General features: G+C 69.4%; 44 protein-coding genes and 3 pseudogenes. 21 read left to right on the forward strand and 26 right to left on the reverse strand.

The annotated features are described in order from the left end of the window. Positions 1-293: 293 nt before the first annotated feature. Positions 294-749 carry an Lrp/AsnC family transcriptional regulator gene (locus ACFV0G_RS00005; protein WP_380538876.1) on the reverse strand — a complete coding sequence of 152 codons (456 nt, stop codon included), beginning with the start codon at positions 747-749 and terminating at the stop codon, positions 294-296. A gap of 144 nt (positions 750-893) precedes the next feature. Between ACFV0G_RS00005 and ACFV0G_RS00010 the strand changes: the two genes are divergently transcribed. Both ACFV0G_RS00010 and ACFV0G_RS00015 read left to right on the forward strand, forming a co-directional pair. Further along, positions 894-1,946 (forward strand): asparaginase, encoded by a 1,053-nt coding sequence (locus ACFV0G_RS00010; RefSeq protein WP_380538879.1) that lies wholly within the window; start codon positions 894-896, stop codon positions 1,944-1,946. Between the two features lie 14 nt (positions 1,947-1,960). After that, positions 1,961-3,439: an aspartate ammonia-lyase gene (locus ACFV0G_RS00015; RefSeq protein ID WP_380538882.1), complete on the forward strand. Its 1,479-nt coding sequence runs from the start codon at positions 1,961-1,963 to the stop codon at positions 3,437-3,439. Positions 3,440-3,864: 425 nt separating this feature from the next. Here the strand turns inward: ACFV0G_RS00015 and ACFV0G_RS00020 are convergent. Beyond that, positions 3,865-4,113: pseudogene (locus tag ACFV0G_RS00020) on the reverse strand (cytochrome P450); the annotation flags it as partial. A gap of 98 nt (positions 4,114-4,211) precedes the next feature. Then, the gene (locus ACFV0G_RS00025) at positions 4,212-4,706 is read right to left on the reverse strand and encodes an IS5 family transposase (protein WP_380538885.1); all 495 of its coding nucleotides are present in this window, start codon (positions 4,704-4,706) and stop codon (positions 4,212-4,214) included. Positions 4,707-4,916: 210 nt separating this feature from the next. Between ACFV0G_RS00025 and ACFV0G_RS00030 the strand changes: the two are divergent. Then, a pseudogene (locus ACFV0G_RS00030) lies at positions 4,917-6,119 on the forward strand (IS110 family transposase). 107 nt (positions 6,120-6,226) lie between these two features. Here ACFV0G_RS00030 and ACFV0G_RS00035 read toward each other — a convergent pair. After that, positions 6,227-7,038 (reverse strand): IS5 family transposase gene (locus tag ACFV0G_RS00035; protein ID WP_380539174.1). Its coding sequence is split into 2 segments (ribosomal slippage): positions 6,227-6,687 and positions 6,687-7,038, totalling 813 coding nucleotides; the frame shifts between segments, so codons are not numbered across the junction. 165 nt (positions 7,039-7,203) lie between these two features. On the opposite strand from ACFV0G_RS00035, the gene ACFV0G_RS00040 reads away from it, so the two are divergent. Then, entirely contained in the window at positions 7,204-8,757 is a 1,554-nt protein-coding gene (locus tag ACFV0G_RS00040; RefSeq protein ID WP_380538888.1) for an ISL3 family transposase, read from the forward strand. A gap of 12 nt (positions 8,758-8,769) precedes the next feature. On the opposite strand, the gene ACFV0G_RS00045 is transcribed toward ACFV0G_RS00040, so the two are convergent. The 6 genes from ACFV0G_RS00045 to ACFV0G_RS00070 all read right to left on the reverse strand — a co-directional run bounded on the left by ACFV0G_RS00045 (position 8,770) and on the right by ACFV0G_RS00070 (position 14,968). After that, positions 8,770-9,909, reverse strand: a complete 1,140-nt coding sequence (locus tag ACFV0G_RS00045) for a terpene synthase family protein (RefSeq protein WP_380538891.1) — start codon at positions 9,907-9,909, stop codon at positions 8,770-8,772. 257 nt (positions 9,910-10,166) lie between these two features. Then, positions 10,167-10,415, reverse strand: a complete 249-nt coding sequence (locus ACFV0G_RS00050; protein ID WP_380538894.1) for a polyprenyl synthetase family protein — start codon at positions 10,413-10,415, stop codon at positions 10,167-10,169. A gap of 50 nt (positions 10,416-10,465) precedes the next feature. Continuing rightward, positions 10,466-10,642, reverse strand: coding sequence for a polyprenyl synthetase family protein (locus ACFV0G_RS00055; RefSeq protein ID WP_380538897.1), 177 nt, complete (start codon positions 10,640-10,642; stop codon positions 10,466-10,468). A gap of 401 nt (positions 10,643-11,043) precedes the next feature. After that, positions 11,044-12,378, reverse strand: a complete 1,335-nt coding sequence (locus ACFV0G_RS00060; RefSeq protein WP_380538900.1) for a cytochrome P450 — start codon at positions 12,376-12,378, stop codon at positions 11,044-11,046. Positions 12,379-12,417: 39 nt separating this feature from the next. After that, the gene (locus ACFV0G_RS00065; RefSeq protein ID WP_380538903.1) at positions 12,418-13,407 is read right to left on the reverse strand and encodes a polyprenyl synthetase family protein; all 990 of its coding nucleotides are present in this window, start codon (positions 13,405-13,407) and stop codon (positions 12,418-12,420) included. Positions 13,408-14,200: 793 nt separating this feature from the next. Continuing rightward, complete coding sequence (locus ACFV0G_RS00070) at positions 14,201-14,968, reverse strand: transposase (protein WP_380538906.1); 768 nt, start codon at positions 14,966-14,968, stop codon at positions 14,201-14,203. A gap of 110 nt (positions 14,969-15,078) precedes the next feature. On the opposite strand from ACFV0G_RS00070, the gene ACFV0G_RS00075 reads away from it, so the two are divergent. Continuing rightward, positions 15,079-15,402, forward strand: coding sequence for a hypothetical protein (locus tag ACFV0G_RS00075; protein WP_380538909.1), 324 nt, complete (start codon positions 15,079-15,081; stop codon positions 15,400-15,402). On the opposite strand, the gene ACFV0G_RS00080 is transcribed toward ACFV0G_RS00075, so the two are convergent. The 4 genes from ACFV0G_RS00080 to ACFV0G_RS00095 all read right to left on the reverse strand — a co-directional run bounded on the left by ACFV0G_RS00080 (position 15,385) and on the right by ACFV0G_RS00095 (position 17,550). After that, on the reverse strand, positions 15,385-15,825 hold the full coding sequence (locus ACFV0G_RS00080) for an IS630 family transposase (protein ID WP_380538912.1): 441 nt from the start codon (positions 15,823-15,825) through the stop codon (positions 15,385-15,387). The genes ACFV0G_RS00075 and ACFV0G_RS00080 overlap by 18 nt on opposite strands. 9 nt (positions 15,826-15,834) lie before the next feature. Beyond that, positions 15,835-16,344 (reverse strand): winged helix-turn-helix domain-containing protein, encoded by a 510-nt coding sequence (locus tag ACFV0G_RS00085; protein ID WP_380538915.1) that lies wholly within the window; start codon positions 16,342-16,344, stop codon positions 15,835-15,837. Between the two features lie 350 nt (positions 16,345-16,694). Beyond that, positions 16,695-16,949 carry a hypothetical protein gene (locus ACFV0G_RS00090; RefSeq protein WP_380538917.1) on the reverse strand — a complete coding sequence of 85 codons (255 nt, stop codon included), beginning with the start codon at positions 16,947-16,949 and terminating at the stop codon, positions 16,695-16,697. Beyond that, positions 16,867-17,550 carry a polyprenyl synthetase family protein gene (locus ACFV0G_RS00095; RefSeq protein WP_380538920.1) on the reverse strand — a complete coding sequence of 228 codons (684 nt, stop codon included), beginning with the start codon at positions 17,548-17,550 and terminating at the stop codon, positions 16,867-16,869. Before ACFV0G_RS00095 ends, ACFV0G_RS00090 begins: the two co-directional genes overlap by 83 nt. 247 nt (positions 17,551-17,797) lie before the next feature. Here ACFV0G_RS00095 and ACFV0G_RS00100 point away from each other — a divergent pair, with 247 nt between their 5' ends. Beyond that, on the forward strand, positions 17,798-18,796 hold the full coding sequence (locus ACFV0G_RS00100; protein ID WP_380538923.1) for a terpene cyclase: 999 nt from the start codon (positions 17,798-17,800) through the stop codon (positions 18,794-18,796). A gap of 96 nt (positions 18,797-18,892) precedes the next feature. On the opposite strand, the gene ACFV0G_RS00105 is transcribed toward ACFV0G_RS00100, so the two are convergent. The 7 genes from ACFV0G_RS00105 to ACFV0G_RS00135 all read right to left on the reverse strand — a co-directional run bounded on the left by ACFV0G_RS00105 (position 18,893) and on the right by ACFV0G_RS00135 (position 24,870). Further along, on the reverse strand, positions 18,893-20,335 hold the full coding sequence (locus ACFV0G_RS00105) for a cytochrome P450 (RefSeq protein ID WP_380538926.1): 1,443 nt from the start codon (positions 20,333-20,335) through the stop codon (positions 18,893-18,895). Beyond that, entirely contained in the window at positions 20,332-20,952 is a 621-nt protein-coding gene (locus tag ACFV0G_RS00110; protein ID WP_380538929.1) for an ATP/GTP-binding protein, read from the reverse strand. The genes ACFV0G_RS00105 and ACFV0G_RS00110 overlap by 4 nt, the downstream gene beginning before the upstream one ends. Then, positions 20,933-21,265: a DUF742 domain-containing protein gene (locus ACFV0G_RS00115; protein ID WP_380539177.1), complete on the reverse strand. Its 333-nt coding sequence runs from the start codon at positions 21,263-21,265 to the stop codon at positions 20,933-20,935. The genes ACFV0G_RS00110 and ACFV0G_RS00115 overlap by 20 nt, the downstream gene beginning before the upstream one ends. A 17-nt stretch (positions 21,266-21,282) precedes the next feature. Beyond that, positions 21,283-21,672 carry a roadblock/LC7 domain-containing protein gene (locus tag ACFV0G_RS00120; RefSeq protein WP_380539180.1) on the reverse strand — a complete coding sequence of 130 codons (390 nt, stop codon included), beginning with the start codon at positions 21,670-21,672 and terminating at the stop codon, positions 21,283-21,285. A gap of 17 nt (positions 21,673-21,689) precedes the next feature. Further along, positions 21,690-23,084 carry a sensor histidine kinase gene (locus tag ACFV0G_RS00125; RefSeq protein WP_380538932.1) on the reverse strand — a complete coding sequence of 465 codons (1,395 nt, stop codon included), beginning with the start codon at positions 23,082-23,084 and terminating at the stop codon, positions 21,690-21,692. A 426-nt stretch (positions 23,085-23,510) separates the two neighbouring features. Further along, complete coding sequence (locus tag ACFV0G_RS00130; RefSeq protein ID WP_380538935.1) at positions 23,511-23,909, reverse strand: STAS domain-containing protein; 399 nt, start codon at positions 23,907-23,909, stop codon at positions 23,511-23,513. Positions 23,910-24,492: 583 nt separating this feature from the next. After that, positions 24,493-24,870 (reverse strand): ATP-binding protein, encoded by a 378-nt coding sequence (locus ACFV0G_RS00135; protein ID WP_380538938.1) that lies wholly within the window; start codon positions 24,868-24,870, stop codon positions 24,493-24,495. Positions 24,871-25,581: 711 nt separating this feature from the next. Here ACFV0G_RS00135 and ACFV0G_RS00140 point away from each other — a divergent pair. The 7 genes and pseudogenes from ACFV0G_RS00140 (at position 25,582) to ACFV0G_RS00170 (ending at position 33,225) form a co-directional block, all read left to right on the forward strand. Further along, positions 25,582-26,589, forward strand: a complete 1,008-nt coding sequence (locus ACFV0G_RS00140; RefSeq protein ID WP_380538941.1) for a sugar ABC transporter substrate-binding protein — start codon at positions 25,582-25,584, stop codon at positions 26,587-26,589. Then, positions 26,586-27,104, forward strand: a pseudogene (locus tag ACFV0G_RS00145) (ATP-binding cassette domain-containing protein); the annotation flags it as partial. The gene ACFV0G_RS00140 and the pseudogene ACFV0G_RS00145, both read left to right, overlap by 4 nt. A 42-nt stretch (positions 27,105-27,146) precedes the next feature. After that, positions 27,147-28,172 (forward strand): ATP-binding cassette domain-containing protein, encoded by a 1,026-nt coding sequence (locus ACFV0G_RS00150; RefSeq protein ID WP_380539183.1) that lies wholly within the window; start codon positions 27,147-27,149, stop codon positions 28,170-28,172. Then, a complete protein-coding gene (locus tag ACFV0G_RS00155) occupies positions 28,166-29,155 on the forward strand; it encodes an ABC transporter permease (protein ID WP_380538944.1) in 990 nt (329 codons plus the stop codon). The genes ACFV0G_RS00150 and ACFV0G_RS00155 overlap by 7 nt, the downstream gene beginning before the upstream one ends. A 58-nt stretch (positions 29,156-29,213) precedes the next feature. Further along, positions 29,214-30,575, forward strand: coding sequence for a hypothetical protein (locus ACFV0G_RS00160; RefSeq protein ID WP_380538947.1), 1,362 nt, complete (start codon positions 29,214-29,216; stop codon positions 30,573-30,575). Then, positions 30,572-31,696, forward strand: a complete 1,125-nt coding sequence (locus ACFV0G_RS00165; RefSeq protein WP_380538950.1) for a DUF917 domain-containing protein — start codon at positions 30,572-30,574, stop codon at positions 31,694-31,696. The genes ACFV0G_RS00160 and ACFV0G_RS00165 overlap by 4 nt, the downstream gene beginning before the upstream one ends. Continuing rightward, positions 31,693-33,225: a PucR family transcriptional regulator gene (locus ACFV0G_RS00170; protein ID WP_380538952.1), complete on the forward strand. Its 1,533-nt coding sequence runs from the start codon at positions 31,693-31,695 to the stop codon at positions 33,223-33,225. The genes ACFV0G_RS00165 and ACFV0G_RS00170 overlap by 4 nt, the downstream gene beginning before the upstream one ends. 18 nt (positions 33,226-33,243) lie before the next feature. Here ACFV0G_RS00170 and ACFV0G_RS00175 read toward each other — a convergent pair whose 3' ends face one another. Both ACFV0G_RS00175 and ACFV0G_RS00180 read right to left on the reverse strand, forming a co-directional pair. Continuing rightward, a complete protein-coding gene (locus ACFV0G_RS00175) occupies positions 33,244-34,914 on the reverse strand; it encodes a hydantoinase B/oxoprolinase family protein (RefSeq protein ID WP_380538955.1) in 1,671 nt (556 codons plus the stop codon). Then, positions 34,911-36,989: a hydantoinase/oxoprolinase family protein gene (locus ACFV0G_RS00180; protein ID WP_380538958.1), complete on the reverse strand. Its 2,079-nt coding sequence runs from the start codon at positions 36,987-36,989 to the stop codon at positions 34,911-34,913. Before ACFV0G_RS00180 ends, ACFV0G_RS00175 begins: the two co-directional genes overlap by 4 nt. A 451-nt stretch (positions 36,990-37,440) precedes the next feature. Between ACFV0G_RS00180 and ACFV0G_RS00185 the strand changes: the two genes are divergently transcribed. Both ACFV0G_RS00185 and ACFV0G_RS00190 read left to right on the forward strand, forming a co-directional pair. Continuing rightward, positions 37,441-40,305, forward strand: coding sequence for an AAA family ATPase (locus ACFV0G_RS00185; protein WP_380538961.1), 2,865 nt, complete (start codon positions 37,441-37,443; stop codon positions 40,303-40,305). A 312-nt stretch (positions 40,306-40,617) separates the two neighbouring features. After that, positions 40,618-41,148 (forward strand): ATP-binding protein, encoded by a 531-nt coding sequence (locus tag ACFV0G_RS00190; protein WP_380538964.1) that lies wholly within the window; start codon positions 40,618-40,620, stop codon positions 41,146-41,148. 356 nt (positions 41,149-41,504) lie between these two features. On the opposite strand, the gene ACFV0G_RS00195 is transcribed toward ACFV0G_RS00190, so the two are convergent. After that, the gene (locus tag ACFV0G_RS00195) at positions 41,505-44,483 is read right to left on the reverse strand and encodes an ATP-binding protein (RefSeq protein WP_380538967.1); all 2,979 of its coding nucleotides are present in this window, start codon (positions 44,481-44,483) and stop codon (positions 41,505-41,507) included. Positions 44,484-44,648: 165 nt separating this feature from the next. Here ACFV0G_RS00195 and ACFV0G_RS00200 point away from each other — a divergent pair, with 165 nt between their 5' ends. The 3 genes from ACFV0G_RS00200 (at position 44,649) to ACFV0G_RS00210 (ending at position 46,944) form a co-directional block, all read left to right on the forward strand. Beyond that, positions 44,649-45,074 carry a hypothetical protein gene (locus tag ACFV0G_RS00200; RefSeq protein ID WP_380538970.1) on the forward strand — a complete coding sequence of 142 codons (426 nt, stop codon included), beginning with the start codon at positions 44,649-44,651 and terminating at the stop codon, positions 45,072-45,074. A 155-nt stretch (positions 45,075-45,229) separates the two neighbouring features. Beyond that, entirely contained in the window at positions 45,230-46,156 is a 927-nt protein-coding gene (locus ACFV0G_RS00205; RefSeq protein ID WP_380538973.1) for a sensor histidine kinase, read from the forward strand. 62 nt (positions 46,157-46,218) lie between these two features. Beyond that, entirely contained in the window at positions 46,219-46,944 is a 726-nt protein-coding gene (locus tag ACFV0G_RS00210) for a response regulator (RefSeq protein WP_380538976.1), read from the forward strand. Here the strand turns inward: ACFV0G_RS00210 and ACFV0G_RS00215 are convergent. Together ACFV0G_RS00215 and eccCa are read right to left on the reverse strand one after the other, a co-directional pair. After that, a complete protein-coding gene (locus ACFV0G_RS00215) occupies positions 46,907-49,135 on the reverse strand; it encodes a WXG100 family type VII secretion target (RefSeq protein WP_380538979.1) in 2,229 nt (742 codons plus the stop codon). The two genes, ACFV0G_RS00210 and ACFV0G_RS00215, sit on opposite strands and share 38 nt — an antisense overlap. Positions 49,136-49,382: 247 nt before the next feature. Continuing rightward, the gene (eccCa, locus tag ACFV0G_RS00220; protein ID WP_380538982.1) at positions 49,383-53,351 is read right to left on the reverse strand and encodes a type VII secretion protein EccCa; all 3,969 of its coding nucleotides are present in this window, start codon (positions 53,349-53,351) and stop codon (positions 49,383-49,385) included. 144 nt (positions 53,352-53,495) lie between these two features. Between eccCa and eccD the strand changes: the two genes are divergently transcribed. The 3 genes from eccD to ACFV0G_RS00235 all read left to right on the forward strand — a co-directional run bounded on the left by eccD (position 53,496) and on the right by ACFV0G_RS00235 (position 57,655). Beyond that, entirely contained in the window at positions 53,496-54,887 is a 1,392-nt protein-coding gene (gene eccD / locus ACFV0G_RS00225; RefSeq protein WP_380538985.1) for a type VII secretion integral membrane protein EccD, read from the forward strand. Between the two features lie 51 nt (positions 54,888-54,938). Further along, complete coding sequence (gene eccB, locus ACFV0G_RS00230; protein WP_380538987.1) at positions 54,939-56,363, forward strand: type VII secretion protein EccB; 1,425 nt, start codon at positions 54,939-54,941, stop codon at positions 56,361-56,363. A 779-nt stretch (positions 56,364-57,142) separates the two neighbouring features. Further along, positions 57,143-57,655, forward strand: a complete 513-nt coding sequence (locus ACFV0G_RS00235) for an ATP-binding protein (protein WP_380538989.1) — start codon at positions 57,143-57,145, stop codon at positions 57,653-57,655. Positions 57,656-57,671: the final 16 nt, after the last annotated feature.

Here is a 57,671-nt window from a genome sequence, read left to right on the forward strand (position 1 = left end):
CTCCGGGGGAGGGATGGCGCACCGCCGACTCCAGCGCCCAGGGGAGGGCAACTGCGGCGTGGTGTCAGGTTCACGCCGGTGGCGTGAACCGACGGCTCTCCACCCCGGGTAGCGCATGCCCGGGCCGGAGGGGGTGAAGGGTCAGGGCCCTATCCGCCGCCTCGACGCCTGGGAAGATCACCATTTCTTCCCACGGCCGGAGGCTATCCGCACCCGGCCGCCGCCCGGGAGGCCCAACTTTGCCGGGCCCATAACGAATTGGGCCGGTGGGCCTGATGCCGTGACCTGCGGTGTCACCGGCCGACCGGCAGGCCGCGCGGCTCCTTGATCCGCTTCATGATGATCTGCGAGTTGACCTCGGAGACACCCGACAGCGAGGTGAGCCGCTCGATCCACAAGCGCTCGTAGGCCCGTAGATCGGCGACCGCGATCCGCAGCAGACACCCCGGACTCCCGAACAGCCGATACGCCTCCACCACGTCGGGGATGCCCTGGAGCGCGGCCTCGAAAGCCTCCACGGCCTCCCGATCCCGCTTGACCTCCACCGACACAAGGACCTCGAAGCTGCGCCCCACCGCCTCCGGATCCAGTACGGCCCGGTAGCCGCGGATCACCCCGTCCTGCTCCAGCTGCCGCACCCGCCGCATGCAGGGAGAGGCGGTCAGCCCCACCCGCTGGGCCAACTCCTGATTGGTCAGCCTCCCGTCCTCCTGAAGCTCGCGCAAAATCATCCGATCAATCTCATCCATGACGCAATTATCAACCCCATTCGCGGTCAAATGCGCATGAATTAGCAACCCGTTTGCGAGGGATTAGCCCTATTGTGCGGTCATGCGGAGAAACCGCCGCCCAACCGGCGACGGACCCGCCCGACCCCACGAAAGGGCCAGCCGATGGGACGCGTCGTCGTCATCAGCACCGGTGGAACGATCGCCAGCCGATCCGACGGCAACGGCTACACCGCCCAAGCCCGAGGTCGCGAGATCCTCGCCGCCCTCACCCGCCCAGGCGAGCCCCCCGTGCAGGTCGTCGACCTGTTCACGGTGAACAGCGCCAACCTGACCACCGCGCACCAGCTCACCCTGCTGCGCACCGTGCACGACGTGCTGGCCGACGAGACGGTGGGCGGGGTCGTGGTCACACACGGCACCGACACCATGGAGGAATCGGCCTTCCTCCTCGACCTCCACCACCACGACCGACGCCCCGTCGTGTTCACCGGTGCCCAGCGGCCCCTGGAGGATCCCGGGGGCGACGCCCGCCGCAACCTGCACGACGCCCTGCTTGCCGCCACCACCCTCAGCGGCCTGGGCGTCACGGTCGCCTTCGACGGGCTCCTCCACGCAGCCCGCGGCACTGTCAAGATCCAGACTGTGGCGAACAGTGCCTTCGCCGACCCGTCCGGCCGACGGATCGGCGTGTTCCAGCCCGATCGGATCTTGCTGGAAGGACGACCTGCCCGCTCGGAGCCCCTCAGACTTCCAGACCCCGGCGCGCCCACACCGAGAGTCGACGCCGTCATGCACCACTGCGACGGCGATCCGCTCCTGCTGCAGGCAGCGGTGGCCGCCGGCGCCCAAGGCGTGGTGCTCATCGGCACCGGCGCTGGCAACGCCACACCGGCGATGGCAGGAGCCGTCGCCCGCGCGGTGTCGGCGGGAGTCCTCGTCGCACTGACCACCCGCGTCCCCGCAGGACCGGTGACACCCCTCTACGGCAACGGCGGAGCGGTGGACCTGATAGCCGCAGGCGCCGTGCCGGCCGGCACCCTGCGAGCCGGCCAGGCCAGAACCGCCGTCCTCGCCGCGGCCCTGGCCACCCGCGACCCCGCCGAACGCACAACGATCCTGCGCCGCATCCTCGACCCCGTGCCGACCCCGGTGCGCACCCCCGCCACAGGCGTGCGACCGGTGTCCACGGCCCAGGCTTCATCCGCCCAGCACTGAACGGAGACCCCGCCATGCCGCCCCTCCCCGACATCGCGCCGACACAGACCTGCACCACAGCGCGGGCCTATCGCGTCGAGCACGACCTGCTGGGCGACCGCAAGATCCCCGCGAACGCCTACTACGGAATCCACACGCTGCGCGCCGTGGAGAACTTTCCCATCACGGGGACCCCCATCGCCGTTCACCCCGACCTGGTGTCCGCCCTCGCGGCCGTCAAGCAGGCAGCGGCCCTGACCAACCGCGACCTCAGCCTGCTGGGGCAGGACAAGGCCCACGCGATTGCCACCGCCTGCGAGGAGATCCGTGCGGGTGCACTGCACGACGACTTCGTCGTCGATGTGATCCAGGGCGGAGCGGGCACGTCCACCAATATGAACGCGAACGAGGTCGTCGCCAACCGCGCGCTCGAGATCCTCGGACATGCCAAGGGCGAGTACCGGAACCTCCACCCGGTGGAGGACGTGAACGCGGGGCAGAGCACCAACGACGTCTACCCGACCGCGGTCAAGGTCGCCCTCCACACCGCGGTGCACCGGCTGCTGGCTGCGATGCAGGTACTCCAGGAGGCGTTCGCGGCGAAGGCGCAGGAGTTCACGGACGTCCTCAAGATGGGCCGTACCCAGCTCCAGGACGCGGTGCCCATGACGCTCGGCCAGGAGTTCGCCGTGTTCGCCCTCATGATCGGAGAGGACCGGCAACGCCTGGCCGGGGCCTGTGCGCCGCTTCGCGAGATCAACCTCGGTGGCACGGCGATCGGCACCGGACTGAATGCCCACCCCGAGTACGCGGCACTGGCCTGCCGCCATCTCGGCGAGCTCACCGGTGTCCCGGTGGCGACGGCGGGCGATCTCATCGCCGCGACCCAGGATGTCGGTGCCTTTGTCGAGCTCTCCGGTGTCCTCAAGCGTGCGGCGGTCAGGCTCTCCAAGACTTGCAACGACCTGCGCCTGCTGTCCTGCGGTCCCCGTGCCGGCCTTGCCGAGATCGGTCTGCCGCCCGTGCAGGCCGGCTCCAGCATCATGCCCGGCAAGGTCAACCCGGTGATACCCGAGGTCGTCAACCAGATCGCCTTCGAGGTCATCGGCAGCGACGTGACGGTCACCCTCGCGGCTGAGGCGGGCCAGCTCCAACTCAACGCATTCGAACCGGTCATCGCCCACAACCTGCTCACGAGTCTGGCCCGTCTGACGGCCGGCTGCCTGACCCTCGCCGGGCGCTGCGTCAGCGGCATCACCGCGAACCGCGACCACCTGTCCCACCAGGTTGCCCGCTCCATCGGCCTCGCCACCGCACTCAACCCGCACATCGGGTACGAGCAGGCCACCGCGATCGCCCAAGAGGCCCTGCTCACCGGCGCCGGCGTGTTCGACCTCGTTGCCGCCCGGGGCCTGCTCGGTGATGCAGAGCTCCGCGAGATCCTCCGTCCGGCCAACCTGATTGGCCCGCGCGCTGCCTTGGCAGTGCCGCGGCAGGCGAATGCCGAGGCCTGACCGGCGGTGCAGCGCTCCTGTCACCCGCGTCGCGCCTCCAGCAGCATCGGGAGCCGGTCCCAGCCGCCAGGCGGCGCTGATCGTGGCGACGGAGACGGCCGTTTCGGTGAGGCCGAAGTGGTCCCCGCTTGTTCCGTCCGGCGCCGAAGGAGAGGAACGCACCCCCGCAGGAGGGCCGACTGCCAGCGGCCGGGGACGAAGCGGAGCGGCTCGGTGTCCAGGATCCTGTTCCTGTTCCTGTTCCTGTTCCTGTTCCTGTTCCTGTTCCTGGTGCGGTGCGGTGCGGCTGGCTGAAGAGCAACTCTCAGTCTGCCGGGAGGCACATCCCCGCGAGCTCGATGGACGGTGCTCGCCGCGTGGTCAGCCAGACCGGACCGTGTAGACGGAGCGTCCCCCGGAGGATGCGTTGCATACCGGTGTCGTGGTCATGGTGCCATCCCCACTGGATGTCTCGCCTCGACCCGCATGAAGGATTCACTTGGCCGCAAGGCGGAGCGAGCCACCGCGCGCGCCGGATGGTTGGTGACGGACCGCAGCCGCCAGCGGCTGGCGAGCGCAGCGAGGGCAATCGTGATCTCGGTGTAGGCAAGCGACTCGCCGATGCACTTGCGTATTCCTGCTCCGAACGGCAGATAGGCATGGCGGGGGACGAACCTGGCCCGCTCGGGGAGCCACCGGTCCGGTCGAACCGGTCAGGGGCGCGGAAGACCGCAGGGTCACGGTGAATGGTGTACGGGCTGAAGAACACATCCCCTCCCTTATAGACCTTGTCCTACGTGGTGAGTTTGGTGAGTCGTTTGTGGCATGTAATGACGGCTGCGAGATCGCAGAAGGCCAGGTAGAGCCGGTGGTCGCGTTCGTAGCGGCGGGCGATTCGGCGGTAGCCGGTGAGCCAGGCCATGGTGCGCTCGATGACCCAGCGGTGGCGGCCGAGGGTCTGGCTGGACTCGATGCCCTTGCGGGCGATCCGGGGCAGGATGCGCTCTTGGTGGAGCCATTTGCGCAGGCCAGGGCTGTCGTAGGCCTTGTCTGCGTGGACCTTGCGGGGTCGGTAGTGCAGGCCCCGTTTCGGGTCGTGTTTCATTTGGGGGGCTTGGAGGAGGGGGATCAGGCCGTGCTGGTCGTGGACGTTGCCGGCCGAGACGCCGACGACGAGGGACAGTCCGCTACGGTCGGACAGGACGTGCACCTTGGAGCCGGGCTTGCCCCGGTCGACGGGGCTGGGACCGGTGTGATCGCCCCCGTTACCGTTTTCACGGCCCCGCAACGGGGTTCCCGGCCTCCTGGCCCGGCATGACTTTTGCCCCCTGTCGATGATGATCGAAAAGGTGATGTCACCGGGTTCGGAGGCGTTGGCAGACCGCTGATGAGGGGCTTGAGCGCTGATCCCGCACCTGGGTGAGGCAGGCTCTCCGTAACGTGGATGCCGGCGCGCCGATGCCGCAGGGCCGGGGAGAGCGAGACCTGGGAGGGGCAGTTGACCAGCACCGATGGCATAGATCTCTATCTCGGCCTGGACGTCGGCAAGGGCGAACACCACGCGGCCGCGCTCACGCCGGCCGGCAAGAAGGTCTTCGACAAGGCTCTGCCCAACAACGAGCCCCGGCTTCGTGAGCTGTTCACGAAACTGCAGGACAAGCACGGGACGGTGCTGGTCGTGGTCGACCAGCCGGCCACCATCGGCGCCCTGCCGCTGGCCGTGGCCCGCGACACCGGATGCCGCATCGCCTACCTGCCCGGCCTGACCATGCGCCGGATCGCCGATCTGTATCCCGGCGAGGCGAAGACCGACGCCCGCGACGCGCACGTCATCGCGGACGCCGCCCGCACCATGCCGCACACCCTGCGCGACCTGGAGCCGGCCGACGAGACCGTCGCCGAGCTCGAGATGATCGCCGGATTCGACGACGACCTCGCGTGCGAATCCACGAGGATCAAGAACCGCCTGCGCGGACTGCTCACCCAGATCCACCCGTCCCTCGAACGCGTCCTGGGCCCGCGACTGGACCACCCCGCCGTCCTCGCTCTGCTCGAACGCCACGGATCCCCGGCCTAGTTGAGGAAGGCAGGACGGCGTCGACTGATCACCCTTCTGCGGCCCAAGGCCCCACGGATGGCCGATCGCCTGGTCGAGGACATCTTCACCGCCCTCGACGAGCAGACCGTCGTCGTCCCCGGCACCGAGGCCGCCGCGCTGATCGTCCCCAGCCTCACCACCTCACTGACCGCAGTGCTAGACCAGCGCAAACTCCTCGCCGCGAGGATCGAGGAACTGCTGGAGGCCCACCCTCTTTCCCCGGTCCTGACCTCGATGCCCGGCATCGGGGTCAGGACCGCCGCCCGGATCCTCGTCGACGTCGGCGACGCAAGCGCCTTCCCTAGCGCCGGCCACCTGGCCGCCTATGCCGGCCTGGCACCGGTCACCCGCGCCTCCGGCTCCTCGATCCGCGGCGAGCACCCCTCCCGACGCGGCAACAAGCAGCTCAAACGGGCCTTCTACCTGGCCGCGTTCGCGTCCCTGTCCCAACCCGAATCACGCGCCTACTACGACCGGAAACGACGCGAGGGCAAACACCACGTCGCCGCCCTCGTCGCACTCGCCCGCCGCCGCATCGACGTCCTCTTCGCCATGCTCAGAGACGGCACCCTCTACCAACCCCCGACACCCGCTACGGCTTGACGAAGACCATAGCGCCTCTGTGTGTCAAGCGGCATGGGCGAGTTGGGTGCGATGGTCGCGTTTCATGATCCGGTAGACGACGTTGGACAGGCGTCGTTTAAGAGGAGCTAACACAAAGCGCGGACGCGCCGGTAGGTGATCACGCAGCAGGCCAGCTTGAGGAAGGCCTCATGGATGTCGTCGCGGATGTCCCATCGGATGCGGAGGCGTCGGAAGCCGTGGATCCAGGCGTTCGTCCGCTCGACCACCCACCGGATGGTGCCCAGGCCGGAGCCGTGCGGCACGCCCCGGCGGGCGATGACCGGTTTGATACCGCGCTTCCACAGCAGGCGGCGGTACTTGTCGAAGTCGTAGCCCCGGTCTGCGAACAGCTGCCTGGGACGGTGGCGCGGGCGACCGGTCGCTCCGCGGATGCGCGGGATCGCGTCCAGCAGTGGCAGCAGCTGGGTGACATCGTGGCGGTTGCCGCCGGTCAGAGTGATGGCGAGCGGAGTGCCGCCTGCGTCGGTGATGATGTGGTGCTTCGAGCCGGGCCGGGCGCGGTCGACCGGGCTCGGGCCCGTTTTGGGCCGCCCCGACGCGCCTGATGGTGGGAGCCGTCGATCACCGCCCGGGACCAGTCCAACTTCCCCGCGCGGTGCAGCTCGGTCAGCAGGACCTGGTGGAGTCGGTCCCACACCCCGGCCTCGTGCCAGTCCCGCAGCCGGCGCCAGCAGGTCATACCGGAACCGAAGCCCAGCTCCTGCGGCAACCACTCCCACTGGATCCCGGTGTGCAGCACGAACAGAATCCCCTGCAGACACCCGCGATCATCCAGCGGCAACCGGCCTGGATTACGAGACCGCCGCTGCCTCACCGGCAGCAGCGGCTCGATCCGCGCCCAGAGGTCGTCCGATACCACCCACGGCGGACCCTTCAGCTTTCCCACGGATGGACCAACGAGCAGACCGACGAGGAGACATGGCCGAACGACGACTTTGTGTTAGCTCCTCTAAAGAACGACTCTGGCCCGTAATCGGTGGTAACCAGGGGTGACCGGCGTCGTTGGCATGGTGCGCAAGATGTCAACGAGCTTGTGAGTTTAGTGTTTTCAGGGCTGTCGGCGCTGGTGGTCGAGGGCGTGACGGGCGAGCGTGGCGTCATCCGGGTGACCGCGCGGATCCGGGAGGATCCAGTGCCGTGCCCCGTGTGCGGCACGCCGACAGGGCGGGTACACGGCTTCCACCATCGGACGGTGGCGGACGTGCCGGTGGACGGCCGGCGGGTCGTCGTCTCGGCGAGGCTGCGGCGGCTGGTGTGTCCGGTGCTCGGCTGCTCGCGGCAGACGTTCCGTGAGCAGGTTCCCGGAGTCGAACGCTACCAGCGCCGCACTACCCGCCTGCCCGACCAGCTCGGCTCCGTGGTGAAGGAGTTATCGGGCCGGGCGGGCGCCCGCCTCTGTCGTGTCCTGGCCTGTTATGTCTCGCGCTCGACGGCCCTGCGTGTGCTCATGCGCCAGGCGTTGCCGCCGCCGCGTGTCCCGCGTGTGCTCGGCGTCGACGACTTCGCCCTCAAGCGCCGGCACCGCTACGCGACCGCGCTCATCGACGCCGAGACCGGCGAGCGGATCGACGTCCTACCCGACTGCACCACCCAGACGCTGGTCGCGTGGCTGCGCGAGCACCCGGGGATCGAGTATGTCTGCCGCGACGGCTCCGGTTCCTACAGTGAGGCGATCCGCCAGGCCCTTCCCGAAGCGGTGCCGGTCAGCGACAGGTGGCATCTCTGGAGCAACCTGTGCGGGAAGGTCCTGGCCGAGGTCCGCTCCCACGCCGTCTGCTGGGCCACCGTCGTGAACCCCGCCCGGCCCGGAGGCATGCGCGAGCAGACCACCCGCGAACGCTGGCACCAGGTCCACAAGTTACTCGGTCAGGGCGTCGGGCTGCTCGAATGTGCCCGGCGCCTCGACGTAGCCCTGAACACCGTCAAGCGGTACGCCCGCATGACGGAGCCCACCGCAGAGCGACGCGCACCTCGCTACAAGCCCACCCTCGTCGATCCCTACCGCGACCACCTGCGCAGACGTCGGGCCGAGGACCCCGCAGTGCCCGTCACCCACCTCCTGCGCGAGATCAAGGAACTCGGCTGCACCGGCAGCGCCAACCTCCTGGTCCGCTACATCACCCAGGGCCGCGCCGAGGGTGGCAAACCCGTCACCACCCCGCAGCGCTTCGCTCGACTCCTCCTCACCCACCCGGAGAACCTGCGCGACAAGGACACCGCACTTCTGCGGGAACTATCCGCGGCATGCCCCGAGATAACCGAACTCGCCTGTGTCACAGGAAAGTTCGCGCAACTCCTGACGCCGGCAGAGGGCAACGACACCAAGCTCACCGACTGGATCACGTCAGTTCGCTCCGTCGACCTGCCTCACCTGCACTCCTTCAGCAACGGCCTGCAACTCGACCGGGACGCCGTCGACGCCGGACTCACCCTTCCGTTCCACAACGGCCGCACCGAGGGAGTCAACACGCGAACCAAACGGATCATGCGCCAGATGCACGGCCGAGCCGGGCTTCCCCTGCTCCGCCACCGAATCCTCCTCCGGGGACCACTACACAGCGCTACCACCGATTACGGGCCAGAGCCTAGATCGTGATAGTCCCCGACATCACCCTGACGAGCCGAGGTCAGTAGCCGCAGTCCACCCGGGGCGGGTTTCCTCGAAGATCGATCCGGGGAAACGGTACCTCTGGCTCAGTAACTGCCACGTCCAGGTCGCCTTGACGCACGATTCGGTTGCCCGGACGAACTCCTGTAAGGGCATGCAAAGTGGTTGGGGCAGCTCATTCGCTCGCGAGGTGAGGGAACGGGCGCAGCGTATGTATTCGACCGTGTGCTTGCGGACGCGTGTGATAGCCCGGACGACGGCGTCGTCGAGTGTCAGGTGCGGGTGGTTGAGCAGCAGGACCGGGATAAGGTTGGAGTCGGAGCGGTGCCTGATGAACTCCTTCTCGAAGGAGAACAGATCGTTACTCAGGCAGCCGATGGCGGCGCACAGCCAGCGCAGTCGGCGGGCGGCGAGGGCGTCGCGGTCGAGGGCGACCCAGTTGAGGTAGGTGTCGGTGGCGAATTCTCCGAGCGCGATGGTGTGCGGCATACCGGAGATGTCGATGCGGGTCTGGAGGTACTCGGCCGCGGTGGGGACCGTCCCGCCAGCGGAGGCGTTGCCGTCGTGCCCCATGGTCCTCAGATGGCCCGTCCATACGCTGAGGAAGTGGGTGTACCACTGGGGTGCGTTATTGGAGCCGGCGCGTAGTTCTTGGAGCATGTCGAGACACGCGTGGTCGACCGGGGCCGCGTCCGGGCCCGTTTGCAGGGTCCGGGAGACCTGGAGGAGGTGTTCGCGGGTCAGGGCGGCGGCTCTCTTGCCTTCGGGTGCCAACCCCGCTACCCGTTCGCGTCCGATGGTGTCGTTGATGTACCAGTCGATGGCGAAGTTCTTGCCGATGGTCGCCAGCCGGTCGGCCGGTGCTTCGGGGTACAGGTAGGACGCGAGGTCGTTGCAGTGCTCGGTCACGTCGGGGATCCACAGCCCGAACTCCTGAGCCCACGTCCTGACCTTCTCCTCGGTCTCTCGCGCGGCCGGGTTGGGGCGGAAGCCAGCGCAGTAGTCGGCGATACGAAACCGGGCGTAGTCGAAGGCGGTTCGCAGGGCGTAGCGGGGTGTGGCGGCGCTGGCCATGTCGCGGTATTCGGCGGCGGCATGTTCCAGGCGGGCGGTGTCGCGGGTTGTGTAGGGCCGGGGCATGGTCTCCTCGCGGGCTCGGGGCGTTCGCGGAGCGGGTGGTTCAGTGGTCCCGGTCGCGCGAAGTGGTCGGTGAGGGCTTCGAGTTCGGCGTGGTGGCGGACCAGCCGGGTGGTTGCTTCGCGGGCACTGGCCTGTTCGATCAGGGCAGCGGCCAGCGTGCAGCCCTGATCGTCCAGCTGGGCGCAGGGCTGTTAGAGGCCGCATAGTTGACGGGCGGGGTTCGGTGGCGGTGGTCAGGGCGACGGCGACGAGCACCGTTACCTTGCGGCGGTGCAGGTCGGAGCGGCTGGCCTGCTGGTGACCCGCTCGTCTCCCCAGACTCTGAGCAGGTCGTCGGTGCACTGGAGGGCAATGCCGAGGTGTAGGCCGAAGGCCCGCAGGTGTGCGGCCCGTTCGGCATTCGCGCCGACGGCGAGAGCGCCGAGTTTGCTCGCGCGGGACAGCGGCGCTGCGGTCTTCCCCGTGGCAACGGCGAGGGCATCCCGCTTGCTGTGGTCGGTGCTCATTTCAAGGAGGACGTTGAGGTACTTGCCCTCGGTGAGCGCTTGGGCGGCGGTCAGCAGGACGGCAGTACCAAGTCCGGCTCGGAGGCAGCGAGGAGGGCCTGGACGGCAGCGACCACCAGGGCGTTCCCGGTGAGGATCGCCGCTGCTGTGCCATTCACCGCCCACACGGCGGGACGGCCACGGCGCAGCGAGGCCTGGTCTCGGGTAGGGCGCGCGAGACGGTGCACGGATCGTACAAATGCCGCGACCCTACGCCCACTCCAAGGCCGAGCTGTTCTGGTCGTACTGCGAACCGGACCACATCAGGGCCATGCAGTGCACAGTGCCGGCTAGTTCGACTTGACTGAACCTACGGGAATGGGCGAACCGGTCGGCTTCTGGGTGGCGGAGCTCGGATGTTGTGCGGAGTGGAAAGGTATGTCGGGCTATCAGTGCCCCGGGTCCAACTGCGGCACCGCGGCCAGTAGCGTCCGCGGGCCTACAGGCCCTATCGGTCTCCCCATTAACATCCAACGTCGTGCAGACGCGCGCGCTGGTGAAATCGAGGCTGAGCGTGACGGAGAGGCCCGACAGTGGCGGGCCCCGAAACACCCTCGCGACCGCGAGTCGAGGCCCGCGAAAAGCCTGGTCATCGGCGCCGGAGGGCCAGGATCATGGGCAGGCTGTTTGGGCGCAGCGTGCCGTGGGGTGTTTCGCGGACGGTGTGTCCCGTGGCAGGTCTGAGGCGCCATCGGGCGCCGATCGTGGCTACGGCGACGGTTACCTCCGTCATGCCGAAGTGGTCGCCGATGCACTTGTGTGGGCCGGCCCCGAAGGGGAGGTAAGTACCGGGCGGTGGAGGCGACTGCCAGCGGTCGGGGTCGAAGCGCTGCGGGTCGGGGTAGAGGCTGGGATCACGGTGCAGCGCGGCCGGGCTGAGGAGTAGTTCGGAGCCGGCGGGGATGGGGATGCCGCCGAGTTCGACGGCGGTGGTGGCCCGCCGCATGGTGAACCATGCCGGGGAGTAGAGACGCAAGGTCTCATGGATGACGTGCCGCGTGTACTCGAGTGCGGGGATGTCGTCGAACGTGATCGGTCGGTCGCCGACGATGCTGTCGATCTCGCTATGTAGTTCCTTTTCGATGTCCGGGTGCAAGCTCAACATGTGGAACAGCCAGGACAGGGCGGTGCTAGTGGTCTCGGTTCCGGCGACCAGGATGGTCATGAGTTCGTCGTGCAGTTGCTCGCGGCTCATCGTTCCGCCGGTGTCCTCGTCGCGGGCACCGGCCAGCACTGACAGCAGGTCCCCACGGTCCCGGGGGTCGGCTTGGTGGGCGGAGATTAGGCCGCCGATGGTCTCCTGCAAGCCGGCGCGGGCGCGTTCAAACCGCCGGTTCCCTGGGGTTGGCAGTCTTTCGAGCAGGTCGACAGATGACATCGTCCGCTTCGTGACTCCTTTCAGGAAGACGGGCAGCCATTGCTGGACGGCGGCCGATATGTGCTGGTGGGAGTCGGAGTGAAACAACGTTCTCGTGGTGACCGAGCATGCCAGGTCGTAGAAGGTCCGGTCGGCGGCGATGCGTTGCCCGGGCTGCCACGCGGCGGTGACGACGGCGGTCTGTTCGCGCATGACTGCCGTATAGCCGCGCAGCCGTTCGCGGTGGAAGGCCGGCAGCATGAGACGGCGCTGCCGCAGGTGGAACGTGCCCTCGGAGGTGCCGATGCCATTGCCGAGAAAGGGCCGGGTTTTGTCGAACACGCGGCCCTTGGCGTAGGCACCTGCTTCGGTGACCAGAACTTGGTGGATTGCTTCGGGGGAGTTGATCACATATACGGGGCGCCGGCCCAGACGGATGACGACGACATCACCGTGAGGTCGCAGTGCCTGCAGCATCGCCAATGGGGATCGCAGGAGGGGGAGGGTATGTCCGAGCAGGGGTATGTGCCCGGGAGCGGTGGGGATCGTCTGCATGGTGCTCACCATGGTGACCTCGCGTGTAGGGGGCTGGGTGGGTTGTGCGGCTCAGTGATCGTGCTCGATGAGAGCCGCCTCCAGCGCGTTCAGGTCGGCTCTTGGGTTGCTCGCCAGTCCGAGTTCGTCGAGATATGTGTGGGCCGTGCACAGCCGTCGCTGCACCTCCACCGCGCACCAACGCCGGCCGCCTGCTCGCTCGATGAGTTCAGCGGCCCTGCGCAGGTCGGCTTCCTCCAGTCGGTCGGGCCGTTCGTACAGCGCTGCAAGCTCTTCTCCTGCTGTGGTGCCGCTCGTCAGGGCTGCCGTCACGGGCAGTGACTTCTTGCGCGCGGCGAGATCGGCGAAGACCGGCTTACCTGTCACCGCAGGGTCACCCCAGACACCCAGGAAGTCGTCGACGAGCTGAAACGCGAGGCCGAGCTGGAGGCCGTACTGCCGCGCGTACTCAGCCTGATCGTGCGGTGCACCTCCTGTCAGGGCCCCGAGCATGCAGGCGGCGCCGATGAGGGCACTCGTTTTGCCTGAGGCCATGGCCAGACACTCGGCCAGGTCGACATCGTTGCGGTTCTCGAAGGCGATGTCGGCGCTCTGCCCGTCCACCAGGTCCAACAAGGTGTCGGACATGCGGGAGACGGAATCCGACGTGGCAGGCATGTCCTGCTCGGCGAGCACCTGGAGGGCGAGCGTGAGTAGAGCGTCGCCGGCGAGGATGGCCTGAGGTATCCCGAACACAGTCCAGGCAGAGGGTCGGTGCCGACGAAGGGCGTCCCCGTCCATGACGTCGTCATGGAGAAGCGAGAAATTGTGCACCAACTCCACCGCGACAGCGGTCGGAACGGCGGCTTCGGTGCGGCCTCCCACACCCTGGGCGAGCAGGAAGACAAGGGCCGGGCGGAAGGATTTTCCGCGGCCGGCCGGTCGGCCGTCGGATTCGTCCGACCAGCCGAAATGGTAGTCAGCTACCTGACGGACCGAGTGCGGCAGACGCATCACCGAGCTGCGTAGCACGGGGTCGACCAATTTCTGGGCCCACTCCATGACGTCGCTTCCGGTACGAGTCTCTGCTACTACTGGAACATATGTCATGAACGCCTCCTGTCCTGCGCGAACAGAGCCGATGCTTCGGCCCGAGACTAAGGAGTTGTCCGGAGTGCCGGGGAGGCCCAAGAATCACATTGGGGCCCAGGCATCAATGGCGACTCAACAGCCCTGCCGCGAAGTTTTCCTGCGTAAGTTTCGGGGCATGTGGGAAGCATTATCCCTCTGGAGTGGTCAGCGCTCCATATATCGCTGGCCGACAGGGAATTGACATTCCCGCAAGCGAGCAAGGCGAGGAAATCGCCCCAGGACGTGTCGTTCACCGTTCCTTCCGAGCTTTGGTCAATCCGCATCTGGAGCAGACCCGCGCAGGACACCTGGAGTGGGCGCAGACAGGAGACCCCGCACGAAGTGCTGAAGGAGCATCTGTCCGGGGACCGGCAGCAGGCCGAACCCGGCTCACGGACCGCGCTGGCGAGATCGCAGGCGAGGGCGAGGAGTACTGTAGATCGGCGTCCGCCAGGCGAGGCTTGAAAGTAAGTGAAGGCCGGATTTGACGGAGAGGTTGGGTATATTCCTTGTCAAAGGCGCAGGAAGGATATTTACCCGAAACGCTAAATTTCCGGCATCTCGGTGATGTAGCGAACGTGCGGGCCCTGGAAGTAGCCGCGGACGATGTGCGGCTGCTTCTGTCGGCGGCGGAAGAAGCGCCGGACCTCGTCGGCTAAGGGGCGTCCCGTAATTGATCTCCGGTGGATCCGGGTTGGATGATCCGCCTCAGGGTTGGCTTCGCCTACGCGGCCTGTAGGAGGTTGTGGAGGCGGGCGATGCCGAGCATGGCGTGGTGAACGCCGTCGCCTTTGAGGCGGCAGTCGCGGAGGATCTTCCAGGTCTTCATCCGGGCGAAGACGTGCTCGACGCGGGCGCGGACCTGCTTGTGCTCACTGTTGTGCTGGACCTGCCACTCGGTGAGTTCGCCGCCGCGTGACCTCCGGTGCGGGATCACCAGACCGGTGCCCGGATAGCCGCCGTCGGCGATGGTCGTCGTCCGGCCGACGGCGGACTTCGCGCCCGACTCCTCCCATGCCTTGCAGTCGTTCCGGTTGCCCGGCAGGGGCTTGCCGACCACGACGACCAGTCGGGTGTGGGCATCGATGACGACCTGGTGGTTGGTGGAGTACCTGTAGTTTTTCGACTGCTCGGCGATCGTGTGGTCGCGGGTGGGAACCAGGGTGCCGTCGACGATCAGCACAGTGCCCTTACGGAAGCGGCGCCGCGGGTTGAGCGCGAGCAGGGGGCCGATGTGGTCGAGGATTCGGCCGGCAGCAGACTTCGACACCCCAAACAGAAGCGCGAGCTGCCGCAGTGTCAGGTTCGTACGCCAGTTTGCGGCGACCAACAGGACCCGGTCCGCCAGCGGCAGGCTCCACGGGCGGCGTCGACGCATCGCGTCGGCGCCCTCGCGGCGGAGCATCGTGATCAGCTTCTGGAAGTCGCGGGGGCCCAACCCGGTGAACGGGGATATCCAGGACGGCTCCGAAGCCGTGATCACAGCAGCCATCGCAAGATCGTTCCACAATGCCCGACGCGACATCGCGATCTTCTGGCTCCCTCGCCCTGGCCGCGCCGAATCCTGTGGCGACGCCCCTGCTCGGTCTCTGCAGTCACCGCATGGCCACCGAAGACGAGCCCCCGCACCGGCCCGACATCGCCGCGATGCTCACCGACCAGACCAGTGCCTGCAAGCCAGCACGCGAAGCCATCGCCGCCGGCGCTGACGTGAAGATCTTGGACGGGGAGGCGCCCCAGTGGATGGTCGCCGGTATCGCCGCAACAAGGTTGAAGCGGTCCGTGGCTCGCGGCCTGCAAGAGACCATCGGTCTCGACGAGAGCGTTGAGATCCTTGCACGGCACCGCGGTGAGCAACTGCGCGCCGAGGCGGCAGGCATTCTGGCGAGACCTAACTGTGGTCAGGCGTTACGGGACAAGGCTTAGCTGGTCGGCATTGCGGGCTCGGGAGGCCGGCAGCAGGGTTCGTTTCAGGTCGGCGTTGACCAGCTCGTCCGGGTTGGTCTCGGGCGCGTACGCGGGCAGCAGGTGCAGGGTGATGCGGCCGGGGTGGTTGGTGAGCCAGGCCCTGACCTTCTTGCTGCGGTGGACGGAGTGCCGGTCGACGACCAGGTGGATCGGGCGGTCGAACTGCCTGTTCAGGCCGTCGAGGAAGTCGCAGAACACCTCGGCCGTGAACATGCCCCGGTAGACGGTGAACCACATCCGGCCCCGCGGGCTGATCGCGGACATCGCGTTGGCCGAGAAGCGGTTGCCGGTCCGGCGCACGGTCGGTGTCTCGCCTCGCGGGGCCCAGGTCCGGCCGGACACCTGGTCGGAGCGGATACCGGTCTGGTCGGCGAACAGCACTTCGGCACCTTACTCCTGGGCCTTCACGCGGATGGCGGGCCAGGTCTCCTCGCGCCAGGCGCGGACCGCCTCCACGTCCTGCTCGATCGCGCGCTTGTCCGGGCGCTGGAACGACAGGCCCCAGCGCTTGAGGTACTTGCCCACCCCCTGCTCGGTCAGCCGCACCCGATACAGCAGGGCGATCAGGTCGCCGACGATCGCCCGGGTCCACAACTGCCCACCCAGTCCCAGGTCTTCGGGGCGGTGGTCGATCAGGGCCTGCCGGACGCACTGCTGCCGGTCGGGATCGAGCACCTGGTGCTCGCCCACCCGCCGGCCACGGGTCCCGGACACCAGTGCCTCACGGCCGCCGGACTGCCAGGCGGCCCACCAGTCGGTCACCGACTGCACGGTCACGCCCAGGAACTCGGCCACCTCGCGCCGATCCCGACCCGCCCGGAGCGCCGCAACCACCCGCATCCGCAGAGCTTCCTGAGCCTTCGGCGACAACCGCCGCGCGTCCCCCACCAGATCCGTCACGCTCGGATCAACGAGCGCGAACCTTACCGTTTCGGGTCAATAGGAACCGATCGGTCACCTTCCTGGGGCGCCATGGCGGCTTCCACACCTGTGCAAGTGCGACCACTTGTGTGAAGGCCTCCAGGCCGGTGATGTCGATGGGTATCGCCATCCCGGCTCTGGAGAGATGTTGATTCAGCGATCGCGTTCGACGATCATCGTGGCCACGGCGCAGACGTCGGCTCTCGGGCCAGCCAAGGGGTTGAGGGCGTTCAGGCAGGCCTCGGCTGCATGGACGCTGCGGCGAGCCTCTGCCTCGCACCAACGCCGGCCGCCGGCCCGTTCGACAAGACCTGCAGCCGGCGCGAAGGTCAGCTTGTGCGGGCTTCTCGGGCTGGGCGTAGAGTTCCGCCAACTCTGCCGCCTCTGGGGTTCCGCTCGTGAGTGCGGCGACTACAGGCAGGGACTTCCTGCGCGCGAAGAGGTCGGAGAGAGCCGGCTTGCCGGTGAGCGCGGGGTCCCCCCCATACACCCAGGACATCGTCAGTCAGCTGGAAGGCGAGCCCGATGTGAAGTCCGTACTGCTTTGCGGACTCGGCTTGTTCGCCGCCGGCTCCGCCGGCCAATGCGCCAAGCCCCGCACGCGGCGCCGATCAGAGCGCCGGTCTTGCCCGCGGCCATGGCAGTGCACTCGGTGAGGTCGACCTCGCTGCGACTCTCGAACGCGACATCGGCGCTCTGCAGTTCCAGAAGTGCGGCCGACAACTGTTCCACAGCGGGCCCCGCAACGCCGGAATCCTGTTCCGCGAGGATCTGCAGCCTCAGCGCCAGCAGGGCGCCGCCGGCGAGAATCGCCTGCGGGACGCCGAACACCGTCCAGGCCGTGGGCCGGTGGCGGCGGACCGCGTCTCCGTCCATTACGTCGTGGTGGAGCAGCGAGAAGTTGTGGACCAGTTCCACTGCCGCCGCCGCCCGTAGGACGTCGTGAGCGTTTCCTCCCACCGCCTGGGCGAACAGGAGCGTGAGAGCCGGGCGCAGCGCTTTGCCAGTGCCGATCATCCGGCCGCCGGGTGCACTGGTCCAGGCGAAGTGGTAGTCGGCGATCTTGCGGACCGAGGCCGGTAGGCGTGCCACCGACTGCTGGAGCGCGGGTCCCACGAGACCCCGCGCCCATTGCAGGATCTCTGCCCCGGTGCGGTTTCCTGTTGCTGCTGGAACGGACGGCACAGGCACCCTCCTGCGTGAACAGAACGGTTGTTCAGCTGGTCCCGACGCTAACAGGGGCGGTGAACCAGTAGGCAGGCCCAATCCCGCTGCTGGGGTCCCTGGTCTCAACACCGGTTCTCTGGGGTCCTGTTCGGTGAGGTGGAGGGTGTGCGGGGCCAGCGCGGTGGGAAACCCTGCCCCGTGTGTCGCAGCCTGCTCTTCTCCGGGGGCGGCGCGCGGACCTCGACGGCCGGTGAAAGGTGAGGAAATGCCGCAGGACGTGTCGTTTGCCGTGCCTTTCGAGGCGCGGGTCAATCCGTTTCTGGAGCGGGCCCGTGGCGGGCACGTGGAGTGGGTGCGCGAGAGCGGGCTCGTGTGCAGTGAGGCGGGGCTTGAGGAGTACCTGTCCTGGGATGTGCCCCGGGCTGCGGCGCAGATGTATCCACTGGCGTGGGAGGACGACCTGCGTACGGTGATGGACTGGCTTGCGCTGGATGCCCTACTCGGTCGGCCGACATTGGTTGCCGGCGTGGGGGGCGAGGATCGGGCCGCGGATGCTTTGTACGAACTCGGTGCTGTCGCGTTCAGGCCCGCGGGTGAGGTGCTGCGGGTGAGGACGCCGCTTGCGCGGGCGTGGGCGCAGGTGTGGGAGTCGCTTTCGGAAGGGATGTCCGAGCGGTGGTGCGACCGCGTCTCCGCTTCCTGGGCCCGGCGGGTGGCTGCCCGTGTGGCGGATGCCGAGCGGGGCACCGCGTCTGTGGGGCTGGAGGGCTATCTGGAACAGCAGCGGCGAACGGTGGGCGCGCACTGGATCGACGCGGTCGAGCGTCTTGGCGGTGTTGAGTTGCCGGCTCAGGTGTCGGCACACGCGCTGACACGCAGGGTCCGCACCGCGGCCGTTGATGTTGTCGCCTGGGTGCGCGACGTTCACGGGCTGGAGCACAGTGAGCAGGAGGGCGACCAGCGGAATCTTGTGACGGTGCTGCGGGGCGAACGCGGATACTCGCGGCATGCGGCGATTGACGAGGCGTTGTGGATGACCCGGCAGCAGCTGCAGGTCTATCGGTGGCTGGAGACGGAGGTGCCGGAACTGTGCGATGAGTTGTGGCTGGTGGAAAGTCAGCGCGAAGCGGTTGACACGGTGTTGGAGGGTGTTGGTCGTTGGATTCGCGGCTGCCACGACTGGACAAGGGATGCGGGGCGTCCCGAGGGCACCCGGGAAGGGACGGTGTCTGGTGGCTCTTGCCCCGAACCTGGACAGTGCTGAGGGCATGTGTGCCGGTGCCAGAGAGGGAGGCGAAGGGTGCGCCGTCGGCGCTCCGAGGCTGGCACCGGCACATTGTGCGTGGGTTCGGACCCAGTGTCAGCTGCGGTTGAGCCTCTGCCACAGAGCGGACCAGCGTGAGACGCGTGGTGGCCGCTCGCTGGCAGGTGGGGCGAGCTGGGCAGGTACGTGCTCGGTGGTGGTCGTGTGCGGTGGACGGGTTCTGGTCGGTATGTCTGCTGGTGCTCCGGCGGCGATCGACCAGCGAGGGGTGAAAGTGACGGGTAGTGCGTTCAAGTGGCGGGACCAGGTGGAGGAGGTCCACGACAGTTCGTTCTCGGGTACCGCCAGGTGCACGTCGGGCAGGCGTATCAGCAGGGTGTCCACGGCGATGTCGGTGACGGCCCTGCCGATGTCCTGCCCTGGGCACTCGTGTGGTCCGCGGCTGAAGGCGAGATGGGAGCGGTTGCCGTGGACTGGCGTGTTCGGGTCTGGGCGGATGGCTGGGTCGGCGTTGCCGGCGGCCAGGCCGAGCAGCAGCAGGTCGCCGGCTTTGATCGGCCGTCCGGCGAGGTGGGTGTCGGCGGTGGCGTAGCCGCCGATACAGGTCGTGAGGGGTGGTTCGTCCCACAGGACCTGTTCCACGGCGTCGGGTACGGTCATCAGCCCGCCGGTCAGGGAGGCGCGGAAGCGGGGGTCGGTGAGGACGACGCGCAGGGTGTTGGCGACCAGGTTGGTGGTGGTCTCGTTTGCGGTGAGCATGACCAGCCAGAGGTGGTGCTGGACCTCGTCGTCGGTGAGCCGGGAGGGGTGTTCCAGGAGCCAGGATGCCAGATCGTGGCCTGGGACCGTCCGTTTGCGTTCCACCAGCCGGCGCAGGGTGTCCATGATGTAGGCGTTGTGGACAACGGCGGTTTCGGTGCCCTTGACAAGTTCGATGCTGGCCTCGACGAGGCGGGGTCCTTCCTCCTCGGGCATGCCGAACAGGTGGGTGAGGAGCAGCATGGGGAGGTGCTGGGCGTACTGGGGGAGAAGGTCGGCGCTGCCGGTCATGGCGAAGCGGTCGATCAGCTGGCTGGCGTAGCGCTGGATGTGGCGACGGACACCGCGGCGGTCGAATCGCGCCAGGCCGTCGGTCACTGCGGCTCTCAGCCGCTGGTGCTCCCCGCCGTCCTGGGAGAGGCAGTCCGGCCGCCAGGTGAGGATCGGAAGGAGCGGGGAGTCGGGGGTGAGGAGGTTGTCCTGCCAGTGCCGCCAGTGACGGGAGTCTCGGGAGAAGCGATTGGGAGTGCGGGCGACGACCATGTTCTCGTGGTAGCCGAGGACCAGCCAGGCCGGCACGTCGCCCTGCAGGAGGACGGGTGCGACCGCACCGTGCTGTTTGCGCAGCCGTTCGTACAGGCCGGCCGGGTCGCTCCTGTGCGCGGGCCCGTACAGCCGGGTCACGCCTCCAGGGCCGGTGGCGGCGTGGGCCGGGCAGCTGGGCGGCGGTGTGGCGGGGCCGTGGTCGAGCCGGATTGGTTCGGGGACAGGGGCGGTCACAGTCGCTCCGGGGACGTGGTGAGGGAGTAGAGGTAGCGCATCAGTGAGAGCAGGACGTCCCGGCTGGAGGAGCGCCGCCGGGCGTCGCAGGCGACGATGGGGACCCAGCCGGGCAGGTCGAGGGCTTCACGCAGGTCCGGGATGGAGTGCAGGGGAGCGCCGTCAAACTGGTTCACGGCGACGACGAACGGCAGCCGCCGCTCCTCGAGGCGGTGGAGTACGTCGAAGCTCAGCTCCAGACGGCGGGGATCGATCAGGACCACCGCGCCCAGGGCTCCTTCGAACAGCCCGTTCCACAGGAACCAGAAGCGCTCCTGACCGGGGGTGCCGAACAGGTAGAGCACCAGTTCGTCGTTGACACTGATGCGGCCGAAGTCCATGGCCACCGTGGTGGAGGATTTGCCCTCCAGCCCCGCGGTGTCGTCAATGCCGACGCTGGCCTCGGTGATCCGCTCCTCGGTGGTCAGCGGCTGGATCTCGCTGACCGCGCCGACCATGGTCGTCTTGCCCACACCGAAGCTACCGACAACGACGACCTTGACCGCTGCGGCGGCGGAGGCCGGGAGCGCGTGCACGCCGTTCGGCCCGGGCCACCGGTTAGAGCTTGGAGAGTCCATGCATCACCGCCAGGAGGAGTTCGGTATCGGGCAGCGAGGCGGCCGGCACCGGGGCGCGCGATTCCACCCGGTGTTCGGCCAACAGGTCGGCCAGCAGGACCTGGACCGCGCTCAGGGGTAAATTCAGATAGGCGGAAATTTCGGCGACTGACAACGGGTAGTGGCACATGCGCAGGATGTCTGCGTGTTCCGGTGTCATGCCGGGCCGCGGCTGTGACCGGGACACGATCAGGGTGACCAGGTCGAGGTCTGCAGCCTGCCCCGTGCGGCCACCGGTGATGACGTACAGCCGCGCCGGATTGGTCGTCTGCATGCCCGGGTCGGGGACGTTCACCTGGCCGCGCGCCTTTCCATTCGGGGCGGACTGGTCAGATGTGCGCCTATGCGGGCGACCAGGTCGCGCATGCGCAGGCCCATCAAGCCCGCGTCCACCCCTTCGTCGGCCAGTACTGCGAGGTAGGCGTTGGCGCCTGCCGCCATGAGGTAGAAGAAGCCACCCTCGACCTCGATGACGACCATCCGCATCCGGCCGCGGCCGCCCGGGAACTCCAGGGCGATGGCCCCGGAGAGGCTCTGCAGACCCGCGCAGGCGGCGGCCAAGCGGTCGGCAGTGTCGTTGTCCGCACCGTACTGGGCCATCCGCAGGCCGTCCACGGAGAGCACCACGACGTGGCGGGTCAGCGGGACGCTGTCCGCCAGGTCCTTGAGCATCCAGTCCATGTTGGAACGCGTCTGGTTCACCGCAGCCCGCCCTTGCCTGACAGATCGTCATCGAAGTCGAAGGCGGCCGCCGAGCGCTCTTCGCCCGCGTCGCCCTGGAGGAAGTCGTTCAACCACAGTCCCGGCTCGACCGCTTGGGCGGGCGGGGACTGTGGCGGCACGGCACTGTGCAGGTCCGGGCCTGCGGTGATTCGCCGACGGCGCTGCGGCAGCCCGCGGCCGTTGCGTTCGACCGAGGCCTGCGGCGGCGCGATCCCGGGCTGCCGTGGCGTGGCGCTCGGCGCCGGCGTGGGTGCCGGTGCGGCGGGAGGCGCGTCGGCCGAGACCATGCCCGCGGTGATCAGCTCCTGGGGAACGATAAGGACCGCCCTCACCCCGCCGTAGGCAGAAGGCCGCAGGGACACCTGGAAGCCGTTGGCCTGGGCCAGCCGGCCGACCACGGACAGCCCGAGGCGCGGGTTCTCCCCGAGGTCGTTCAGGTCCAGACCCAGCGAGGACTGCGAGAGCACCTGCTCGGCCCGGACCCGGGCCTCCTCGCTCAGTCCGACCCCGCCGTCCTCGATCTCGACCGCTACACCCGACTGGACCTGGACGGCAGTCAGGTGGACGCGCGTGAGCGGCGGCGAGTACCGGGTGGCGTTGTCCAGCAGCTCGGCGATCGCATGGATGAGCGGCTCGACCGCCGAACCCACGACGGCGAGGTCGACCACTGAGTGGATCTCCACCCTGCGGTAGTCCAGGATCCGTGACATCGCCCCGCGAAGGACGCCGAACAGCGGGACGTCCTGGGGCCACTGCCGGCCCGGCCTGGCGCCGCCCAGGACTGCGATGCTGTCCGCGAGCCGACCGATCAGGGCCGTCCCGTGGTCCAGGTGCAGCAGGTCTCCGAAGACCTCGTTGTCCTCGCCGTGCCGATCTTCCATCTCCCGTACGTCGCGGGCCTGCTGGTGCACGATGGCCTGCACCCGGCGTGCGACGTTCACGAATGCCCTTCGGGAGGAGTCCCGCAGTTCCTCCTCGGCCTGGACCGCCTCCACCACCAGGTGCAGTACTTCCTCCTGCGCGGCTTTGAACTCCGGGTCGAGCCCCGCAGGGTAGGACGTGTGCGCAAGCACCTCGTCGGCCAGGTACCCCTGCTGGAGCCGACCCACGGCCTGGGGCAGCAGAACCCGTGCCAGACTCAGGGCCGCGCTGCGGTGGAGGGTCAGCCGCTGGGCGAAGCTCGACTCCTGTGCCGCGCACCGCTCCTCCAGGGCGGCAATCGCGCGGCCCCTTCGTACGGTCTGCACGGACATCAGGGCCGCGGCCGCCGTCGCAGCCCCACCGCTGAGACCCAGCGGCACGCGGGCGGCTGCGTCGACCACGGAGGTCGCCACAGCGGTGCACACGGCCACGGCTGCGGGCGGCAACATCCATGGAAGGGTGGGAACGGGCCGTCCGGATCCGGACGGAGATCTGCCACGACCGGGCATCGACATCCTCGGGGGGTGAGACGTTCTGGGACACAAAAGCCGGGCACCTGCCTGCTAGCCGCCGAGACAGCGCGGTCGAGAGGCAGGTGCATCCAAAGGAAAGCGTCTGCGCACGGTGCCCCCAGCAGTGGCGAGCACGAATGTGGAGCAGAGTGGGCCGAGCGAGGGGGCGCAACGGGGCCGCCCCGCCTTGCCGCGCATCTGGTCACAGCTGCCAGAGCGAGCCTGAGTCAACTGACCTGCGGAGCTGCGGTATTCGGAGCATATCCCGATCCCGGCCCAAACGCGCAAATGGCAATGAAACGCACCAAATCTCCTTGATGTGTCGCAGTTGGTGCAGCTGCGGGCCGGCCTCCAGCGGCCGGTTCACCGGAGGGGGTCAGGCGTGATGAGATCGGCGACCCCTGCTGCGACGGCGACGCGCACCAACTGGCCGCGCGGACGGGACAGGCGGAACGCAGCCGATGCGGCGAGTGCAGAACGCCGTGCGCGCAGGAAGGCATGGATGCCCAGAACGTCGCAGAAGGCGAGGGAGGCCACGTCGATGTCCAGTTCGCGCGGCTGGCAGGCCAGGCATTCACCGACCACCTGGTCCAGCGCAGCGACCGTGGCCAGGTCGAGCTCGCCGGCAAGCCTGATCTGTGCTGTCCCGTCCGGGAGAAGGCGCCAGGTCGTCAGTAACGGAGCCGTCGGAAGGCCCAAGTCAAGGTTCGCGCCGAGGTCCTGCCGGGCGCGCGGCGGATGCTGCGGAACGGCGAGCGCCACGAGGCCTCGGTCCGGGTCCGTGCGAGCGGGCGCACGTGTCGACATGGGGCGGCGGCCGCGGCCGCGCCATCCCGGTTCGGCCATGGGATCGGCCCTTCCATCGCTTGTTACGGAGGACCGCGACCGGTGGGCCGGGCCCGAATGCGAGCGCCCCCGTGCCCGAGAGGCGACGGGATGCGCCGACGCGTCGGCGAACGGAGAACAGCCCTCTCCGGCACCGGAGACGGGCGAAGGTGACATGAGAAGGCGCGCGCCCGCGCCACGGCCATCGACTTGCAAGGCCGCACAGGCAGCAGCCGCAGCGCGTCGCCCAGGGGTGTCGGGCGAGCCGCGCGACTCACGGCACGGACAAGAACGCAGGCCCGTTCGGCCAGGCTCTTGGCACAGATTGTGATCACCCGTTCGCGGGTGTCAAGCGGGATCCGGGAGAACTGCCGGAAATGGGCGCGACAATGAATCCGAGGACCCAGCGAATGGGGCCCGCCTGCCAAGCGAGTCAGCCACTGTGCCTGCTCCACAACACAGTTGACGTTCCGCCAGCCTGCCGTGCACCATCCTCTGGGCCCTCACGGGCGGTGGTGGGTCAAGTGGTCCGAGACGGCAACTCGGAGAAGACCAGCTTCCCGCAGGCCGACGGCAACACCCCCCAGGAGCGCGACAGCGAGGCGACCAGAAGGAGCCCCCGCCCCGACTGCGCCAGCTCGGTCGGACAGCTCTGTGCGCCCATGAAAGGGTCCGGATCGTGCACCTCGAGGCGGAGCGCGAGCCTTCGCTCCTGCACCACCACCATCAGCGGCGCGCCTGCATGGGCGGCGTGCGTGACCGCGTTGCTGAAGATCTCGGTGACGACCAGCTCCGCGTCCTCCAGCGGCAGCCGATCGGCGCCGGACAGTGCTGCCACGCAGCTGCGCAGGTGCCGGCGGACCCGGCCGGCCTCGCGAGGTATCGGCGAGAAGAGCATGCGGTGCGTCGCACTCCCCGGAGCGCAGCGGCTCGAGGCGGTGCTGCAGCACGCAGGGCGCGGCGCTCCGCATGCCCTGGGGTGGAGGGCCGCAACTGGCATATCCGTTCTCCCTTTCCTGGTCCTCGAGGCCCGTCGGCGGGTCCAGAAGCCCGAATCGCACGCCACACAGGTCTCCGAAAGCCCACTGCTCCCCGCGCGCACAATGAGGGCCAGTGAGGCCGCAGTGCCGCAGAGCCGGGTGTCGTGAGTACTCGCAGCACGGTAGACCAGCCGCCGGCCGCAGCTGTGGGCCCGATGCACACCCGGCGTCGCAGGCACTGTGTCGACGGCACAGAGACGTGCCGTGCTCGCTCGAAGTCCGCTGAACTGCCTTGGCGAAATGCATGCACGACCTCTGCCGCGGAGCGCTTTGCAGGTTTGCTGACCAGCTATCAAGCGCCCTATCAAAAGGGCAAATTGAACCCGTGGACCCACGTCAGCGGGCCTGCCTGCCGGTAAGTTCGATCATGGCGCAGGGCGTGAAAGCCCTGAGCCCGTCATCGCCTTCACACCCCGACATATCCGCCGCGGTCCACCACGTGCTCCACAAGACGCCCAGGTCGTCCGACCGGCACCAGGCGGCTTGCACAGGCGAACGGGCTCCGCGCTCGGCAGAGCCGTCCACCCGATGCGGGGGACAGGCACCCCACTCAAGCTCGGGAGAAGCACATGGCGAGGCGAAGGATCGGAAGAGCGAACGCGGCGGGCGTGCTGCTGCTCGCTGCGGTGGGTACGGGCTGCACTTCTCAGTCCCCGGCCACGCAGGACTCCGCCCCCGCGCCAAAGCGCATAGCGTTCTTCGGATTCGCCAAGGCCAACTCCTTTGCCGTGGCGACGTTCACCGGCATTGACCACTACGCCAAGGCGCACGGCGCCCGCGCGGACTTCCTCGACGGGAACTTCGACGCTCAGGCTCAAGCCCGGCAGATCCAGGACGCCGTCACGGCCAAGACCTACGACGTCTTCATCGTCCAGGCCAACGACGGCACTGTCGTCCAGCCTGCCGTCACCGCCGCCGTGGCCGCGGGCATCCCGGTGGTCGCCGAGTTCACCCCCCTCGGCAGCCGCTACGACACCGCCGACCCGCAGATCCCCGGCACTATCACCCTCGTCGACGTGCCCACCAGCAACGGCCGGACCCTGGCCGAACTGGGCATCCGGGCCTGCCACGCGAAGAACCTCCACCCCTGCAAGATCGCCTACCTCGAAGGCATGACGGCCCTCCCCCTGGACAACGCGCGTACCAAAGCCGTCCAGAGCGCACTCCGGGCGGCCGGCCCGGACATCAGCCTGACGGCCGACGCCGAAGGCGGATACACCCAGCAGACGGGCCGGCAGGCGATGCAGGACATCCTCCAGGCCCACCCGGACCTGGACGTCGTGATCGGATCCTCTCAGGCCATCGCCGGCGCGCAGGCCGTCACAGCCGGAAAGTCGATCGCCTTCATCGCCAACGGCGCCTCCAAGCAGGCCGTCGACGCCGTGAAGCAGCAACGCTGGTTCGCCGCCTACTACGTTCCTCCCACGACCATGGGCGCCAAGGCCGCCGAACTCGGACTCGACAAGGCCCTGGGCAAGCCCGTGAACCCGGCCAACAAGGCCACCGACCTCGGCGTGCCCGGAGCCGTGGGGACAGCCGATACCCTCAAGAACATCACCGGCGAGTACGACGAGTGACACCGCCGCACCCGGCCCACACGCCGCCCGGACAGGGGCCCGCCCCCTCGCCCGGGCGGCGCCCACGCGAAAGCGCCGGGCTACGCGCCGAAGCCGTCCACGTCCGCTACGGTCCCGTTTCGGTCCTCCACGACATCTCCCTCACCCTGCGTCCGGGCAGGGTCCACGGCCTGGTCGGCGGAAACGGTGCCGGCAAGACCACACTCCTGCGAGCCCTGACCGGCGAGCTGCCTCTCGCCGCGGGCCGCCTCCTGCTCGACGGCCGGGAACTGCCCACGGGAGACCCCCGCTGTTCGCGTCACCACCAGATCGCCCTCATCCACCAAGAACCTCTCCTGGCAACCGCGCTGAGCATCCGGGACAACGTCCTGCTCGGTCGCTGGGCACACCGCCTCGGCATTCGCGCCCCCCGCGACGACCACAAGCGCCTCGCCCGGCTGTTCACCGAGACGGGGTTCACCATCCCCGCAGACACCCCCGTCAGCGACCTGTCTCTCGCCGACCGGCAACGGGTAGAGATCCTGCGTGCGCTCGCCGGCGGCCTGCGGATCCTTGCCATGGACGAGCCCACCGCCCTGCTCGCCGCCACCGACCGGCAACGCCTGCTCGACCTGGCCAGAAGACTGGCCGACAGCGGAGTCGCGGTAGCGCTGACCACCCACCGCCTTGACGACCTCTTCGCCGGCTGCGACACCGTCACGGTCCTGCGCGATGGCCGACACGTCCTCACCGACCCCGTCTCCCAGCACACGCCGCACAGCCTTGCACGCCACCTCACCGGTGCGCCCACCCCCTGCCCCGGCCCGCCCCCCGCCCCCGTGTCCGCCCACGCACCGTTGGCCCTGTCGGTGGGCGGGCTGCGCCTTCCCGGCGCGCCCGGCACCATCGACCTCCAGATCCGGGCGGGAGAGATCGTCGGCCTCGCGGGCCTCCGCGGCAGCGGACGGACCCGGCTGCTGCGCGCCCTCTTCGGCGCCGACTGTTGCCGTGCGGGCACCATCCAGGCCTTCGGACGCACCGTACGGCCCGGCTCGCCCCACCACGCGATCCGCGCCGGACTCGCCCTGGTGCCCCACTCCAGAGCGGAAGAGGGGTTGGTAGCCGCCCGCACGGTCCGTGAGAACCTCGCCCTCCCCAGCCTCGGCGCCCGTCAGCGGGCCGGACTGCTGCGGCTGCGCGCCGAACGGGCCGCCACCCTCGCCGCCGCCCACACCGTCGCCCTGACCGGAGCGACGTGCGACAGCCCGCTGTGGACCCTCTCGGGCGGCAATCAGCAGAAGACCGTCTTCGGCAAGTGGCTGCTGCGCGCGCCTGCCATCCTCCTCGTCGACGAGCCCACCCGCGGTGTCGATCTTGCAGCCAGGTCCCGCATCCACACCCTGCTCACCGACCTGGCCGGCCAAGGGACAGCGATCCTGATCGCCTCCTTGGACCCCGACGAACTCCTCGCCCTCGCCCACCGCGTGCTCGTGATGAAGGAAGGCCGGATCACCGCGGCCGTCTCCACGGCAGCGACGGACCGAGCCCACCTGGACACACTCCTGTACGCCGACGAACCGCCGCACGAGGCCACGCCATGGTGACCTCCAGCGCCACGGACGCCCCCCATGCCGGACGCCGCCACCCATGGCGTTCACCCCTGCTGCGCGACCACGGCATCGTTCTGGTCGCGCTGGCGCTCGCGACCGTCCTCGCCCTGTCGACCGATACCTTCCTCACCACCGCGAACCTGGCCAACCTCCTCGACCAGGCCGCAATCCCCGGCCTGCTGACGTGCGGCGCGACCCTGTGCCTCGTCACCGGTGTGTTCGACCTGTCGATGAGTGCCGTTCTCGCCCTGTCCGCCGTCGTCGCCGTGGCTGCCACCCGAACGCTGGGCATACCCGCCGGCGCCCTGGCCGGCCTGACCACCGGCGTCCTGGTAGGGGCACTCAACGGGCTGATCGTCACCCGCCTCCGCGTGCATTCCTTCATCGGCACCCTCGCTCTCAGCATCGTCCACCGCGGACTCGCCCTGATCGCCACCGGCGGAGCCATCATCTACCCCGGCACCGGCCAAGCGGCCGCCTTGCAGACCCTCGCCGGCCCCCTGCTTCCCGGCGGCGTCACCGCTTCGGCCATGCTGTTCCCGCTCGTCGCCCTCCTGTGCTCGCTGCTCCTCGCCGGCACGGTTCTCGGCCGCCGCCTCTACGCTGTCGGAGGCAACGCCGAGGCCGCGCGCCTCTCCGGCATCCGGATCAACCTGGTCCGCACGGTTGCGCTTGCCCTCAGCGGCGGCTGCGCGGCCCTGGCCGGACTGGTTTTGGCCGCACGCGGCGGGTCAGCCCAGGCCGGCATGGCACCGCTCATGGAGCTCACGGCGATCGCCGCCGCCGTCATCGGGGGCACCAGCGTCCTCGGTGGAGAAGGCACGATCTGGCGGGCCCTGGCCGGAGTCGCCGTCCTCACCCTGATCGGCAACGGCTTCAACCTCCTGGGCTGGAACACCACCTACGAACAGGTCGTGCAAGGCCTGCTCGTCCTTGCCGCGGTCGGCGCCGACCAAGCCCTCAGACGTCCCTCCTGAGCGTACCCATCCCAGAAATCGCCCCCGGCAAGCCGGAGGCCCCGGCAGAAAGGCCCCCATGCGGATCGGCGTCCGGCTGGACACCACCGGAATGCACGCCGTCCTCGCGGACGGCCCACGCGTGGTGGCCGCCACGTCCTCGCCACACACCCACGGCGAACCCCTGACCGACCTGCTCCGCCCTCTTGCCGGCACCGGCCGGCACCCGGCGGACCCCATCGACTCGGTCACCTGGGACATCTCGGACCTCCTGGAGACCTCTCTCGCTCCACCGCCCACAACGCCCGGCGCCCACCTGCGGCCTCCTGCCAGTCCGGTGGCTGCGCTGCGTGTCGTCCCTCGCGTTCCGCAGAGCGCTGCCCGCGCTACCCACCCCTCTCCGCTTGTCACTGCACTGGCCACCTGGCGCGGCACCGCCGCGGGCGGCCACGACCTCTTCGGAACCGAACTCGCCCCACTCGACGTCGCGGCGGCCCGCGACTGCGCCCTCAGAGCCCAGGCCGCCGGCCTCACCACCCTGGCGATCACCGCCACCGGTGCGGGAGCCTGCACCGATCACGAGCAGACCATCGCCGCTCGACTGCTGGAAGAGTTCCCCCACCTGCGGCTGTGCCTGTCCCACGAGGTCGGGGGCCTTGGACTGCTCGAACGCGAGGCGACTACGGTCGTCAACGCCGCCCTCTTCGACGTGGTGGCCGACCTCATCGACCGGTGCGAGCACGCGGTCGGCCGCGTCCTGCCCGCAGCGTCCTGCTGGTTCGCCGGCGGCGACGGCGGCCGCATCCCCGGCAAGCGGCTACGGTGGCTGCCCGTCCTGGGACTGGCCGCGAGCACCGCGACCACCCTGATCGGCGCCTCCGCCATGGCAGGCCGCAGCGGTGCGCACGTCGCCCTCGTCAGCGCCCACACGATCACCACCGGCCGAACCGACGACGGGCTGCCACACGTCGAAGCGGACCTGCCCGGCAACCTCGACGCCCAGCTGACCCTTCCACAGGCCGCCGTCGTCGTACACCAGACGGGACCCGCCTCGACCGAGACCTGGCTCCATGACCGAACCGAGGACCCGATCGACGTGGTGGCCGTCCTCGACGAGGCAGCCACCGTCCCCGCCCACCACCTCCTCCAAGCCCTCGCGCACGGCACTACCCTCGTCCGCCCCGAGACCGACCTAGCCGCACTCGGCGCCGCCTGCACCCAACCCAGCGCCTGGCTGGACCTGCTGGTACCTGTCACGGCCCCCGAAGAACTCGACCGCATCCAGTCCCAGGCCGAACAGCGCGCCCTCACCCTGGTCGCCGCCGACGGCCCCGGAACCGAACGCATCGTCAGATCGGTTGCCAGCCCCGTCGGCTACCTGAGCATCTACCGGCTGCAGGTCCGTGCCGCGGCCCACGCCCGAGCAGGAGCCGCCCGATGACCACGGCCGCCACACCCCTGCGCGCCGAGCCGATGCACCTGTTGTCCGCCGAGGACCTGCCGGCCATGACTGCCGGCAACCAACTGCTGTGTTCGGCAATGGGCGCCTCTGGCATCGACGGCGTCACCCTGTGCACGGGCGAACTGCTTCGTCGCCACGGCCCCGTGCCGCTGATCAGTATCGACAGCCTGCCCGAGGACGCCCTGTGCGCCTCCGTGGGAGCCGTCGGCGGTTTCGCCCCACTGATCGAACTACCGCCGTTCGGAGACGAGTTCACCCTCGCTGTACGCGCCCTGGAGGACCGACTCGGGCGCCGCCTCGATGCGGTCGCCACACTCAACGCTGCAGGACCCAACGCCTTGTTCCCCATCGCCGCGGCTGCAGCCCTGGGCCTTCCACTGGTCGACTGCGACGGCATGGGCCGGGTCCTGCCCCTCATCCACCAGACCACGTACCACCTCGCCGGCCTGCCCGTCACCCCGCTCGCAGCCAGCAGCCAGACCGGCGACGTGATGGTCCTCCAGACCGGCTCCACCCGGGCCGACCGGCTGCTGCGCGGCGTTGTCGACGCCTCTGGCGGCTTCATGATCTGCGCTCTCTACCCAGCCACCGCCGGGCAGTTGAGGCGTGCAGCGATCGCAGGGTCGACCGGCCGGCTCCTCGACGTCGGCCGCCTTCTGACGGCAGTGTCCGGCCGGTCGGCCCTGATCGGCGGCCTCTCCCGCACAGTGGGAGCCCGCGTGCTCGCGGGGGGACGCATCGTCGAGGTCGGCCGTACCGACCGTACGGTCGGCACCCGCCACTATCCCTCCATGCCGTCCGGCATCGTGGTCCAGGAACCCGGCCACAACGGCCGCACCGTTCGCCTGGAGGCGCAGAACGAACTGCTACTGGCCCTGATCGACGGCGCGGTGGCTGCCGCCGTGCCGGATGTGCTGTGCCTTGTCGACCGGCAGCGACTTCGCCTCGTGGGCCTGGAACAGGCAACCGTCGGCGACCATGTGGACGTTCTCGTGGTGCCCGCCGACGCCCGGTGGCACAGCGCCCAAGGCCTGGCGCTGGCAGGGCCGAGTGCCTTCGGGTTCCCCGTCCGCCACCCGAGCGAGGAAGGCCGCCGATGAGCCGCCATCACACCCCCGGCCCCCTGACGGTTGCCGAGCTCGTCCGCCTCGGCCCGCTCAGCCGCGGCCGCTCCTGCGGTGCCCAGGACCTGAACCGGCAGGTCTCCGGCGTGGCGCTGCTCTCCGCCCTGGACAACGCCCGCCGCAGCGTGCCGGGCACCGCCCTGGTGGTCCACCCTGCGGCCGCGCATGGCGTGTGGGCCGTGGAATCCGCCCTGAGACTGGCCTGGGAGTGCAACGCCGCCTGTGTTGTGGCCCCGGAAGGGATCACGGTCACCGGTCCGACCACCCAGCTCGCCGAGCGATTGAACATGCCGCTGTTCCTCGTGGACGACCCCTGTGACCTCGCCCTCGGACTCGCAGCGACCATTGCCGACACCGAGGCTGCCCGGGCCCACCTGACCGCCCGATGCGCGGCCCTGTTCGGGGAGCTGCGCAAGGCCCGCGACATCCTGGGGGTGATCAACACCGAAGTTCCCGGCGTCAGTGCTGCTCTGGTGGCGGAGGACGGCCACGTGCTGGCCGGCCGGGCCACCGCCGCCCGCTCCGACGGCCGCGCGCATCGCCTGCAGGTCGCCGTCCCTGGGCCCGACGGCCGGCCCTGGGCCACCCTGGTCGCCCAGCTGGCCACGGCGTCCTGCTGCTGGGTGGAGACGGTTGAGACGATCCTGCGCCTGGCCTGCGCCCCACTCGCCCTGTCCGTGGCGCACGCGCGGCTCACCCTGGTGCACCGTGCCAGCAAGGACCGGCTTCTGCTGGAGACCCTCCTCAGCGGCGGCCCCGTCGTGTCGCCTCTGCCCACCGGGGCCGTCCCGGGTGCCGGCGGAGTGCCCGAACACCTCGCACGTGAGGCGGGCTGGCGGATCGATGGGCGGCACGTCGCCGTCTGCCTCCGGCCTCCGCACGGCGCACCGCTTGCCGGGGAGGCCGCGAACTCCGGGCTGATCGCCCTGTGGCAGGACGCCTTCCCTCGCCTGCCCCTCGTACCGGCGGCGCACGGCTGGGTGACGTGGTTCACCGACGAGGACTCCGAGCCCAAGGACGTCGCTGTGATGGTCAGGCGGACCCTGACCGCTTTGCACATTCCGATCCCGCTCACTGCCGGGGTCGGTCAGGCGGCCGATGGCCTGGAAGGCCTTCGGCGGTCGGTGACCGAGGCGGACCTGGCTGCCGCGGTGGCCGCTCGGTGCGAGGGAGGAACCGTCGAGCAGTACCGCGAGCTCGGCCTCCAGGTGGTGCTTGCCTGCCTGCCCCTCGACGAGATAGCGACGGCCGCGCGCGTCCTTCTGGCCGACCTCACCGCGGACCCGAAAGCGGACGTCCTGATCGGCACGTTGATCGCGCTGCTGGACTGTGCAGGCTCGACCGGCCAGGCGGCAGCGCGGTTGGGAGTGCACCGCAACACGATGCTCGGCCGCCTGGAACGCATCCGTGCCTGCGGCGTCGACCTGGACTCGCCGGACCAGCGCCTCGCCCTCCACGTGGCGTGCTACGCGCTGCTGGGCGACGGCGCGGGCGGGCGTCCCTGAGGCGCAGATGGTGCGGTCTCACACTCCGTGGAACGACTGGGCCCGCTGGGCGGACAGATGCCGGTCGGCGATGTCCGCCTGCACTGCCTGATGGTCGCGCTGTGCGGGGTCGCCGTATCCGCCGCCGCCGCCGGTCAGGCAGCGGACGGTGTCGCCGGCGCGCAGCGGCAGCCCGTTGGCCTTCAACAGGCGCTTCTCACCAGGTCGGCCGGCGTTGACCACAACCTCGGGAGGTGCTGCAGCGTGTCCGCCGAACAATCCCCAGGCCGGAGTGACGGAGCGTTCGAACCACAGGGAGACCGTGCAGTCGTGCAGCGCGGTGTACTCGCGGACCACTCCGTTGCCCCCACGCCAGCGACCGGGGCCACCGGAGTCCGGGCGGAAGCCGTAGTGGGTCACCCGTAGCGGGTATCGGGCCTCCAGGACCTCGACGGGGACGTCTTTCAAAGACCCGTTCACATTGTTGATCAGGGCGTCCTCGCCGTCTGATCCCTCCCAGGCGCCCCAGCCGCCCAGGGTTGCTTCCAGACTGACGTACTGATCGCCGTGCCGCGGATCGGTGCCTGCGAACATCACCACCATCGAGTCGCCGTGGCTGGCCGCCGCCACCGTTGCCGGCAAGACGGGCGCCAGCGCCTTGGCCACCAGGTCGATGAGCAGTCCGAGGTGGGAGAAGTACCACTGGCAGGCGGCCGGGGCCTTCGCACCGAACACCGAGCCGTCGCGGACCTTGACACTCAGCGGGCGGAACGAGCCGCCGTTCGCGGGCAGGTCCGGGCTGACCAGCAGCTTGTAACCGACCCGGCAGGCGGCGACGGCCTGCGCGGTGCCGCAGTTGATGGGACCGGTGGTCTGATCGGCGGACTCGGTGAGGTCGAACTCGATCTCCTCACCGCGTACCGTGATCCGCAGCCGGACCGCTACCGGTGTCGCCAGATCGATGCCGTCGTTGTCCAGGTAGCCCTCCGCGGTGTAGACCCCGTCGGGAATGCCGCGGACCATCCGGCGTTCGAGCCGTTCGGTCTGGGTGAAGATCTCGTCCCGTGCACGACGCAGGACGTCGATGCCGAAGCGGCACACCAGTTCTTCCAACCGCACCTGGCCGGTGGTGATGGTGGCGATCATGGCCTGCATGTCACCCGTGGTGGGGTAGGGGAAGCGGACGTTGCTGGCGATGGTGTCCATCAGCGCAGCCACTGGCCGCCCTCCCTCCAGGAGCTTCTGCGGTCCTATCCGCAGGCCTTCCTGGAAGATGCTGACCGAGTCCATCGAGCCGCCCGGATCCTTCGAGCCCACGTCGATCCAGTGTGCCCGGGTGGCGGTGAACCCTGCCAGCTCACCGTCGACGAAGACCGGGCCGAAGATCGTCACGTCGTTGAGGTGGGTGCCGCCCAGGTAGCTGTCGTTGAGGATCCACACGTCGCCCGGCTGCCAGGCGTCGCGGCCGAAGCGCTCCTCGGTGGCGCGGGTGCAGCTCTCCAGGTTGCCCAGGAAGATCGGCAGGCCGGCGGACTGGCCGAGGACCTGGTGGTCGGCGTCCAGCAGCGCCACCACACAGTCGCCGCACTCGTAGATGACGGGGGTGTAGGCGGACCGCATGAGCGTGGCATTCATATCGTCCGCCGCCGCGATGAGGGCGTTGCGGACGATTTCGACGGTCACCGGGTCGATGGTGGGGGCGCCGGTCATTGCTCCTCCAGGGGCAACGTCGATGCGGGGGCGGCGAGAGCGGTCGGGGAGATCACCAGCGAGCCGAAGGCGTCCACTCGGACGCCGTAGCCGGGAGGCACGACGGTGGTGGCGGTGTCTTCCACGATGATGGCTGGACCGGTGAAGCGGTGCCCCGGGGCCAGGCCCTCGCGCGGCACCAGCAGCGTTTCATGGGCCTTGCCGTTGAAGACGGCCCTGTGCAACCGGTGGGAGAAGCCTTCCTGCGCTGCTGGCGGCAGCTGCTCCGGCCGTGCCCGGCCGAGGTCGCCGAAGGCGGTGGTGCGCAGGGTGGTGAACTCCACGGGGGCGCTGGGATTGGCATGTCCGTAGCGGCGGTGGTGCAGGTCGGCGAAGCGCCGGGAGACGGCCGTCAGGAAACCCGGTCGGGCGGGCTCGGCGGCGTCGGTCAGTGGCACGGTGAGGGTGTATTCCTGGGCGGCGTAGCGCATGTCGACGGCGTGTGCGGCGTGCCGGTCGGCGCGGGGGACGCCCTCGCTGTCCAGCGCGGTCAGGGCCCGCTCCTCCAGTGCGGCGAGCCGGTGCGCCAGGTGGTTGCCGTCGAGTTCGGCGCCGGGCCGGAAGCAGGGCTCGGTGAGGTCGCGGCGGATGGTGGTGCCGAGCATCCCCCAGGCGGAGAAGGCGCCCGGCATCCGGGGCACCAGGACCTCGCGGATGCCGAGTTCGCGGGCCAGGAACACACCGTGCATAGGGCCCGCGCCGCCGTAGGTGAGGAGGCTGAAAGTGCGGGGTTCGATCCCTCTGGAGACGGTGAGGGTACGGATGGCCTGGGCCATTTTGGCGTTGGCGACGTCGCAGATGCCCTCGGCCATAGCCTGGGTATCCAGACCCAGGCTATGGCCGAGGTCGGTGACGGCCTGTGCGGCGAGGCCGGTGTGCAGGGTCAGGCGGCCGCCGGCGTAGTGCTCGGCGTCGATCCGGCCGAGCAGCAGGTTGGCATCCGTGACGGTGGCGGAGGTTCCGCCCAGGCCGTAGCATGCGGGCCCGGGGTGGGCGCCCGCTGATTGCGGTCCGATGCGTAGCCCGCCGGCCGTGAGGTGGGCCACCGAGCCGCCGCCGGCGCCGATGGTGTGGATGTTCACCGCGCTGGTCAGCAGCGGCAGGCCTTCCAGGCGGATCTCGGGGGACAGGTCGGGTCGGCCGTCGACGACCAGGGACACGTCGAAGGAGGTGCCGCCCATGTCGATGCAGATCAGGTGGGGCCGACCGGTTGCCTCGGCCAGGGCGGCCCCGCCCATGGTGCCGCCGACCGGGCCGGAGAGCAGGGTCTGCAGCGGGCGGTCCCGTGCAGTGGCGGCGGTGGTGATACCACCGGAGGACTGCATGACGTGGAGCGGCGCTGGCACGCCCCGGGCTGTCAGACCGCGGATGAGGCCGTCGAGGTAGCTGCGCACGGTCGGGCCGATGTAGGCCTCGGCGACCGCGGAGGAGGTGCGCTCGTACTCCCGCCATTCGTTGGCGGTCTCATGCGAGAGCGAGATGGTAGTGGCTTCCCCGAGCTCGGCGGTGAGGAGCTCGCGGGTACGTAGCTCGTGTGCGGGGTTGATGTGGCTGAACAGGTAGGCGACGCAGACGGCGCCGAAACCATCCGCGCGATAGCGGCGGGCCGCCGCCCGGACCGCCGCCTCGTCCAGCGGCTCCAATTGCGTACCGGTCGCGTCGAAGCGCCCGCCCACCTCGACGATGTCGCGCAGCGGCAGCAGCGGTACCGGTTTGCGGTAGTGCAGGTCGTACAGGCGCAAACGCGGCCCGCGGGCGATGTGGTAGACGTCTGCGACGCCCCGGGTGGCCAGCAGCAGCACCCGCACCCCGCGGCGCTGTAGCAGGGAGTTGAGGCCCTGGGTGGTGCCGTGCACCAGGAAGGTGATTTCTTCAGGTGCGGGGGCCAGCGCTCCCACGGCACGGAAGATGCCGTTGGTGAGGTCGCCAGGGGTGGTGGACACCTTGTCCGCCCGGTACCGGCCTGTGCGTTCGTCGTAGAGCACGACGTCGGTGAACGTGCCGCCGACGTCCATGGCCATACGCAGCCGGTTCACCGGCGCCCTCCCGTTGTCTCGCCGCCTCTGGTGGTGGCATATGCCGATCACCGTATGAGCGGCCCGCCGCGGCGGGATGTGCGGTGCGCACAGCGCGCCAGGGGTCCGGCGGGCGTGGTGCCCATCGGGTGGGGCGGCAGCCGCTGGATCATCACGTGGAGCAGCCAGGATGCCCCGCGCGGGCGTGCCGGAGGGGGCTGTCATGTCGATCCGCCCTGACGCTCCGACCGGCCCTGGAATCCCCGCCTGTCCCCGTGTGCAAGGAGGAGTCGACCTCGTTGACGACGGCTCTCCGTAGGCCTACATTAAAAAAGCAAGTATTAGCTTGGATATGGGGCGTCCGGCCGGGCGGGTACCCGGCCTCATGGACATGCCCGTACCGGGGTCGACGACCCCGGGGAGTCCTCGAGGACACCGCGGCCCATGCGGCTCCCGAGGGGAGGAACCCGACGTGCCGATTGATGGCGGGTACCGCTCGCGGGTGCGGCCGACCGCACTGGTAGGGCGTGCAGGCGAGCTGGCCAGGCTGCGGGAACTGCGTGCCAGCGCGCAGTCCGGGCACGGCGTCTCGGTACTGCTCGAAGGAGAAGCCGGGATCGGCAAGACCGCCCTCATGGATGTGCTGGCCGCCGAGTGCCGGAGTGCCGGGTTTCGTGTCCTGCGTGGCACCGGTGAGGCGCTGGAACAACGGACCCCCTTCCAGGTGCTCCGCTCCTGCTTCGCCTCGGACCGTCCCGAGCAGCCCCCCGAACTGGCCTCCCTCGAGGCCCTGCTCCTCGGCCGCAATGGCGCGAGCGGCGCCGATCGGGAGTTCGGCATTGCGGAGGCGGTGCTCGCCGTGCTGGACCGCTGGTGCGCGCAAGGTCCGGTCGCCCTACTGGTGGACGGCCTGGACTGGGCGGACGCCTCCAGCCTGATAGTGCTCAGCCGCCTCCAGCGAGTCCTGGGTCAGATGCCACTGCTGCTGTGTGCGGCCGTCCAGCCTGCGGGCCCAGAGGACACGGCAGGTGCTCTGAGAGCCCTCAGGGGGCGCTGGACCCAGGTGCTGTCGCTGCCGCCGCTCGACAGTGCAGAGACGGCCGAACTGGTCGCCCGCCTTTCCGGTGCACCGCCGACTGCCGGGCTCCTTCAGCACGTGTCGGCCGCCGCCGGGAATCCGCTGTACATCACCGAGATGATCGCTGCACTGGCCCAGCAGAACCGCCTGGAGATCGCCGGCGGCATCGCTGCGATCGCAGATCGCGGGCCCGAACCTGCCTCGCTGCCAGAGTCACTGACGGAGGCAATCCTCGGACGTCTGGCAGACCTTCCGGCCAGCACCAGAGAACTCCTGGAAGTGGCTGCTGTCATGGGACCGCAGGTGAGCCTTGCGGACCTCTCGACGGTGGTGGAAACCCCGGTCATGCGGCTATGGAAGCCGGTCCGGAACGCCATCGACGCCGGCCTGCTGCTCGATGCAGGAACCCGCCTGACCTTCCGTCACGACCTCGTCCGCCAGGCCCTGGCCGAGAGCATCCCCGGCGGACTGCGCAGCGCCCTTGAACTGCAGGTCGGCCGGCAACTGCTGCAGGCCGGAGCGCCGCCCGAGCAGATCGCCGACTACCTGCGGCGAGTACCTCTGCCCATCGACGACCAAACCGTCGACCGGCTTGTCGAGATGGCACCGGCCATGGTGCTCCGCGCCCCGGCCGCGGCGGCCGACGTGCTCGGCAGGGCACAGGACGCTGTCAGCCCCGGCGACCCCCGCCACACCTGCCTGCACCTGCACACCGTCCGCGCCCTGCTCAGATCGGCGCAGCCAGCCCGCGCCGAGGCACTGGTGCGGCAGGTGCGGCAGGCCGACGGATCGGCGCCGGCCACTGAACTGCACTGGATGCTTGCCCAAAGCCTGTACCGGCAGGGGCGACTCCAAGAGGCCGCCCAGGCGGCCGAATCGGCACTCCGGGCACTGTCGGGCGACGACCCTGCCGCCGCCAGATTCCACGCCTTCGCCGCCCAATGCCACTACTTCCAAGGCGACTTCGAGCACGCCGCCCGTGCCGCCCGTCGCGCCCTGGCGGCGGGCGACCTCGTCCACGACGCCTACTGCACTGCCTACGGCCTGACCTTGTCGGCCGCCATGCGTCTACCCGAGGCATGCGCCGCTGAGGCGCTGGATCTGGCCGACCAGGCCCTGGCGGTGCTGGGCAACCAGGAGATCGACCCAGATCTGCAGATGGCTCCGCATTTCGTCCGGGGCCTGGCTCTGATGGGACTGGGCCGTTCACAGGAGGCCCACAGCGCCTTCGACCGGGGCTTGCGGGACTGCGACCGAGGCGGCCACGACTACCTGACGTGGTATCACCTGGGCAAGGCGCGGCTGCACTTCACCGACGGCCGGTGGGACGATGCACTCGCAGAAATTAGCGCAGGACTGGAAACCGTCGACCACTTCGGCCTCCTCCCGGCTTTGAGGAGCCAGGCTGCCATCATCGCGTTCCACCGGGGAGAACCGCAGCCGTGCATCGCCCTCGCGGACAGCCCCGACGAGAGCCCCGCCAACGGGTCCTACACCTTTCTGTACCGCTGGGCCACAGCCTTGGGCCTGGAAGCCCAGGGAAAGCCGGACAAGGCCGTACACTTGCTCTTCGCCGACTGGGAGAACGGTCTGCACAGTATGGGTCGGCGGTTCCTGACCCATCGGATGTCCCCGGATTTGGCCAGGCTGGCCGAGGCCGCGGGAGACACCGCTCGGCTGCGCTCCGTTGCCAAGGAGCTGGGAGAGATGACAGCCGGCGTGGAGGGCGGAAGCCTCCACGCCGAGGCACTCTACAGCCGTGGTCTCGCCGCCCGGGAACCTAAGATCCTGCTCCAGGCGGCACAGGGATTCAAGGACACCGGCCGTCTGCTGTATGAGGCCTATGCCCAGGAAGGCGCCGCCGTACTGCTCGCCGCGCAGGGACGGACGGCCGCCGCCCGTACTGCACTCCGGGAGGCGCTGCTGCTCTACAAGCGGCTGGGTGCCCGCCATGACGCTCAGCGCGTCGAGGACCGCCTGACCGCGGCCGGCATCCGTATCCGCCGTCGGCCTTCCAACGGCGCGCAGACCGGATGGGCAGCACTCACCGAGACCGAGCGTGCCATCGTCGGCTACGTCGCCGACGGCTGCTCCAACCCCGACATCGGCGTCCGTCTGTTCCTTTCGCCGCGCACCGTCCAATTCCACCTCTCCACCATCTTCGCCAAGCTAGGGATCACCTCCCGAGTCGAACTTGCCGTCAGCTCCCGCCAGTACGAAGCGGGTACCCCCACCGAGCGGGCGGTTGCAGCCTCCTGAAGCGCATCCCGCGTATGCCGCCGCCAATCCACCACACCGGGATCGGCGGCCCATCCTGTCCACTGCTCACGGAGCCGGCGGCACGGGTCTTCGCCGACAGGCGGGATGGCGGATGTCTTTGGCACCACAGGACGCGAGCGTAGGAGATGCGAAGTTCTCGGGCCCTGTCCGGGACTCCGGTCCCATGGAAGGCGGACGCCATGCACAGGATCCAGGTTCGAAAGCAACCGGACCCCAAGTCCCCTCCTGCTCCGGTCAACCTCCGAACTCCGTCCGGCCGACCGATGCGGTTCTGACGACAAGGACGCAGTCATGTTCACTCCATCGGCTGAACACAGCCAGAGCCAGCGGGTGGCGGGAGCCGCGTGGCTCTCCGGCGCCAGACAGGAGCCTGTTCGCTGCAGTCCTCGACTCCCCGGAACCAAAGCAGGCCGGTGCCACACGTTCACCCTCCTGCCACGTGACACTTCCATCCGGGCGGCCCGCAACACAGTCGGCGAAACCCTCTGCGGCTGGGGAGCAGGCGACACCGAAGACGTCGTCGACACCGTCAAACTGATCGTCTCGGAACTGGTCACCAACGCCGTCCGTCATGCCGGTCAGGTCACCGCCCTCATCTCCGTCACGATGCTCCTCGACAGCCAGGGCGGCTTCCAACTCGGCGTCCGCGACGGCGACCAGGAGCGTCCGCACGCCAGCCCGGTCCCCTCGGACGCCACCTCCGGACGGGGCATCCACATCGTTCAGACCCTGCTCGGCGAAGCCGGCGGACACTGCTCCACCGAATGCCACCGGGACGGTGGCAAAACCGTCTGGATCACCATTCCCTGCGCCTTCCGGTGAGGTGGCCTCCGGCACCGCGAACCGCATCCGCATTGCCGGGCCTGTTCCCACAGCTTTCGCGAAGGAGACGGCCGTACCCGGCGCTGCCCCGGGGCGGACGGCTGCGCCTGTCCCGGCAACGGGTGAAACGAGGGCAACAGGCGACGGATGAGCCATTTCGGGATCTGTTGCTCTGAGCCTGTCCACCTGCTCAACCCGGAAGGGCCATTTCCCGCTGCGCCCTACTTGGGGCGGCACCTCGTCAGCGGACTGCTGCCCAAGGGAGAGCCCAAGTGCCCCCCTGCCCCTGCAGGTCCGGTCCCCGCATAGGCGCCGAGGACGGCCACGCGCCCTCGGCGTGCGACATACACAGCGCATCACGCCACCGCACCGGCCCCCTGCGGCTCCGAATGCCGCAGCGCCTCAGTGGCGATCTCGACGCGGGAGTGGACACCAAGTTTGACCAAGATGTGCGACACATGGGTCTGGACCGTCCGCCGGGACAAGAACATGTCCGCGGCGATCTCCGGATTCGACTTGCCCTCCGCGACCAGCCGGGCCACCCGCAACTCGGTGGGGGAGAGCGCGGGCCACCCGAACGACGCCCGCGGACGAGGACCGCGCACCCCGCGGCGCACTCCGTACGGCCGGATACGGGTGTCCGCCCTCCGTATGTCCCAGGCCGCACCCACCTGCGCGTAGACAGAGGTGGCGTCCGCCAGCGCAGCTCGCGCCTCCCCGGTTTGGCCGCGGCGGGCCAACAGGACCGCTGCGTCCTCCAGAGCCTGTGCCCGTTCAAAGGGCCGCCCGACGGCCGCGTAGTGCTCGGCGGCTTCCAGGACGGGGAACGGATCGCCCTGGACCAGCCCGCGACAGCGTCGCGCGGCGAAAGACGCTCGCGCCGGCGTCACTTCCCGGTCTGCTTCGCTCTGGCACAACTCACTCGCCGCCCGGGCCACAGCCCCGTCCTCCAGATCCACGGCCAGCCTGACCAGGTCTGGCAGCCACTGGTGCATCAGGCTCATCTGCCCCGGACGGGGCTCCAAGATCCGGGACAGCAGGACGAGCGCCCGCTCGGGGTCTCCTTCGCGTTCTGCCTCCAACGCCTGCGCGGCGAGCAGGAAGTCACCGTTCTCCCAGTCGGAGATGGTGTTCATCGGCAACGCCAGCCCGGCGTCCAGGTGTTTGCGCGCAAGGTCGCGGTTGTCGCGGTGCCCGGCGATCAGCGCGGTCACGCCGTGGTGCAGCAACATCGGGCCACGTTCCCGCAGCCCGAAATAGGTGGCTTCCGGCCCCTGCGCCTGAACCGAGTCCAGCGAGGCCAGGGCGTCGTCCCAACGGCCGCACCAGAAATCGTGTACGGCCGACCCGATGTACAGGGTCGCCTTGGCGGGCTCGCCTTCACGCACCGCCTCCGCATGGGCCTGCCGAAGCACGGTCTCCGCATCCGCCAGCCGGTCGAGGTTCTGGAAGGTGAACAATTGGTTCTCCCGTGCCCAGGCCCGCAGATCCGCGAACTCCGGGTCGTCGCCGAGCACGGCGAGCGCCCGCTCGACTGCCGCCAGGGCGCTGCCGTGGTCGCGCCGTGCCGAATCGACGAGCCACAACACGCACAACGAGTAGCCGACGCCGAACCGGTCCTGCGCGGCCTCTGCCGCGCGCAGCGCCTCCCGGGCTCCGTGTTCTGCCCCGCGGAGATCTCCCTCGTCGGCGCGCAGACACATGGCCGACAGAGCCTGGAAACGGCCCCGCCACTTCGGCGGCAGCGCTCTGTCCCGGAGCGTCTGCGCGATCATCGAGCGGGCCTGGTCGTTGCGGCCGGCGCCGAAGAGCATCCGGGCCAGGAGCCAACGCATCTCGGCGGCACGTTCGGTGCTCGGCGAGAGCGCCAGCAGTCCCCATACGTGCTTCTCCGCCTCATCGTGCAAACCGAGTCGGAACAGCGCCCTGGCGAGCGCGGACACCATCACTTCGTACTGCTCGGTCCCCATGCCCGCGTTCTGCTCCACCACCTGCCGCAGCAGCTCGGCCGCTACCCCCGGAACCTGGTGCGTCAGCGTCTCCGCGTGGGACGCCACCCACTCCAGGGACCACCGGTCCACTGCCGCGGGCACGGCGATCAGCTGCTCGGCAACCCGTTCGACACCGGCTCCGGACCCCGCCAGTACCTGGGCTACCTGGCGGTGCAGGGCTGCTCGCAGGGGGGACGGCAAGCCGTCGTAGAGAACCTGCCGGATCAGCGGGTGGCGAAACCGCAGGCCCGCGCCAGAGGCTGTCACGACCGCCGCGACATCGGCCTGCCGCAGCCCACTGAGCAGCGCGGAGACCGAGGTATCCAGAACAGCCGCCAGATCCGTGACGGTGAACTCCTGACCCAGGAGGGCCGCGGTACCCAGCATTTCCAACAACGGCTGGGGAAGAAAGCCCAGCCGGGCGCTGATCACCGCAGCCAGCGACTGCGGAACCCGATCAGGCACACCTGCCGCCAGCTCGGCCTCCTCTGCGAGAACCACTGAGCCCTCGTCCAGCAGCACGTCGACCAGCTCGACGAGGTAGAGCGGATTGCCCGCCGCGTTCGCGGCCAGATGCCTCAGTCGCGGCCCGGGCGGCGCCCCGACGAGCCGGGCAACCACCTGGGACACGTCCTCCTCGGCCAGCGGCCCTAGCTGGAACCGCACCCCGCCGCGAGAAAGCACGCTCTGCCGCAGCTGCGCCACCGCGTCTCGCTGGGGCAACGGCCGGGAGACCGCGATCAGCAGCAGCGGCAGCTGTTCGACCGACTGAGCCAGCCGGTGCCAGGCGATGAGGCTGGGCTCGTCGGCCCACTGGACGTCGTCGATCACCATGATCAGAGGCCCGCTGGCGCACAGCTCGTCGACCAGCGCCAATAGCCGTTCCATCGCGGCGCGCACCGGATCGACGCCGCCCAATACCTCGGAACCGGGCTTGCCGTACAGCAGCCCGGCCACCTGGGCTCGCCGGTCATCAGGGGAGTTCGAGCTGATGCCCAGGCAGTCCATCACCACCCGCAGTGGAGAGTGCACACTCAGCTCGTCTGCCTCGGCCCACCCCGTCCGGCAGCCGGCAGCCTCGGTACTTGTAAGCGCGGCCTCCACAAACGAGGACTTGCCGATCCCCGGCTCTCCCTCGACCCACACGACCTGCCCCAGCCCGGCCGACACGTCCCGCACCAACTGCTGGAGTAGGGCCATGTCCGTGCTCCGCCCCACAAAGGCCGCTGCTGGACCGCTCGATCCCATGCACGAAAGCCTATACCGGTGCCTTTGGGAGATTTCCCCACAGCGGAGTGCCCCATCCCGCCGAGAACGGCCGCTGCCCGTGACCGGACTGGGCATCCTGCGAGAGACCTGCTTGCAAAATCGGACCGGGGCCCACGCCGTACCCGGGACCAAGGGCCCAGGCCCCTTCCGGGAGCGTCGGGGTGCCGACTAGCCTGCCAAACACTTCCCAGGTCGGCGCCCGCTCCCGTCGGCGACCGCGCGACCAGCAAGGAGCCTTCCATGCGCCAGCCACAGCCCACCACAGCGGTCCTGCACGGCACCCGCGCCTCGACCACCGCCCCGGCCCTCGTAGCCCGCCACCCGCAGTGGCCCGGAGGCGTGGCCCGCCCGGAGACGCCGGGTTTTGAACGATCGGCCAAGGCCTGGCTCTTCGACCTGGGCCCTGCCCGCTGGCAGTGCGAAGGCGTGTTCCATCGCCGTCCCGACGAACTCGCCCGGATGGTACGGCTCCACATCGAATCCGAGCTGGCGACCGCACAGGCCGCCCTGCGCAGAATCCGCGCCCGCCGCACCTCCCTGGACGCCCAGGAGCTCCTCGACATCTACCAGCGGGAGAGCGACTGGGCCGTCGCCATGCGGGACCAGGTCTGCGAGGTGGAGACAGCCCTCCAGCAGTGCCGCGAAACCCGGAGAAAGGCCTCGTAGGCGCCCCCTGCCAGGGGGCGGGAGCGGACTGGCCTGCTGGCGGATGTTTCCCGGCATGGCCGCCGGGATGCTGAGACCTACCCTTCAGGGCCCCAGGACACGGTTCCCGGGGTCCTTTGGGTACTCGGAACTGCCCCGGCACGAGAGGCCCGCAGATGACCCACCGCCAGATCGGAGATTGCGCCGCCGGACCTTGCTCCCGTTCCCGCCGCACGTCCGCCGTCACCCTCCTCGTCGCCGGTTCCGCAGCCGTTGGCGCCTGGGTTCTTGCCCCGTTGTCCGCAGCGGGGGTCGCCCTTTTCGTGGCGGCCGTGGCCTTGTCCGCTGTCCGCCCTCCCGTCCCACCCTCGAACCGTGCCCCCGGTGGCTGCCAGACCTGCGAAGAACGGGTCAGGCGCGCCGCAGCCGCGGAACGTGCCCGACTGGCACGCGGCCTGCACGACTCACTGGGTAAGACCGTTGACGGCATTGCGCTGGCTGCCGAGGCGCTTGCCCGTGAGGCCCGCAACGGACGCCCGGATCTGGCGGACCGCGCCGGGCAGATCGCTGCTGCCGCCGGCCAGGCATCCCGTGAGGCCAGGGATCTGATGACGGGCCTGCGCGGTGCGCCCACAGCCGGAGGAACCGAGTCGCTCCGGGAGGCCATTGAACGCACAGCTGCCACCTGGTCGGCGCGTGCATTGACGGGATGGACAGTCCATGTGGCTGAGGGACTCGACGGTGAGCTCGGCGGTGAGGTCCGCTGTGAACTGCTGCTCATCGTCGACGAAGCGCTCGCCAACGCGGTTCGGCACGCCTCCGCCTCCCACCTGTGGGTGACGATCGCCCGAGACGGCCTCCACCGGGTGGAGGTGGCCGTCTGCGACGACGGGGAAGGCTTCGACCCCGCTTCCGTGCCGGCCGATCGGCAACAAGGTGAGCGCTACGGGGTCCTCGGCATGCGTGAGCGTGCCGAACTGCTCGGCGGCACCCTACGCATCGGCCGCAGCCGCCAGGGCGGAACCGAACTACGAGTCCGCCTCCCGCTCGCCAGCCCGACAGGCTCCGCCATGCCGGGCGCCTGTGCGGTTCCCAGCCCCTGAACCACCCGCACCCCTGCCCGGCCCGCCGGGTGGAGCGGTACCGTATGCAGAAAGTGACGGCCATGATCGACCACCTGCCAGGCAAGTCCCTCGGTGTGCTGATCGTCGACGACAATGCGGTGGTCCGGATGGGCCTTCGGGCACTGCTCGGCACCGACCCGAGGCTGGCCGTCGTGGGCGAGGCCGGGAACGGGCGCGCAGCTCTGCACCTGGCCCAGCAGCTCCACCCCGACGTCATCCTGCTGGACAACCGCATGCCCCATGTCGACGGCCTGAGCGTGCTGCGGCCCCTTGCAGCGATCTCGCGCGTGCTGATGACCACCTACACCCACGATCCTGTCACCGTGGAATCCGCGATGCGCCTGGGGGCATCGGGATTCCTCGTCCACGGAGACTTCACCCCGGACGAGCTGATCCGCGCCGTTCTACGTGCCGGCCCCGGGCTGGCGCACCTGTCGCCGCAGGCCACCTCCGCGATACTGAGCCGACTGCACACGAACGTGCCCGTGCGGACCGCACCGCAGAACAGGCAGATCGATGCACTGACCCGGCGGGAGCGGGAGGTCATGAATCTCGTGGCGCAGGGTCTGTCCAACTCCAGGATCGCCAGCCGACTCGTGCTCAGCGAGAAGACGGTCAAGAACCACATCAACCACATCCTGGGAAAGCTCCAGGCCTCGAACAGGGCTGAGGCCATGGCGCACTGGCTCGGGACGGACCGTCAGGACAACCGGACCGAGCCGCGGGATGTCACGACCGGGCGGGAGAGGGAACGATCTCGCCCATGACCATCCGGATGACCTGCTTCCCCAGGCTTTTCGTGCCGACGCGGAACAATGCGTCCTCGATGCTCTTGTCCGGGAAGAGACGGTTGACGGACACACCCTTCAACAGGTCCCGAGTCACGTTGCCGACTCCGGCGATGGGCACGCCCACCCACACCAACGGGTTAGTCTGCCCCGGCCGGTAGGCGATGCCAGTGGAGACAGTGTTGCCCAGGGATCCCTTGAAGAAGCCCTTGGTAGGCTCGTACAGCAATGCCTCTCGCCATGACTTCGGGGCCTCGATGGCTTTGAGGGACTGTGGGGAGAACCCTCCAATGGCGGCCTTCTGCCATTCCATCGGCCGCAGTTGCCGCTCGCCGTTTCGGACGGCTTGGCCGTACTCGACGGGCAGACCCTCCTTCCAGGTGTTGCGGCGCAGTGCGCCGGCGAACAGCGACGAGGCCGACGTCTCCTCGCGAAGCGCCCTGCCGGCGTCCGCGAACCCCTGCCACGCCTGGTGCCGGGCCAGCGCCGCATCCAATCGCTGCCGAGCCGCCGCGGCCTCGGCGGCGGCGACGTCCGTCGCGCGGGAGGCGGCTCGCACCTGGGCGTCTGCGGCGGCCCGGGCGCCAGTTGCCCTCTCCCACTGCCGTCTGCCGAGCGATTCTCGAGTCCGCGCCCGGGCCACTTCCTGCGCCGCACGCTGAACCCGTGCTGGGTCACCGAAGACCTGGGCGAGGTCGTGTCGGCTCTCGGCTGCCCATACCTGCGCCCTGCTGCGGCCGAGTGCTTCCGTACGGGCAGCGGTCAACTGTTCGGCTGCTCTGAGCCGTTCCTGCGCCGTTCGCAGGGTCATTTCCGCCTGCTGGTGCAGCGCGGTCGCGCTGCGCTGGGCGGCGCCGGCCGCCTCTGCCTGTCGGGCGAGCGGAGCGCCCTCGCCCGGCACGCCCCGAAGCCCCGCTTTGCGTGTACCGGCTCGGGCTGCCAGGAACCGGTCGAGCGAGCCGGTCGGGCCGGGGACAGCGGGTGCGTTCCCTCGCCCGCCGACCGGCTTGTCCACCGGGACTTCTGCGAACCGCACACCGCCGTACGGGACCGTCTCGCCGGCGCCGCCGAGCGCCTGGGCGATCTCCTCCGGTGCGGGAACGGACACGTCGGTGGCGGGACGGTCCGCGGTCCCTGGGCCGGAGCGGATGACACCCCCTTCGGAGACACCGGTGGCATGCCCCGCGCCGTCGTGACTGGCGACCCGGGTGAGGTCCTCCAGGTCACTGGCCGTCCGGCTGACCGCATTGTCGGGGGTACCAGCCGCGGTGGCCGTGGCGCTGGTCCCCAGAGCATCGGCCTGCCCGAATCCGGCCCCGTCGTGCGATGGCCCCCTCCCGAGAGACTTCACCCAGGACTTCGCCTGCTCTCCCATGCTCACGAACTCCGGTAGGCCATCCGCGGCACGCTTGACCTCGCCGCCCGCGGTGAGGACCTTCTTGAACCCGCTTGCCTCCAGTCCGCCGATCAGTCCGCCGGCCAGCCCGCTGCCCAGGGCGCTCCACACCATGGTGATGTCGAACGGCTTGTGGCCGACCCCGCGGGCGGTCAGGCTTGCCAGCACGTCCACGGTGATGTCGCGGGCCCCGTCGTAGAGCACCTTCCCATATCCCAGGCTGGCGGACTCGCTGCGCCAGACCAGCTTGCTGACCTGCGCGATCCAGGTGCGGGCCCGTACGAAGAAGCGAACGACCGCAGCCAGCAGGTCGGCCAGCCACTGCACGAGGCGGCCCGCGTCGACGGCCAACGCCGCCAGGTGCATCTCGGCTGCGGCGAGCAGGGGTGGGAAGAGTGCCGCGGCTGTGATGAAGGCGAGGGTGGCGGCGATCTGGATCGCCAATTCCTTGAGGATCTCCAGGGCCTGCTCGAGCCGGGAAGCGTGGTCCTCGTGCTGCTCGGCTGTCTTCACGGCGATCGACGCGGTGGTCGCTAGGTCGTTGGCGTGGGAAGCCGCCCCGAGACGGAAGGCGTCGGCGGCGCTGCCTTGCCAGGCGGTCTGCGACTGCCGCACCAGATCCTCGATATGGGCACTGTGCGCGCGCAGCTGTGCGGCGAGGGCGTAGTGGGCCTGGGCATTGTCGCGCAGGACCCCGGGGTCGCCGCCGGGCTCGGGCAATCCGACGGCGGCCAGGGCGTGCGGCGGATCCAGGACGGCGCCCCGGGTGCTCATCGGAGCAGTCCCGGGGCGGCCGGGGCACCGTCTTGTCCGCATGCGCCGCCGGTGCGCACCGCAGTAGTCCTCACCTGGACAGCATGCGTGGCGCCGCTGTTTGGAAAGTCCTCTACCGGGCGGTATCCGGAAGAGCTCGATCAGTGTTCACGCGCTGGTCCCGCTTTGCTTCCCCACTGCGGGGCAGTCCGATTGCGCGGGGGAGACATGCAGGTGAACGGCCGGGCGAGTCAGCGCCGAGGAACGCTCAGCCGGTGCGACGGGGGAGGTCGGGCCGGTCGAGGAAAGCGGTCTGCAGCAGCAGGTTCTGCCGGCGGGTGACCAGCGTGGCCCGCCCCGGTGGCAGCAGGCGGGGCTTGGCATTGCCCAGGAAGGTGCCTTCCTCCTTGCTGCAGGACAGCAGCAGTCCGGGGGTGCCGAGTTCCCACAGCCTTCGCAGGACCGGATCGGACATCGCCCGGGAGGCGCCGGAGCTGGACCTGGCGACGATCAGGTGCAGGCCGATCTCGGCGCCCTGGGGCAGCAGGTCGAGCAGCGGCGCCAGCGGGCCGTGCAGCCCGCCGCCGACCAGTTCGTAGTCGTCGACAAGGACGAACAGCTCGGGCCCGACCCACCAGTCCCGCTGCCGCAGCCGGTCCGGGGTGATCTCGGGGCCGGGGAGGCGGCCCTGAAGGGTTTTGGCGGTGGAGGTCATCATTTCGGCGAGCGCGGACTCCGAGACGGCGTAGCCGAGCTGCGTCTGCTCCGGAACCCACTCGTAGAGGTCGCGACGGTAGTCGGCGATCATGATCCGGGCCTGTTGCGGCGCGTACCGTTGGACGACGGCGCGAGCCACCAGCCGGAGCAGATTGGTCTTTCCGGTCTCGGTGTCTCCGAAGACCATGAGATGGGGGCTTTGCCCGAAGTCGTGCCACACCGGTTCCAGCTGCTGCTCGTCCACACCGATCGGGACCAGCAGGTCGCCGCTCGGAGGGGGCAGCTCGGCGACGGGAATGGTGTGGGGCAGCATGCGGAGGGCCGGAGCATGGGGGCTCCTCCAGCTGTGTGCGACCTCCTTGACCAGCGCGGCCGTGGCTTCCTGGAGGTCCTCGACCGATCCGGAGCCGTCGATGCGGGGGAGTGCGGCGAGGAAGTGCAAGCCCTCGGAGGTGAGGCCGCGGCCGGGGATCGCCGGGACCCGAGCCGCGTCCCGGCTGCTGACCTCGGACTCGATGGCGTCGCCGAGGTGGAGTTCGAGACGGGTGCCGAGGAGATCGCGGGTCCAGGGCCTGATCTCGGACCAGCGAGTGGCACTGACGACGACGTGGATGCCATAGCTGAGGCCACGATTGGCGATGTCGGTGATGATCGCCTCCCAGCCCTCGAACTCCTGGCGGAGGGTGAACCAGCCGTCAACCACAAGGAAGACGTCCCCCCAAGGGTCGTCGGCGCACTGGCCGTCCCGGCGCATCCGCCGGTATGTGGCCATCGACTGCACACCCTGCTCGGAGAACCGGCGCTCGCGCTGGGTGAGTAGTTGACTGACCTCGGCGACGATTCGGGCGCCCCGATCGGGTTCCAGCCGTGACGCCACGCCGGAGACGTGCGGCAGTCCGGAGAGGCTGCCGAGCGTGCCGCCGCCGTAGTCGAGGCAGTAGACCTGTATCTCTTGTGGCGTGTGGGAGAGGGCGAGGGCTGTGACAAGCGTGCGCAGGAGCGTGCTCTTGCCGCTCTGCGGAGCGCCGACGACACCCACATGGCCAGCGGCGCCGGAGAGGTTGATACTCAGCAGTTCCCGAAGGCCGTCGAACGGGCGATCGACAATGCCCAAGGCGACCGTGAGTGCGCCCCGGGTCTGCGGGTCGGCGCAGGTGAGGCCGAGCGCGGGATCGGCGGTGAGGGGCGGCATGACCTGGTCCAGACTCGGCGGCGCCGCCAGCGGCGGCAGCCACACCTGGCGGGCCGGCGGGCCAGGGGTGTGCAACCGCTCCAGCAACAGGTCGAACAGGGTGGGGGCGCCGCTACCCGCTGCCTGTGGCACAGTCTCGACGGCGGTCGGGGCCGCTTCGGCGGGCAGCGGTAGATAGTCGGAGCCGAAATCGACGACCTGCCGTTCCACCACGGAGAGGGGACGGCGACGCTCAGGCGCCTTGTGCGGCCCCGATACATACGCAGCCTTGAAACGCGTCAGGGTCATGTCCGACTTGAGGAAGCCGTTCCCCGGCGAGGACGGGAGCTGATAGGCATCGGACACACCCAGTACGCTGCGGCTCTCCGCGGCGGAGAATGTCCGCAGGCCGATCCGGTAGGACAGGTGCGACTCCAACATGTGCACCCGGCCCTCGTCGAGCCGCTGCGAGGCGAGCAGAAGATGCACGCCCAAGCTCCGTCCGAGCCGCCCCACCATCACGAACAGATCCATGAACTCTCTTTTAGTGCTGAGAAGTTCACTGAATTCGTCGACGATCAGGAAGAGTGTGGGCAGGGCGTCCAGCTGAGCGCCCTGCATCCTGGCCCGCTCGTGCTCGTACAGCGAGCTGTAGCCGGTGCGACGCAAGTACTCCTGGCGGCGTACCAGTTCACCCTGCAGGGCATCCTGCATGCGGTCCACCAACGGCAGCTCGTCGGCCAGGTTGGTGATGACCGCCGCGGTGTGCGGCAGACCCTCCAACCCGGCGAACGTGGCGCCGCCCTTGAAGTCGACCAGAACGAAGTTCAGGACCTCGGAGGAGTGCGTCGCGGCCAACGAGATGACCAGGGTGCGCAGCAGCTCGCTCTTGCCCGAGCCGGTCGCGCCGATCAGCATGCCGTGCGGGCCCATACCGCCCTGTGCGGACTCCTTGATGTCCAACTCGACCGGGGAACCGTCCTCGGCCACGCCGATGGGGACACTAAGACGGTCGTGCGGGGAGCGCGCAGCCCAGAATGCCTCCGGGTCGAAAGCCCGCACGTCCTCGATGCCCAACAGGGTGGTCAGTTCTAGATCGGTCGCCAGCGGATCCGCGGCTTCGGTGGATCCTCCCATCCGGTACGGAGCGATCAGCCGCGCCAGGGTCCGGCAGCGTGCAGTACTGAGCACGTCGGGCCGGCCCGCCCGGGTGACGACATCCTTGCCCGTGCGGTCGGAGCCCACCGTTTCGATGGAGTCGGCAGTGACGTTGAGCCGCAGGGTGACCCGGTCGGCTTTCCACCGAAGCGAATCCGACACGTCCAGCACCGTGGTGTTGCACAGCCCGGACTCGGCGATCCGCGCTCCCGGCGGCAGCGGCACCCCGTCCAGGATCACCACCACATACGGCTCGTTCTTCTTCGGCGCCGCCGAAGGGTCGAACCGAGAGCGCTCGGTGAATTCCTCACCCAGCAACTGCTCCAGCCCCTCATAGGTGTCGGCGATCAGACGTACCTGGCCGGCCGCGTCGTGCTCCCCGCCGTGCAGGGCATGCGGCAACCACTTCACCCAGTCCCAGTGGGCACGACGCTCGTCAGCCGCACACACCGCGATGACCAGGTCATCGGGGGAATGGAAGACGGCCAGCTGGGCGAGCACCGCACGGATCATCCCGCGTCGCACTTCGTCGTCGCCACGCACCAGAACCCGGGCGAAGGCCCGCAGGTAGATGGCCACCGGCAGATCCGGAACCACCGCGTAGGCCCGGATGAAGCGCCGCAGCGCCGACGCACACAGAGGTTCCAGATCCTCCACCGGCTTGGTCTGCGGTGCCTGGATCCGGGAAGCCAGCCGCTGCTCCCCGGCACCAATCCGCACCTCGCCGAAGTCATCGTGGCTCACCCGCCGTTCCCACAGCCGCGAGCTCATCGCCACCGACCACAGACCCCGCGGGTCGGGGTGCTGCCACGACAGCGCCGCCCGTTGGCGCAGCGCCGTCCTGCGTACCTGCCGACGGGACTGGGTCATGTACCGCAGGTAGTCGCGCCGGGCACCCTTGAGACGGCGCTTGCGCTCACCTGAGGCACTCCCCAGCTGGCCCAACAGCATCATCACCATCGAGAGGGCCATCGCTCCCGACGCCAGATAGCTGACGGCCTTCGCCCCGGGCTGCACGAACATCAGCATCATCGCGCCGGAGGACACACCCATGGGGAGGTACATCATCGCCATCGACATGCCGCCACCCTGCTTCTCCGGCAGGACGGGCGGCTCCTGGAGCGCGATCTCCCCGTCGGGCAGTTCCGGCCCGGTACGCCGCAGCGGACGACGGAAGACGACTGTGGTCACGTGAAAGTGCCTCCTTGAACCTCCGGGAGAGTCCCGGCCGTGTACAGGTGCAGGGGCACACGCCCCTGGGACCGGCCACCACTTCTAGGTACGTGCCGGACCCCTTGGGAGGTTCGGAAATGAGTGCGAAGTGGGTGCGCCGAGATGAACGGACAGAGCGCGGGGGAGATGTGCAGGCTGGCGGTCGTCGCACCCGACCGGCAGGTGGAGGTGGCGGTCCCCGCAGGGGTGACCCTGTCCGATCTGCTGCCCGCGGTACTGCGACACGTCGGCACCGACCTCGCCGACGCCGGCCTTGAGCACGACGGATGGGTCCTGCAACGGCTCGGTGAAGCCCCACTCGACGAGGACCGCACCCCCGCAGAGCTCGGCCTTCGCGACGGCGACATACTGACGCTGCGCCCACGTTCCGACGCGCTGCCCGAGATGGACTTCGACGACCTGGTAGACGGCATCTCCACCGGTATCCGGGCCCGCCCGGATCGCTGGCACGAGGAGATGACCCGCCGCCTGCTGCTCGGTTTTGCCCTGGCCGCTCTTGCAACCGGCTTGGCTGTGCTGCTTCTGAGCGGGCCCAGTGCGCCGCGGGCGGCGGCGGCCGGCCTGGTCGCCGCCCTGCTGACGCTGGCCGCGACACCGGTTGTACGGACCTGGGCCGGCACATCCGCGGGCACCGCGTTGAGGCTGGCCGCCCTGCCTTATGCGGCCGTTGCCGCTGCTCTCGCCACCGGGGAACGACTGAGCCTCATCCACCCGACCTGCCACCAACTGCTCGCTGCGGGAGCGACGGTGGCGGTGGTGGCGGCCCTAGGGGCGGTGACGGACCCGGGTGGGCGGGCGGCGTTCGTCGGCGCCTCGGCCGCTGGGGCATTGGCCGCCGCGGGAGCCCTGCCCGCCACCACGGGGCTCCTCACCGGGACCGGCGCCGCCGCCGTCCTGCTCTGCACCGCTCTCGCCCTGGGCCCGACCGTACCGGTCACCGCGTTTCGGCTCGCCAGGCTGCGCACGACCGCGCTGCCGACCGGAGCCGAGGATCTGGGTGAGGACGTCGAACCGATTGCGGCCCCGCCACTGCTCGACCGGGTCAAGAGCACCGACCGGTTCATGACGGCCCTGTTCGTCGCACTCGGTCTGGCCTGCACGTTCTGCCTGGTGCGACTGCTCGGGGCATCCGGCTGGGCACCGCCCGTTCTGGCCGTCGTCGCCTGCCTGGTGCTGCTGCTGCGCAGTCGTGTGCTGCTCGGCGCCTGGCAGCGGCTGGCTGCCGTGGTCCCCGGGGTGGCAGGGCTGGTACTGCTCGCGGCTCGCGAGGCGGCCTCCTTGCCGATGGCCCAGCGGCTGGCAGGCGGGCTCGGCGGTCTGACGGTCCTGGCCGCCGTGATGGTGATTGCCGCCCACCGGTTGCCGGGGCGCCGACTGCTGCCCTACTGGGGTAGGGCTGCGGACCTCGCCGAGAGTCTGACCGCCCTGAGTATGGTGCCGGTGCTTTGCCAGGTGCTCGGGCTGTTCGGTTACGCGCGAGGGCTGTTCGGCTGACGTACGCCGACGGCATGGCCGCGGAGGACCCTCACACGTGGAGTAGTGACGATGCAGAGCAAGCAGGACCAGCTCCAGGCCCACCTTTACGTTCTCGGCAGAGTGGTGTCGGCCTTGACCCGAGGGGAGCCCGATGCCGCAGAAACACCGATGCGGCGGTTCACCGGCGCATCCTTCGGCGGCTCCGTGCTGGCCGGCGTGTTGGTAGCCGGGGCCGCGGTCCTCGGTCTGGTGCTGCCGAGCTCAGGTACCGCTTGGCGGGCCCCGGGGACACTGGTTGTGGAGAAGGAGACTGGTACCCGCTATTTGTTGGTTGATGGCGTGCTCCACCCGGTGCTGAACTACGCATCGGCCCGGCTCCTGGTGGGTTCTCAGCTGCACGTGGAGTATGTGGCGGCCAAGACGATCGGAGCTGTTCCGCGTGGCGTCCCGCTGGGTATCCCCGGCGCACCGGACGCCCTGCCGCAGCCAGGCTGGCCCGGCGGCCGGGACTGGGCCCTGTGCGCCGATCCGGCCGTCGGCGAGGCCTCCGCATCCGTACGTACCGTAGTGGCGCTCGGTTCGGCGCGTCCGATTCCCACGCCGCTGGACGAGGGCGCGCTACTCGTGCAGGGGCCGGACGGCCGTCTGTATCTGGCCCAGCACGACCAGCGGATGCTCGTACCGGACCGGGCAGCGCTGGTTGTGCTCGGTTACGGCAGCAGCCAGCCGTGGCGGGTCTCCGCCCCGTGGCTGGCCGCGCTGCCTACTGGGCCCGACCTGCGGGCGCCCGAGGTGCCGGGTCGTGGGGCGGACGGTCCTCGGGTCGGTGGGCAGCCGACCAAGGCGGGCCAGGTTCTGGCGGTTTCTACGGGCACTGGCGGTGGAACCGGGACCAGTTACTTCCTGGTACTCCAGGACGGCCTGGCTCCGCTCAGCGCTCTGGAGGCGACTCTGCTGATTGGTGAGCCCGCCACTCGAGGTGCCTATCCGGGTGGGCGGGTGGCAGCGGTCCCCGTCAACTCCTCCGATGCGGCGGCAGTCCCGCTGTCGGCCACCAAGGTCGCCGTTGGAGGCCTTCCTACGGTCATCCCCGCTTTGGTCGAGCCCGTAGACGGACGCCCTCAGGCGCCGTGCGTCCGGGTGGGGCTTGCCGCCGACGGTTCGGTCGCGACCGTCCGGCTCGGTCTCACGGACTCGGTCACGACCGACGGCTCGCAGGCCGCGGCGAACCGCGCCCTGCTTCCCCCCGGAGGCGGTCTGTTGGCCCAGGTCCGGGCGGCACCAGGTGTGCAGGGCGGGAAGGAGTACCTGGTGACCGACCTCGGGGCGAAGTACCCGCTGGGGGCGGACGCGGCCGCAGCGCTCGGCTTCTCCGAGAACTCCCCGACGACGGTACCGTCCAACCTGCTCGACCTGCTGCCCACCGGTCCCGCGCTCGATCAGGGCAACGCCGCGCAAGAGCAGCCCGTTACCGCGCCCTCGGCCGATCGCTAGCAATGTGTCCCATGTGGTGGCCGGCTCGTTTGGATCGGGTCACGGGGAGCGTGGGTTGGTTGGATCGTTCCTGACGGTCGGTGGGTCTGGCGGAGCCGCTGCTGCCGGCAGTACGAGTGCGGCGCAGGGCGGGGCACGGCGAACCTGGATGATGAGTCGGCGCTCGCGGCAGTCGTCCGCATGCTGATTGGTTGCGACGAGGCTGCCGCGAAGACAGGCCGCCGGCCTGTGGCCGCGTGGCCTACAAGCAGCGCAACACCGTCGAACAGTACGGCTGTCATCAACGGCCTGGAGCGGTGGCTAGGCATCGCCACTCGCTAGGAGAAGACCGCAGCCGTCTTCCCGGCCGGGCTCTACATCGTTGGGCCATCGCCCTCTGGTCCGCCCAATGATCCAAACGAAACTGCCTGGCCGGCTGGCCTTCTCGGGGGGCTTGACAGTGCACTCGGCCTAGTACTAAACATGAGAAAGCAAGTAATTGCTTAATTATTGGAGGGTGAGGCGCGGCGTGGCCAGCGCCGGATGGTCGCCCCGATGCCTCAGGCCCTCCCGAGACCGGTGAAGGAAGAAGGCGAAGAGGATGGCAGCCCCGCTGTCGACTCCCGCACGATGCGACTGGATCCCCATCCAGTCGTCCGCCGCCGTGATACGGGAGTGGACCTTGTGCGTGCAATGAGGATCAAAACCAGCACACCCAAGCGGCCGACCACGCCCACCCCACTCGACCTGCGCACTCCCTCAGGCCGACGTCTCCCGTACTGATCACCACAGGACGTCTCATGTTCCTCGACAGTGTGTCGGCTCCGACACCAATCGCTGCCTCCGCCGCCTCAGACGCCCTTCTTTGCGGTCCGACAGTCGTCAGGCGTTTCACTTTCGCGGTGCCTCCGACCCGGGCCGCCGTCCCCGAAGCCCGGCACAACATTGCCCGGACCCTGCGGAAGTGGGGCCTCCTCCTTGACGGCGACCTCCAGTACACGCTGGCGCTGATCGTCACGGAACTGGTCACCAACGCGGTGCGTCACGCGGGCCGGGTGACGCCTTGGATCACAGTGACCCTGCAGGCCCACGTTGACGGCCTGCTCGGCGTTGGGGTGGCGGACAACCACCCGCAGGCTCCCGCGACGCGTGACACGTCCGGGGACGATCTCAACGGCCGGGGCATGTCGATCCTCCAGATCCTGCTGAGCGAACTTGGCGGCGAAATCACCATCCGCCGCTGGGCGCAGGGCGGTAAGACCATCTGGGCGCATTTCCCGCTGCCGGCGGAGCTGGAAGCCGACGCCGCGTAGCTCCCCTTGTGGGGCG

This window comes from Kitasatospora sp. NPDC059571 (assembly GCF_042735675.1).
Taxonomy (GTDB): Bacteria; Actinomycetota; Actinomycetes; order Streptomycetales; family Streptomycetaceae; genus Kitasatospora.

Bases quoted from the DNA above. Each gene is read 5' to 3' on its own strand.
- ACFV0G_RS00005 (WP_380538876.1), bottom strand. From the start codon at position 749: ATGGATGAGATTGATCGGATGATTTTGCGCGAGCTTCAGGAGGACGGG.
- ACFV0G_RS00010 (WP_380538879.1), top strand. From the start codon at position 894: ATGGGACGCGTCGTCGTCATCAGCACCGGTGGAACGATCGCCAGCCGA.
- ACFV0G_RS00015 (WP_380538882.1), top strand. From the start codon at position 1,961: ATGCCGCCCCTCCCCGACATCGCGCCGACACAGACCTGCACCACAGCG.
- ACFV0G_RS00045 (WP_380538891.1), bottom strand. From the start codon at position 9,909: ATGCCCCGGCCCTACACAACCCGCGACACCGCCCGCCTGGAACATGCC.
- ACFV0G_RS00050 (WP_380538894.1), bottom strand. From the start codon at position 10,415: ATGAGCACCGACCACAGCAAGCGGGATGCCCTCGCCGTTGCCACGGGG.
- ACFV0G_RS00060 (WP_380538900.1), bottom strand. From the start codon at position 12,378: ATGGTGAGCACCATGCAGACGATCCCCACCGCTCCCGGGCACATACCC.
- ACFV0G_RS00065 (WP_380538903.1), bottom strand. From the start codon at position 13,407: ATGGAGTGGGCCCAGAAATTGGTCGACCCCGTGCTACGCAGCTCGGTG.
- ACFV0G_RS00070 (WP_380538906.1), bottom strand. From the start codon at position 14,968: ATGGCTGCTGTGATCACGGCTTCGGAGCCGTCCTGGATATCCCCGTTC.
- ACFV0G_RS00075 (WP_380538909.1), top strand. From the start codon at position 15,079: ATGGCCACCGAAGACGAGCCCCCGCACCGGCCCGACATCGCCGCGATG.
- ACFV0G_RS00100 (WP_380538923.1), top strand. From the start codon at position 17,798: ATGCCGCAGGACGTGTCGTTTGCCGTGCCTTTCGAGGCGCGGGTCAAT.
- ACFV0G_RS00110 (WP_380538929.1), bottom strand. From the start codon at position 20,952: ATGGACTCTCCAAGCTCTAACCGGTGGCCCGGGCCGAACGGCGTGCAC.
- ACFV0G_RS00115 (WP_380539177.1), bottom strand. From the start codon at position 21,265: ATGCAGACGACCAATCCGGCGCGGCTGTACGTCATCACCGGTGGCCGC.
- ACFV0G_RS00120 (WP_380539180.1), bottom strand. From the start codon at position 21,672: ATGGACTGGATGCTCAAGGACCTGGCGGACAGCGTCCCGCTGACCCGC.
- ACFV0G_RS00125 (WP_380538932.1), bottom strand. From the start codon at position 23,084: ATGTTGCCGCCCGCAGCCGTGGCCGTGTGCACCGCTGTGGCGACCTCC.
- ACFV0G_RS00135 (WP_380538938.1), bottom strand. From the start codon at position 24,870: ATGCTCTTCTCGCCGATACCTCGCGAGGCCGGCCGGGTCCGCCGGCAC.
- ACFV0G_RS00140 (WP_380538941.1), top strand. From the start codon at position 25,582: ATGGCGAGGCGAAGGATCGGAAGAGCGAACGCGGCGGGCGTGCTGCTG.
- ACFV0G_RS00150 (WP_380539183.1), top strand. From the start codon at position 27,147: ATGGACGAGCCCACCGCCCTGCTCGCCGCCACCGACCGGCAACGCCTG.
- ACFV0G_RS00155 (WP_380538944.1), top strand. From the start codon at position 28,166: ATGGTGACCTCCAGCGCCACGGACGCCCCCCATGCCGGACGCCGCCAC.
- ACFV0G_RS00160 (WP_380538947.1), top strand. From the start codon at position 29,214: ATGCGGATCGGCGTCCGGCTGGACACCACCGGAATGCACGCCGTCCTC.
- ACFV0G_RS00165 (WP_380538950.1), top strand. From the start codon at position 30,572: ATGACCACGGCCGCCACACCCCTGCGCGCCGAGCCGATGCACCTGTTG.
- ACFV0G_RS00170 (WP_380538952.1), top strand. From the start codon at position 31,693: ATGAGCCGCCATCACACCCCCGGCCCCCTGACGGTTGCCGAGCTCGTC.
- ACFV0G_RS00175 (WP_380538955.1), bottom strand. From the start codon at position 34,914: ATGACCGGCGCCCCCACCATCGACCCGGTGACCGTCGAAATCGTCCGC.
- ACFV0G_RS00190 (WP_380538964.1), top strand. From the start codon at position 40,618: ATGTTCACTCCATCGGCTGAACACAGCCAGAGCCAGCGGGTGGCGGGA.
- ACFV0G_RS00195 (WP_380538967.1), bottom strand. From the start codon at position 44,483: ATGCCCAGTCCGGTCACGGGCAGCGGCCGTTCTCGGCGGGATGGGGCA.
- ACFV0G_RS00200 (WP_380538970.1), top strand. From the start codon at position 44,649: ATGCGCCAGCCACAGCCCACCACAGCGGTCCTGCACGGCACCCGCGCC.
- ACFV0G_RS00205 (WP_380538973.1), top strand. From the start codon at position 45,230: ATGACCCACCGCCAGATCGGAGATTGCGCCGCCGGACCTTGCTCCCGT.
- ACFV0G_RS00210 (WP_380538976.1), top strand. From the start codon at position 46,219: ATGATCGACCACCTGCCAGGCAAGTCCCTCGGTGTGCTGATCGTCGAC.
- ACFV0G_RS00215 (WP_380538979.1), bottom strand. From the start codon at position 49,135: ATGAGCACCCGGGGCGCCGTCCTGGATCCGCCGCACGCCCTGGCCGCC.
- eccD (WP_380538985.1), top strand. From the start codon at position 53,496: ATGAACGGACAGAGCGCGGGGGAGATGTGCAGGCTGGCGGTCGTCGCA.
- eccB (WP_380538987.1), top strand. From the start codon at position 54,939: ATGCAGAGCAAGCAGGACCAGCTCCAGGCCCACCTTTACGTTCTCGGC.
- ACFV0G_RS00235 (WP_380538989.1), top strand. From the start codon at position 57,143: ATGTTCCTCGACAGTGTGTCGGCTCCGACACCAATCGCTGCCTCCGCC.